Annotated in this window: 55 protein-coding genes and 6 tRNA genes; 23 read left to right on the forward strand and 38 right to left on the reverse strand. The window is 69.8% G+C overall.

Translation table 11 applies throughout. The features are described 5' to 3' along the window. The 5 genes from V3W47_RS09560 to V3W47_RS09580 form a co-directional block, all read right to left on the reverse strand. Window positions 1-355 (reverse strand): GTP-binding protein (locus V3W47_RS09560; RefSeq protein WP_331824984.1); only part of this gene is annotated, 355 nt, incomplete at its 3' end. A 150-nt stretch (window positions 356-505) separates the two neighbouring features. Further along, window positions 506-580 (reverse strand) — tRNA-Thr (locus V3W47_RS09565). A 7-nt stretch (window positions 581-587) separates the two neighbouring features. Then, window positions 588-660: transfer RNA gene (locus V3W47_RS09570), tRNA-Gly, on the reverse strand. 3 nt (window positions 661-663) lie between these two features. Further along, window positions 664-749 (reverse strand) — tRNA-Tyr (locus tag V3W47_RS09575). A gap of 41 nt (window positions 750-790) precedes the next feature. Further along, window positions 791-866, reverse strand: a tRNA-Thr gene (locus V3W47_RS09580). A 289-nt stretch (window positions 867-1,155) separates the two neighbouring features. On the opposite strand from V3W47_RS09580, the gene V3W47_RS09585 reads away from it, so the two are divergent. The 8 genes from V3W47_RS09585 to V3W47_RS09620 all read left to right on the forward strand — a co-directional run bounded on the left by V3W47_RS09585 (window position 1,156) and on the right by V3W47_RS09620 (window position 12,057). Further along, window positions 1,156-3,087 (forward strand): ABC transporter ATP-binding protein, encoded by a 1,932-nt coding sequence (locus V3W47_RS09585; RefSeq protein ID WP_331825114.1) that lies wholly within the window; start codon window positions 1,156-1,158, stop codon window positions 3,085-3,087. Next, complete coding sequence (locus V3W47_RS09590; RefSeq protein ID WP_331824985.1) at window positions 3,084-4,937, forward strand: ABC transporter ATP-binding protein; 1,854 nt, start codon at window positions 3,084-3,086, stop codon at window positions 4,935-4,937. The genes V3W47_RS09585 and V3W47_RS09590 overlap by 4 nt, the downstream gene beginning before the upstream one ends. 146 nt (window positions 4,938-5,083) lie before the next feature. Next, window positions 5,084-6,103 carry a phosphate ABC transporter substrate-binding protein PstS gene (gene pstS / locus V3W47_RS09595; RefSeq protein ID WP_331824986.1) on the forward strand — a complete coding sequence of 340 codons (1,020 nt, stop codon included), beginning with the start codon at window positions 5,084-5,086 and terminating at the stop codon, window positions 6,101-6,103. A 348-nt stretch (window positions 6,104-6,451) separates the two neighbouring features. Then, complete coding sequence (gene pstC, locus V3W47_RS09600) at window positions 6,452-7,477, forward strand: phosphate ABC transporter permease subunit PstC (protein ID WP_331824987.1); 1,026 nt, start codon at window positions 6,452-6,454, stop codon at window positions 7,475-7,477. A gap of 10 nt (window positions 7,478-7,487) precedes the next feature. Then, on the forward strand, window positions 7,488-8,354 hold the full coding sequence (pstA, locus tag V3W47_RS09605; RefSeq protein ID WP_331824988.1) for a phosphate ABC transporter permease PstA: 867 nt from the start codon (window positions 7,488-7,490) through the stop codon (window positions 8,352-8,354). A 97-nt stretch (window positions 8,355-8,451) separates the two neighbouring features. Continuing rightward, window positions 8,452-9,210 carry a phosphate ABC transporter ATP-binding protein PstB gene (gene pstB / locus V3W47_RS09610; RefSeq protein ID WP_331824989.1) on the forward strand — a complete coding sequence of 253 codons (759 nt, stop codon included), beginning with the start codon at window positions 8,452-8,454 and terminating at the stop codon, window positions 9,208-9,210. Window positions 9,211-9,374: 164 nt separating this feature from the next. Then, window positions 9,375-10,040, forward strand: coding sequence for a phosphate signaling complex PhoU family protein (locus V3W47_RS09615; RefSeq protein WP_331824990.1), 666 nt, complete (start codon window positions 9,375-9,377; stop codon window positions 10,038-10,040). A 223-nt stretch (window positions 10,041-10,263) separates the two neighbouring features. Then, the gene (locus tag V3W47_RS09620; protein ID WP_442877214.1) at window positions 10,264-12,057 is read left to right on the forward strand and encodes a M3 family oligoendopeptidase; all 1,794 of its coding nucleotides are present in this window, start codon (window positions 10,264-10,266) and stop codon (window positions 12,055-12,057) included. Between the two features lie 61 nt (window positions 12,058-12,118). Here V3W47_RS09620 and V3W47_RS09625 read toward each other — a convergent pair whose 3' ends face one another. From V3W47_RS09625 to V3W47_RS09640, 4 genes are all read right to left on the reverse strand, one after another. Further along, window positions 12,119-12,535, reverse strand: coding sequence for an OsmC family protein (locus tag V3W47_RS09625; RefSeq protein ID WP_331824991.1), 417 nt, complete (start codon window positions 12,533-12,535; stop codon window positions 12,119-12,121). 81 nt (window positions 12,536-12,616) lie between these two features. Continuing rightward, window positions 12,617-14,224, reverse strand: coding sequence for a S49 family peptidase (locus V3W47_RS09630; protein ID WP_331824992.1), 1,608 nt, complete (start codon window positions 14,222-14,224; stop codon window positions 12,617-12,619). Window positions 14,225-14,227: 3 nt separating this feature from the next. Further along, window positions 14,228-15,073, reverse strand: a complete 846-nt coding sequence (locus V3W47_RS09635; protein WP_331824993.1) for a group III truncated hemoglobin — start codon at window positions 15,071-15,073, stop codon at window positions 14,228-14,230. Window positions 15,074-15,154: 81 nt separating this feature from the next. Next, the gene (locus tag V3W47_RS09640) at window positions 15,155-16,045 is read right to left on the reverse strand and encodes a c-type cytochrome (protein ID WP_331824994.1); all 891 of its coding nucleotides are present in this window, start codon (window positions 16,043-16,045) and stop codon (window positions 15,155-15,157) included. A gap of 120 nt (window positions 16,046-16,165) precedes the next feature. Here V3W47_RS09640 and V3W47_RS09645 point away from each other — a divergent pair, with 120 nt between their 5' ends. Beyond that, window positions 16,166-16,918 (forward strand): helical backbone metal receptor, encoded by a 753-nt coding sequence (locus tag V3W47_RS09645; protein ID WP_331824995.1) that lies wholly within the window; start codon window positions 16,166-16,168, stop codon window positions 16,916-16,918. On the opposite strand, the gene V3W47_RS09650 is transcribed toward V3W47_RS09645, so the two are convergent. From V3W47_RS09650 to V3W47_RS09675, 6 genes are all read right to left on the reverse strand, one after another. Beyond that, window positions 16,901-17,560, reverse strand: coding sequence for a TetR/AcrR family transcriptional regulator (locus tag V3W47_RS09650; RefSeq protein ID WP_331824996.1), 660 nt, complete (start codon window positions 17,558-17,560; stop codon window positions 16,901-16,903). The genes V3W47_RS09645 and V3W47_RS09650 overlap by 18 nt on opposite strands. 237 nt (window positions 17,561-17,797) lie before the next feature. Beyond that, window positions 17,798-18,271, reverse strand: a complete 474-nt coding sequence (locus V3W47_RS09655) for a hypothetical protein (RefSeq protein WP_331824997.1) — start codon at window positions 18,269-18,271, stop codon at window positions 17,798-17,800. A gap of 85 nt (window positions 18,272-18,356) precedes the next feature. Further along, the gene (locus V3W47_RS09660; protein WP_331824998.1) at window positions 18,357-18,989 is read right to left on the reverse strand and encodes a GNAT family N-acetyltransferase; all 633 of its coding nucleotides are present in this window, start codon (window positions 18,987-18,989) and stop codon (window positions 18,357-18,359) included. A gap of 75 nt (window positions 18,990-19,064) precedes the next feature. Continuing rightward, on the reverse strand, window positions 19,065-19,682 hold the full coding sequence (recR, locus tag V3W47_RS09665) for a recombination mediator RecR (protein WP_331824999.1): 618 nt from the start codon (window positions 19,680-19,682) through the stop codon (window positions 19,065-19,067). A gap of 49 nt (window positions 19,683-19,731) precedes the next feature. Next, window positions 19,732-20,022: a YbaB/EbfC family nucleoid-associated protein gene (locus tag V3W47_RS09670; RefSeq protein WP_331825000.1), complete on the reverse strand. Its 291-nt coding sequence runs from the start codon at window positions 20,020-20,022 to the stop codon at window positions 19,732-19,734. A gap of 65 nt (window positions 20,023-20,087) precedes the next feature. After that, a complete protein-coding gene (locus tag V3W47_RS09675) occupies window positions 20,088-20,765 on the reverse strand; it encodes an NUDIX hydrolase (protein WP_331825001.1) in 678 nt (225 codons plus the stop codon). Between the two features lie 277 nt (window positions 20,766-21,042). On the opposite strand from V3W47_RS09675, the gene infC reads away from it, so the two are divergent. From infC to thrS, 4 genes are all read left to right on the forward strand, one after another. Continuing rightward, a complete protein-coding gene (gene infC / locus V3W47_RS09680) occupies window positions 21,043-21,636 on the forward strand; it encodes a translation initiation factor IF-3 (RefSeq protein WP_331825002.1) in 594 nt (197 codons plus the stop codon). Between the two features lie 112 nt (window positions 21,637-21,748). Next, window positions 21,749-21,994, forward strand: a complete 246-nt coding sequence (locus tag V3W47_RS09685; protein WP_331825003.1) for a glutaredoxin domain-containing protein — start codon at window positions 21,749-21,751, stop codon at window positions 21,992-21,994. Window positions 21,995-22,056: 62 nt separating this feature from the next. Next, entirely contained in the window at window positions 22,057-22,305 is a 249-nt protein-coding gene (locus tag V3W47_RS09690) for a DUF805 domain-containing protein (protein ID WP_442877217.1), read from the forward strand. 274 nt (window positions 22,306-22,579) lie between these two features. Then, the gene (thrS, locus tag V3W47_RS09695; protein ID WP_331825005.1) at window positions 22,580-24,529 is read left to right on the forward strand and encodes a threonine--tRNA ligase; all 1,950 of its coding nucleotides are present in this window, start codon (window positions 22,580-22,582) and stop codon (window positions 24,527-24,529) included. Window positions 24,530-24,604: 75 nt separating this feature from the next. On the opposite strand, the gene V3W47_RS09700 is transcribed toward thrS, so the two are convergent. Continuing rightward, window positions 24,605-25,471, reverse strand: coding sequence for a glycerophosphodiester phosphodiesterase family protein (locus V3W47_RS09700; RefSeq protein ID WP_331825006.1), 867 nt, complete (start codon window positions 25,469-25,471; stop codon window positions 24,605-24,607). A gap of 150 nt (window positions 25,472-25,621) precedes the next feature. Here V3W47_RS09700 and V3W47_RS09705 point away from each other — a divergent pair. Both V3W47_RS09705 and V3W47_RS09710 read left to right on the forward strand, forming a co-directional pair. Then, window positions 25,622-25,695 (forward strand) — tRNA-Cys (locus V3W47_RS09705). A 28-nt stretch (window positions 25,696-25,723) separates the two neighbouring features. Continuing rightward, window positions 25,724-25,798, forward strand: a tRNA-Val gene (locus V3W47_RS09710). A 106-nt stretch (window positions 25,799-25,904) separates the two neighbouring features. Here the strand turns inward: V3W47_RS09710 and V3W47_RS09715 are convergent. Both V3W47_RS09715 and V3W47_RS09720 read right to left on the reverse strand, forming a co-directional pair. After that, window positions 25,905-26,345 carry a hypothetical protein gene (locus tag V3W47_RS09715; protein ID WP_331825007.1) on the reverse strand — a complete coding sequence of 147 codons (441 nt, stop codon included), beginning with the start codon at window positions 26,343-26,345 and terminating at the stop codon, window positions 25,905-25,907. 160 nt (window positions 26,346-26,505) lie between these two features. Beyond that, entirely contained in the window at window positions 26,506-28,278 is a 1,773-nt protein-coding gene (locus tag V3W47_RS09720) for a hypothetical protein (RefSeq protein ID WP_331825008.1), read from the reverse strand. Window positions 28,279-28,597: 319 nt separating this feature from the next. On the opposite strand from V3W47_RS09720, the gene V3W47_RS09725 reads away from it, so the two are divergent. Together V3W47_RS09725 and V3W47_RS09730 are read left to right on the forward strand one after the other, a co-directional pair. After that, window positions 28,598-30,655 (forward strand): protein kinase domain-containing protein, encoded by a 2,058-nt coding sequence (locus V3W47_RS09725; protein ID WP_331825009.1) that lies wholly within the window; start codon window positions 28,598-28,600, stop codon window positions 30,653-30,655. Further along, window positions 30,652-30,921 (forward strand): glutaredoxin family protein, encoded by a 270-nt coding sequence (locus V3W47_RS09730; protein WP_331825010.1) that lies wholly within the window; start codon window positions 30,652-30,654, stop codon window positions 30,919-30,921. Before V3W47_RS09725 ends, V3W47_RS09730 begins: the two co-directional genes overlap by 4 nt. A gap of 39 nt (window positions 30,922-30,960) precedes the next feature. On the opposite strand, the gene deoD is transcribed toward V3W47_RS09730, so the two are convergent. The 6 genes from deoD to V3W47_RS09760 all read right to left on the reverse strand — a co-directional run bounded on the left by deoD (window position 30,961) and on the right by V3W47_RS09760 (window position 35,943). Continuing rightward, window positions 30,961-31,668, reverse strand: coding sequence for a purine-nucleoside phosphorylase (gene deoD, locus V3W47_RS09735; protein ID WP_331825011.1), 708 nt, complete (start codon window positions 31,666-31,668; stop codon window positions 30,961-30,963). Window positions 31,669-31,678: 10 nt separating this feature from the next. Further along, on the reverse strand, window positions 31,679-32,455 hold the full coding sequence (locus V3W47_RS09740) for a class I SAM-dependent methyltransferase (protein ID WP_331825012.1): 777 nt from the start codon (window positions 32,453-32,455) through the stop codon (window positions 31,679-31,681). A 378-nt stretch (window positions 32,456-32,833) separates the two neighbouring features. Further along, on the reverse strand, window positions 32,834-33,421 hold the full coding sequence (locus V3W47_RS09745) for a helix-turn-helix transcriptional regulator (RefSeq protein ID WP_331825013.1): 588 nt from the start codon (window positions 33,419-33,421) through the stop codon (window positions 32,834-32,836). A 26-nt stretch (window positions 33,422-33,447) separates the two neighbouring features. After that, a complete protein-coding gene (locus V3W47_RS09750) occupies window positions 33,448-34,347 on the reverse strand; it encodes a S1C family serine protease (RefSeq protein ID WP_331825014.1) in 900 nt (299 codons plus the stop codon). A gap of 46 nt (window positions 34,348-34,393) precedes the next feature. Further along, on the reverse strand, window positions 34,394-34,939 hold the full coding sequence (locus V3W47_RS09755; protein WP_331825015.1) for a GNAT family N-acetyltransferase: 546 nt from the start codon (window positions 34,937-34,939) through the stop codon (window positions 34,394-34,396). Next, window positions 34,930-35,943 (reverse strand): NAD(P)H-dependent flavin oxidoreductase, encoded by a 1,014-nt coding sequence (locus V3W47_RS09760; protein WP_331825016.1) that lies wholly within the window; start codon window positions 35,941-35,943, stop codon window positions 34,930-34,932. Before V3W47_RS09760 ends, V3W47_RS09755 begins: the two co-directional genes overlap by 10 nt. A gap of 35 nt (window positions 35,944-35,978) precedes the next feature. Here V3W47_RS09760 and V3W47_RS09765 point away from each other — a divergent pair, with 35 nt between their 5' ends. Further along, a complete protein-coding gene (locus tag V3W47_RS09765) occupies window positions 35,979-36,905 on the forward strand; it encodes a histone deacetylase family protein (RefSeq protein ID WP_331825017.1) in 927 nt (308 codons plus the stop codon). Here the strand turns inward: V3W47_RS09765 and V3W47_RS09770 are convergent. Both V3W47_RS09770 and V3W47_RS09775 read right to left on the reverse strand, forming a co-directional pair. Beyond that, window positions 36,892-37,800: an ATP-grasp domain-containing protein gene (locus V3W47_RS09770; RefSeq protein WP_331825018.1), complete on the reverse strand. Its 909-nt coding sequence runs from the start codon at window positions 37,798-37,800 to the stop codon at window positions 36,892-36,894. The two genes, V3W47_RS09765 and V3W47_RS09770, sit on opposite strands and share 14 nt — an antisense overlap. A 27-nt stretch (window positions 37,801-37,827) precedes the next feature. Further along, window positions 37,828-38,601, reverse strand: a complete 774-nt coding sequence (locus tag V3W47_RS09775; protein ID WP_331825019.1) for an SIMPL domain-containing protein — start codon at window positions 38,599-38,601, stop codon at window positions 37,828-37,830. Between the two features lie 472 nt (window positions 38,602-39,073). On the opposite strand from V3W47_RS09775, the gene V3W47_RS09780 reads away from it, so the two are divergent. From V3W47_RS09780 to V3W47_RS09795, 4 genes are all read left to right on the forward strand, one after another. After that, entirely contained in the window at window positions 39,074-40,657 is a 1,584-nt protein-coding gene (locus V3W47_RS09780; RefSeq protein WP_331825020.1) for a peptide chain release factor 3, read from the forward strand. A 4-nt stretch (window positions 40,658-40,661) separates the two neighbouring features. Beyond that, on the forward strand, window positions 40,662-44,039 hold the full coding sequence (locus tag V3W47_RS09785) for an SNF2-related protein (RefSeq protein ID WP_331825021.1): 3,378 nt from the start codon (window positions 40,662-40,664) through the stop codon (window positions 44,037-44,039). 25 nt (window positions 44,040-44,064) lie between these two features. Beyond that, a complete protein-coding gene (locus V3W47_RS09790; protein WP_331825022.1) occupies window positions 44,065-44,625 on the forward strand; it encodes a hypothetical protein in 561 nt (186 codons plus the stop codon). 69 nt (window positions 44,626-44,694) lie between these two features. Beyond that, a complete protein-coding gene (locus V3W47_RS09795; protein WP_331825023.1) occupies window positions 44,695-45,264 on the forward strand; it encodes a C39 family peptidase in 570 nt (189 codons plus the stop codon). Window positions 45,265-45,274: 10 nt separating this feature from the next. Here V3W47_RS09795 and V3W47_RS09800 read toward each other — a convergent pair whose 3' ends face one another. Beyond that, window positions 45,275-45,673, reverse strand: a complete 399-nt coding sequence (locus V3W47_RS09800; RefSeq protein ID WP_331825024.1) for a hypothetical protein — start codon at window positions 45,671-45,673, stop codon at window positions 45,275-45,277. Then, on the reverse strand, window positions 45,670-46,770 hold the full coding sequence (locus tag V3W47_RS09805) for an aminopeptidase (protein ID WP_331825025.1): 1,101 nt from the start codon (window positions 46,768-46,770) through the stop codon (window positions 45,670-45,672). Before V3W47_RS09805 ends, V3W47_RS09800 begins: the two co-directional genes overlap by 4 nt. 236 nt (window positions 46,771-47,006) lie before the next feature. Here V3W47_RS09805 and purU point away from each other — a divergent pair, with 236 nt between their 5' ends. Then, the gene (purU, locus tag V3W47_RS09810; protein WP_331825026.1) at window positions 47,007-47,894 is read left to right on the forward strand and encodes a formyltetrahydrofolate deformylase; all 888 of its coding nucleotides are present in this window, start codon (window positions 47,007-47,009) and stop codon (window positions 47,892-47,894) included. 42 nt (window positions 47,895-47,936) lie between these two features. On the opposite strand, the gene V3W47_RS09815 is transcribed toward purU, so the two are convergent. The 10 genes from V3W47_RS09815 to ftsE all read right to left on the reverse strand — a co-directional run bounded on the left by V3W47_RS09815 (window position 47,937) and on the right by ftsE (window position 55,443). Beyond that, window positions 47,937-48,452, reverse strand: a complete 516-nt coding sequence (locus tag V3W47_RS09815; RefSeq protein ID WP_331825027.1) for a hypothetical protein — start codon at window positions 48,450-48,452, stop codon at window positions 47,937-47,939. A gap of 193 nt (window positions 48,453-48,645) precedes the next feature. Then, the gene (locus V3W47_RS09820; RefSeq protein ID WP_331825028.1) at window positions 48,646-49,245 is read right to left on the reverse strand and encodes an LON peptidase substrate-binding domain-containing protein; all 600 of its coding nucleotides are present in this window, start codon (window positions 49,243-49,245) and stop codon (window positions 48,646-48,648) included. A 143-nt stretch (window positions 49,246-49,388) separates the two neighbouring features. Beyond that, entirely contained in the window at window positions 49,389-50,192 is an 804-nt protein-coding gene (gene trmD / locus V3W47_RS09825) for a tRNA (guanosine(37)-N1)-methyltransferase TrmD (protein ID WP_331825029.1), read from the reverse strand. 190 nt (window positions 50,193-50,382) lie between these two features. After that, a complete protein-coding gene (rimM, locus tag V3W47_RS09830; protein ID WP_331825030.1) occupies window positions 50,383-50,919 on the reverse strand; it encodes a ribosome maturation factor RimM in 537 nt (178 codons plus the stop codon). A 10-nt stretch (window positions 50,920-50,929) separates the two neighbouring features. Then, entirely contained in the window at window positions 50,930-51,169 is a 240-nt protein-coding gene (locus tag V3W47_RS09835) for a KH domain-containing protein (RefSeq protein WP_331825031.1), read from the reverse strand. A 143-nt stretch (window positions 51,170-51,312) separates the two neighbouring features. Continuing rightward, a complete protein-coding gene (rpsP, locus tag V3W47_RS09840) occupies window positions 51,313-51,564 on the reverse strand; it encodes a 30S ribosomal protein S16 (protein WP_331825032.1) in 252 nt (83 codons plus the stop codon). A 182-nt stretch (window positions 51,565-51,746) separates the two neighbouring features. After that, window positions 51,747-52,325: an SMI1/KNR4 family protein gene (locus V3W47_RS09845; protein ID WP_331825033.1), complete on the reverse strand. Its 579-nt coding sequence runs from the start codon at window positions 52,323-52,325 to the stop codon at window positions 51,747-51,749. A gap of 34 nt (window positions 52,326-52,359) precedes the next feature. Then, the gene (locus tag V3W47_RS09850; protein ID WP_331825034.1) at window positions 52,360-53,778 is read right to left on the reverse strand and encodes a murein hydrolase activator EnvC family protein; all 1,419 of its coding nucleotides are present in this window, start codon (window positions 53,776-53,778) and stop codon (window positions 52,360-52,362) included. Then, a complete protein-coding gene (locus V3W47_RS09855) occupies window positions 53,775-54,638 on the reverse strand; it encodes a permease-like cell division protein FtsX (protein ID WP_331825035.1) in 864 nt (287 codons plus the stop codon). The genes V3W47_RS09850 and V3W47_RS09855 overlap by 4 nt, the downstream gene beginning before the upstream one ends. A gap of 121 nt (window positions 54,639-54,759) precedes the next feature. Next, window positions 54,760-55,443 (reverse strand): cell division ATP-binding protein FtsE, encoded by a 684-nt coding sequence (gene ftsE / locus V3W47_RS09860; RefSeq protein WP_331825116.1) that lies wholly within the window; start codon window positions 55,441-55,443, stop codon window positions 54,760-54,762. Window positions 55,444-55,780 lie beyond the last annotated feature (337 nt).

Below are 55,780 nucleotides of genomic sequence, written 5' to 3' on the forward strand. Positions count from 1 at the left end.
CGCGGGTCTGGGGCATCGGGCCGTCGGCACTCGAGACCACGAGGATGGCCCCGTCCATCTGGGCCGCGCCGGTGATCATGTTCTTGACGTAATCGGCGTGACCGGGGCAGTCGACGTGGGAGTAGTGGCGGGCGGGGGTGTTGTATTCGACGTGGGCGGTGTTGATGGTGATGCCACGGGCCTTTTCCTCGGGGGCCTTGTCGATCTGGTCGTAGGCCAGCTTTTCGACGGTGGGGTCCGAGGCGGCGGCGGTGAAGGTGATCGCGGCGGTCAGCGTGGTCTTGCCGTGGTCCACGTGCCCGATCGTCCCGACGTTCACGTGGGGCTTCGTCCGCTCAAACGTTCCTTTGGCCATACTGGATTCCTCCTGACAGGGAGTCCCGACTTCGGGACAGCCCGAACAGCATAGAGAGCTTTCGTGAAGAAGATGATGGGAGTCCGGCAAAGAGAGGGGATGTGTCAAAAGAGAACGTGGCCTGCCGGGGAAGCGGGCCACCTTCTTCACTGGAGCTCTTGGTCGGGATTGAACCGACGGCCTCTCCCTTACCAAGGGAGTGCTCTACCACTGAGCTACAAGAGCGCGGAAAAGCGGGAAACGAGACTCGAACTCGCGACATTCAGCTTGGGAAGCTGACGCTCTACCAACTGAGCTATTCCCGCGTGTGGTGGGCAGGGGCGGATTCGAACCGCCGTACACGTACGTGAACAGATTTACAGTCTGTCGCCTTTAACCACTCGGCCACCTACCCGTCTTGCCCAGCCCCTCTTCCATTGCCCGCTCTGGGCGGTGTGGAGCCACTCAGGAGAATCGAACTCCCAACCTTCCGATTACAAGTCGGGTGCTCTACCAGTTGAGCTAGAGTGGCACCTTTCCCTGACGCCGAAAGCATGGGCCTCAGCCCCCGAGCGCGGAAGTTTGCACGCCTGAGCGCGGACTTCCGGCTGTGAATAGTAGCACCGCCCCCCAGGGGTGTCAACACGACTGCGCCCTGTCCCGCGTCCGCGTTCACCGGACCTTAGCTGTCGCCGGACTCCGCCATTGGGCGCATTTGCCACCTCGCCAGGCGGCGTACACTGGCGGTCTTGCGGGCCTTTCGGCGGCCCATGATCCTCACCCTCCTGCCTCTTCTTTCCCTCCACATCAAGGCGGCCCTCTTGGACAGCTTCAAAACCCTCTGGCCCTACCTGCGGCTCCACCGTCGGCAGTACGTGATCGGCCTCCTCGCCGTGGTCGTCGCCAACGCCGTGAACCTATTGCCCTTCTACTTCATTCGCCTGACCATCGACGGGCTGACGGGCGCGACCGACGCCGACGGCGGCACAGCGGGCGTCACGCTGGCACAGGTGGGGTTGTACGCCTCCGGAGTCGTCCTCGCGGCGCTGACTGCCGGGACGCTGATGCTCGTGATGCGGCGGCAGATCGTGGTCGCCTCGCGGCAGACGGAGTACGAGATTCGGCGCGACATCTACGCCAACCTCCAGACGCTCGACAAGGGCTACTACGACCGGGCGCGGACGGGCGACATCATGAACCGGCTGACGGGCGACCTGAACGCCGTGCGCGAGATGCTGGGCTTCGGGGCGTGGCAGATCGTGAACATCGTGTCGGGCTTCTCGACCGCCTTCGCCGTGATGTTCGGTCTGAGCTGGCAACTGACCCTCATCGTGATCGGCGTGCTGCCCATCATCGTGGGCATCCTGGCCTACCTCGCGCGGCTGATCAACAAGCGGCATACGCTCGTGCAGGAGCAGGGCAGCCTGATCGCCGCGAAGGCGCAGGAGAACTTCAGCGGGGCGCGGGTCGTCAAGGGGTACGCCATCGAGGACCGCGAGGTGGCCGACTACCGGGCGATGAACCTGGAGCTGCTGCGCCGCAACGTCGCCCTGGCGAAGGTGGACGGGCCGCTGCGCGCCTTCATGAGCCTCCTCATCGGCCTCGCCTTCGGGCTGATTCTCCTCGTAGGCGGGCGGCTGATCCTGAATCCGGGGAACGACGGGACCTTCACCGTGGGGATGTTCGTGCAGTTCGTGGGGACGCTGGAGCGCCTGACGTGGCCGATGCTCATGGTGGGGTGGATTACCGGCGTGACTCAACGCGGGCTGGCGTCGTGGCTGCGGTTGCGTGAACTGCTCGACGCCCGGCCCAGCGTGTTCGACGAGCGGAAGCGCACGGAGGTGAGGGTGCGAACCCTACACGGCGACATCCGCTTCGAGGACGTTTCGCTGCGCTACGGGGGGCAGTCGGTCCTCGACGGGGTGAACCTGCACGTGCCCGCCGGAACCTTCGTGGCGATCACCGGTCCGACCGGGAGCGGGAAGACTCTGCTCGCCCAGCTCGTCACGCGCAGTCTGGACCCAACGGGCGGCACGGTCAGAATTGACGGGCGCGACGTGCGGACGATCCCGCTGCGGACCCTGCGCGACCACATCGCGGTCGTGCCGCAGGAACCCTTCCTCTTCAGTGACACCATCGCCAACAACATCGCCTTCGGGCTGGATAACCGCGACCTGCCGGGCATTCCCACGGGGGTGAGCGTGGTGAAGACGCCCGCGCCGCCGGAAATTGCACAAAAACCCGACCTCAACCGGGTGCGGGAGGCCGCGCGGCTGGCCGGACTCGCGGACGACGTGGAGACCTTCCCGAAGGGGTACGACACCCTGCTCGGCGAGCGCGGCGTGACCCTCAGCGGCGGGCAGCGGCAGCGCACGGCCATCGCCCGCGCCATCGTGCGCGACCCCAGCATCCTGATCCTCGACGACAGCCTCTCGGCGGTGGACACCGAGACCGAGCGGCGCATCCTCGACGGATTGCGCGAGGTGGCGCGGGGCAAGACCGTCTTCCTGATCGCGCACCGGGTCAGCACCCTGCGGCACGCCGACCAGATCGTGGTCCTCGACGGGGGCCGGGTGGTCGAGCAGGGCACGCACGACGACCTCCTCGCGGCGGGCGGCCACTACGCCGACCTCGAACGCCTCCAGCGCCTCGCCTCGGACCTCGACGCGGAGGACCAGCCCATCCTCGACCCCGAGGCCGCCGCCAACGATCTCGAACAGCGGCCCCGCCAACCCCAGGAAGCCGTGAAATGACCGTCCCCGATCCCCTCGACGCCGCGCAGAAGAACTTCGACGCCGGGCTGACGCGGCGTATCCTCGTCTACCTGCGGCCCTACGTTCCCCTCGTCGTGCTGGGCATCGTGCTGGCGCTGCTGATCGCCGTGGCCCAGCCCGTCTTCGGCCTGATCCAGCGGCACGCCATCGACGCCTACCTGCTGCCCTTCGAGCGCGACGGCTCGCTGAACACGGACAGTCTGTACCGGGGCCTCACCCTCGCGGCGCTGGGGTACATGGCGCTCAAGGTCGTGGAGTTCGGGTTGCAGTACGGCTTCACGCTCGCCATCAGCTTTCTCGGGCAGAACGTGCTGCGCGACATCCGGGCGGACGTGTTCGGCAAGCTCCAGCGTCTGCCGCTCGCCTATTTCGACGCGAACCCCGTCGGGCGGCTGATTACCCGCGTCACGAGCGATGTGGACGCGATCAACCAGTTCATCACGGGCGGGCTGGTGAGCCTCGTGCAGAGTGCGTTCCTGATCATCGCCTACGTGGTCATCATGTTGCGGGTGGACTGGCGGCTCTCGCTCGTGAGCTTCGCGGTGCTGCCCGTGCTGTACCTCGCCACCAACTTCTTCCGCACCCGGCTGCGGACCGCCTTCCGGGCCACCCGCGCCCAGCAGGCGTTCGTGAATACGCGGCTGAACGAGAACATCACCGGGATGCTGACCATCCAACTGTTCGGGCGCGAGGCGCGCACGGCGCTGGACTTCGACCACGCGAACCGGGCGCTCCTCGGGGCGAACGTGAACAGCGTGCGGTGGTTCTCGCTGTTCATGCCCACCGTCGCCGTGCTGGGGCAGATTGCCGTGGCGCTCGTGCTGTTCTTCGCGGCTCGGCAGATTCTGGGGGACGTGGCGGGGGCCGTCACCGTCGGCACCCTCTTCGCCTTCGTGCAGTGGACCGGGCAACTGTTTCAGCCCATTCAGGACCTCGCGGACGTGTTCAACAACCTTCAGGCGGCGATGGCGAGCAGCGAGCGCATCTTCGGCGTGCTGGACACCGAGGAGGACATCAGTGACAAGCCCGGCGCGAAGCGGCTGGAGAACTTCGAGGGCCGCGTGGACTTCGAGAATGTGTGGTTCGCCTACGACGGTGACGTGAAGGCCGACACGCCGGATGCGGACGACCGCTGGATTCTGCGCGGCATCGACCTGCACATCCAGCCCGGCGAGAGCGTGGCCTTTGTCGGCGCGACGGGCGCGGGCAAGACGAGCGTGACGGCGCTGGTCAGCCGCTTCTACGACGTGCAGCGCGGCGCGGTGAAGGTGGACGGCGTGGACGTGCGCGACCTGGAGCAGCACGACCTCCGCAGGCACGTCGGCGTCGTGTTGCAGGACGTGTTCCTCTTCGCGGGCACCATCGAGGGCAACCTGACGCTGAACAACCCCGACACTCCCCACGAGCGGGTGGTGGAGGCGTGCCGCTACGTCGGCGTCCACGACTACATCATGTCCCTGCCGGACGGCTACGACACCGAGGTCCGGGAGCGCGGCGCGACCCTCAGTACTGGGCAAAAGCAGCTCCTCGCCTTCGCCCGCGCCCTGATCCAGAACCCCGACATCCTCCTCGTGCTGGACGAGGCGACCGCCAACGTGGACACCGAGACGGAACTCCGCATCCAGCACGCCCTCCAGAAGGTGATGCTGGGCCGCACGAGCATCATCATCGCCCACCGCCTCTCGACCATCGAACACTGCGACCGCATCGTGGTCATGCGCCGGGGCCGGGTCGTGGAGCAGGGCAGCCACCGCGAGCTACTGGAGCGGGGCGGGTACTACGCGCGGCTCCACCGATTGCAGTACGCGCAGGCGGACGCGGCGGACTGAGGCTGAAGGGCAAAGGCAGAAGGCAGAAGGTTGAAAGCGGACGGCTTCGAGACGGGCGGTGGGGGAGACCTCTCCGCCCTCTCCCATGACCGATCGCTGACACGGGAGTGACGCCGCGCTGACACTCCACCCGCAGGCTGTCAGGCATGAAGAAGACCTTCCTCCTGGGCCTCGCCCTGGTCACGACCGGTGCCTCCGCGCAGAGCCTGACGGGCGCGGGCGCGAGCTTTCCCTTCCCGCTGTATTCCAAGATGTTCGCCGAGTACAAGAAGGCGACGGGTGTGGACGTGAACTACCAATCGGTGGGCAGCGGCGCGGGCCAGAAGCAGATCACCGAGCGCACGGTGGACTTCGCGGGCAGCGACAACCCCATGAGCGACGAGGCGTTGAAGGAAGCGCCCGCCAAGCTGCTCCACATCCCCACCGCCATCGGGGCCGTGGTGCCCGCCTACAATCTGCCCGGCGTGACCGGACTGAAGTTCACGGGCCGCGTCCTGGCCGACATCTACCTCGGCAAGATCAGGACGTGGAACGACAAGGCCATCGCGGCGATCAACCCCGGCGTGACCATCCCGCCGCTGCCCATCACGGTGGCGCGGCGCAGCGACGGCTCGGGCACGACCTACGTGTTCTCGGACTACCTGAGCAAGGTCAGCGGCGAGTGGAAGAGCAGGGTCGGCGTGGGCAACTCCCTCCAGTGGCCCGTCGGCACGGGGGCGCGCGGCAACGACGGTGTGGCGGGCGTCGTGAAGAGCACGCCGGGGGCCATCGGGTACGTCGAACTCGTGTACGCCAGGCAGAACAGGCTGACCTTCGGCAGCGTGCAGAACCGCGCGGGCAAGTTCGTCACCGCCGACAACGGCCCGGCAAGCGCCGCCGCGCAGGGTGTGGTCATCCCCGGCGACACGCGCGTGAGCATCACGAACAGCGCGAACGCGGACGCCTACCCCATCGCCAGCTTCACCTACGTGATCTTCTACCAGGACCAGAAGTACGGCAACCGTACCGAGGCGCAGGCGAAGGCCCTCAAGTCGCTCCTGGGCTGGATGACCACGACCGGGCAGGGCTACAACGAGGCGCTGGACTACGCCAAGCTCCCTGCCAACGTGTCGAGTAAGGTCCGGGGCATCCTCAACTCGATCACCTACGGGGGCAAGAAGGTTTAAGCGCGTCCCTCCACGCGGGCGGCCCGGAGGGTGGGGCCGTCCTTTGCTTTGGATGAGCGGTGAAGCCGTCACGTGGCCCCCTCACCCCGGCCCTCTGCTTCGCAGCTCTACGAGTCACCCACGAGGGGAGAGGGAGAAAAGAGAGCTGCGCCGTGTATTTGCTCCTCCCCCTTGAGAGGGGAGGCCGAGAGGGGGTGAACCAGGCTTGGCGACCCAGAAAACCTGCCCTCGACTCCCCCTCCTCATCCCACAGCCCAGCGTCCCACCCCAAAAACCTCACGCCCTGACCTCGCGCTGACGCTCGGCGTGTGAACTGGGGCCACTTCGCCCCGGAGGGGGCCTACGCCCATGAGTGAACCTGCCCGTCGCCCACCCGTCCGTTCCGCCGGAAGTGCCGCCCTCTCCAGCGCGAGCGACCGCGTTTTCCAAGTCCTGATCCTGGCGCTGGCGTCGGTGATCGTGCTCGTGTTCGTGCTGAGCGTGTACCAGCTCGGGCGGGAGGCGTGGCCCGCGCTGGGGGCGTTCGGCCTGCGCTTTTTCACCGAGCGCACCTGGAACCCGGTGGAGGGGACCTTCGGGGCCGCGACGATGATCGTGGGAACGCTCGTGACGAGTCTCGCCGCACTCGCCATCAGCGTACCGCTCGCGGTCGCCAGCGCGCTGTTCGTGGCCGAGTACGCGCCGAAGTGGCTGGCGAACCCGGTGGGCTACCTCGTGGAGCTGCTGGCCGCCGTGCCCAGCGTGGTGTACGGGCTGTGGGCGCTGTTCGTCCTGGCACCGATCCTGGCCCGCTGGCAGACCACCTTCTTCAACCCCGACCTGTACCCCGAACGCTTCGCGCTGTTCACGCGCTGCTCGGCGCTGTGGGCCGAGAATCAGACGAGCCTGCAATGCCTGTTCGTGCCCAACAGCGCCGCCGGGCGCGGGCTGGCGCTCGCCATCATCATCCTGACGGTGATGATCCTGCCGTACACGGCGTCGGTGGCGCGCGACGTGATCCGGCTGGTGCCCGCCGATCAGCGGGAGGCGATGTACGCGCTCGGGGCGACGAAGTGGGAGGTCATCTCGCGCGCCATCCTGCCCTACGCCCGCGCCGGAATCCTGGGCGGCGTCATCCTCGCGCTGGGCCGGGCGCTCGGCGAGACGCTGGCGGTGGCGATGGTGATCGGGGATAGCCAGGAAATCCTGCGGAGCATCTGGGGCAACGCGAGCACGATGGCCTCCGTGATCGCCAACCAGTTCGGCGACGCGCAGGAGAGGCTGCACCGCTCCAGCGTGGTCGCGCTCGGCCTGACCCTGTTCTTTCTGAGCGTGATCGTGAATTACGCCGCGCGGCTCATCATCGCCCGCCTGACGCCGAAGGGCATCCAGTGAGGAGCCTCCGATGACCCGCGCCGTTCCTGCCCCCACCACCCGGACCCGCCATACCCTCAGCCCCGCCCGGCGGGTGAAGAACACGCTGATGGGCGGCCTGATCCTGCTCGCCACCCTGATCGTCGTCGCGCCGCTCATCCTGATCTTCGTGTACCTGCTACGGGAGGGGTTGGGGGCGCTCAACCTGGAGTTCTTCACTCGGACGCCCGCGCCGGAGGGTGAGACGGGCGGCGGCCTGCTCAACGCCATCACGGGCAGCCTCATGATGCTGGCGATGGCGAGCGTGATCGGCGTCCTCGTCGGCGTGGCGGGCGGCATCTTCCTCGCGGAGTACCCACGCCACCCGCTGATGCCCACCGTCCGCATGATCAGCGACGTGCTGGCGGGCATTCCGGCCATCGTGATGGGCCTCGTCGCCTACGGGCTGATCGTCCTCGTCTTCGGGTTCTCTGGGCTGGCGGGGGCGCTGGCGCTGGGCTTCCTGATGATTCCCATCGTGGTGCGGACGACCGAGGAGGTTCTCAAGCTCGTCCCCCTGACCGTGCGCGAGGCGGGGCTGGCGCTGGGGCTGCCGCAGTGGCTCGTCATCCTGCGGATCGTGCTGCCCGCCGCCGCCGGGGGCATCGTCACGGGCGTCATGCTGGCGCTCGCCCGCGTCGCCGGGGAGGCCGCGCCCCTGCTCTTCACCGCCTTCGGGAACAACAGCGTCAACCTCGACCCCACCAAACCCATGAGCGCCCTGCCCCTGGAAATCTACCGGGGCGCGACGAGTGCCTACGACGAGAACCAGCGTCTTGCGAAAGCGGGCGCGCTGCTGCTCATCACGTTGATCTTCGTCACGAGCCTGCTTGCCCGGCGGGCGAGTCGGCGCAGGTGAGGGAGCGGTCAGCTCTCAGCTTTCAGCCGTCAGCAAAAGACCCGACCTACTTCCTGCTTATCATTGACTACACCCATTCCAAGGAGTCCCCTAACCAATGTCCCCTCTTCTCAGCGCGCAAGACGTGAGCATCTACTACGGCGACAAGCAGGCCGTGAAGAATGTCAATCTGGACGTTCAGCGCGGCACCGTGAACGCCCTGATCGGCCCCAGCGGGTGCGGCAAGACGACCTTTCTGCGGGCGATCAACCGGATGCACGACCTGACGCCCGGTGCCCGCGTGACGGGCAAGATCACCCTCGACGGCGAGGACGTGTACGGCCCCGGCGTGGACCCCGTGAATATGCGCCGCCGCGTCGGCATGGTCTTCCAGAAGCCCAATCCCTTCCCCACCATGAGCGTCTTCGACAACGTGGTGAGTGGCCTCAAGCTCGCGGGCGTGCGCGACAAGAACCGCCTGATGGAAGTCGCCGAGCGGTCGTTGCGGAGCGCGGCGCTGTGGGAGGAGGTCAAGGACCGTCTCAAGACGCCCGCCACAGGTCTCTCGGGTGGACAGCAGCAACGCCTGTGCATCGCCCGCGCCCTCGCTGTGGAGCCGGAAATCCTGCTGATGGACGAGCCGACCTCGGCGCTCGACCCCGCCAGCACCGCCAAGATCGAGGACCTGATGACGGACCTGAAAAAGGTCACGACCATCATCATCGTGACGCACAACATGCATCAGGCGGCGCGGGTGAGCGGCACGACCTCCTTTTTCCTCAATGGCGATCTCGTGGAACACGGTGTCACCGACCAGATTTTCACCAGCCCGCGCGACGAGCGGACTGAGGCGTATGTGACGGGGCGCTTCGGCTGAGCTTGCCTTGTCTTTCAACAGCCCTTGCCTTCGAGCGAGGGCTTTTTCTTTGGGTCTTCCATTCCTGAATTCGTCCCGTTCTTGAAGACAGATGTAAAGTTGGCGTGCCCTTCACCCTTGCTCCCCTGACCCGCACATCACAAGCCGTTACCATACTTCCTGCGATGACGAACGGTGAGGCCAGTACGACGCACCTGACGGCCCGCTTCCTGCGGATGCTGAGTATCGCGCTGGAGGAACTGGACGCCGTGCGCGACGCCGCCGGACGCGCGGAGTACGCGGGGCTGACCGCGCGGGCGAAGGAGCTGGAGCGCGAGACCGACGCCCTGGAGCGCGAGATCGAGGACGCCTGCCTCGCCGCCTTCGCGGAGCCACTGACGCCCGACGAGCTGGCCTTTCACCTGATGGTCTTCCGCAGCCTGACGAACCTGGAGCGGGTGGGCGACTACGCCTTCGGGGTGGCGCGCGACCTGGAACTGCTCGCCCCGCGCACCCACAGCGCCACCTTGCAGGACGTACTGCCGCTCGTGGGCCTGCTCGTGGACATGCTCGAACGCCTCGCCTACGCCTTCGCCGAGCGCGACGTGCGGGCCGCGCGGGAGGTCATGCGCCTCGATGCCGAGGGGGTGGACGCCCTCTACGAGCAGATGACGCGCGCCAGCCTCACCCGCCTCCACGAGCGCCCCGACGATGTGGAGGTCGCCCTGACGGCAGGGCGCATGGCGCGCAGCCTGGAGCGGCTGGGCGATCACCTCGTCAACGTGGCCGAGCGGCTGGAGGTGCTGGTCGTGCGTGGTGGGGTGCGGGTGCCGGACCTGCGGGCGGGGTGAGGGGGGAAGCTCTCAGCCGTCAGCGGTCAGCTCTCAGCCACCGGGAGATGGGCTTCAGGGTCGCTCGTTGAGAAGTTCAACGTTCAGAACTGTCGGGAAGACATTGAATTTCCTCCTTCGCTGATTGCTGAAGGCTGACCGCTGACCGCTGACCGCTTTCCCCCGTCCCCACCCGGCAGACGGACGCTCAGCTCCGCCCGGCCTCCGGCGTAAACTACCCCGCGTGACCATCCTCGAATCGCAGGCGGCCCAGCTTCCGCGCTGGCGTACCGACGACCTCTACGCCGGGCTGGACGACCCGCGACTGACGGCGGACCTCGCCATGTTGCGCGACCGGGTGAAGGCGTTGGAAGAGACCTTCGACGCGGCGGGCATCCGCAAGGACGGGGAAGCGGGCACGCCCGACACGCTGGCGCAAGTGCTCGGCGGGCTGAACGACGTGCTGACCCTCCTGACCCGCCTGCGCGGCTTCATCTCCGCCTTCGTGACCACAGACAGCCGGGACGCCCTCGCTCAGCAGCGGATGGGGGAACTTACCACGCTGGCCCTCCCGCTCGGCCCGTTGCGCTCGCGCCTGACCGCGTGGCTCGGTGGGCAGGACGTGGAGGCGCTGCTGGACGCGTCGGATATGGCCTGCGACCACGAACACCTCATCCGCCGCGCCGCCGTCTACGCCCGGCATCAGATGTCCCCCGACGAGGAGGACCTCGCCGCCCGGCTGCGCCCCAGCGGGGCGGGTGGCTGGGCCAAGCTCCACGGCAACGTGACGAGCCAACTGACGGGCGAGTACCGGGGCGGGCGTCTCCCCGTCACCGCCCTGCGCGCCCTCGCCACCGACCCCGACGAGGCGGTGCGCCGGGACGCCTACGAGTCCGAGCTGGCCGTCTGGAAGAATACCGAGGTCGTCCTCGCCGCCGCGATGAACGGCGTGAAGGGGGAGGAGGGCACCCTCGCCGCCCGCCGGGGCTTCCCCGACAGTGTGGCCCCCAGCCTCCTCGCCAACGGCATCGACCGCGAGACGCTGGAGGCGATGCAGGGCGCGGTGGTGGGGAGCCTGCCCGACTTCCGCCGCTACTTCGCGGCGAAGGCCCATGCGCTCGGCAAGGCGCGGCTCGACTGGTGGGACCTCTTCGCGCCCGTGGGCCGCAGCGAGACGGAGTGGACCTACGGGGCCGGGACGCGGCTGGTGGAGGCGGAGTTCCGCGCGTACTCGGGGCGGCTGGGGGACTTCGCCGCCCGCGCCTTCCGCGAGAGCTGGATCGACGCCGGGCCGCGCGACGGCAAACGCGGCGGGGCCTTCTGCATGGGCTGGACGGGTGACGCCAGCCGCATCCTGATGAACCACGACCCCAGCCTCGACAGCGTGTCCACCCTCGCCCACGAACTCGGGCACGGCTACCACAACCTGCTCAAGGCCCCACGCACGCCCCTCCAGCGCGAGACGCCGATGACCCTCGCGGAGACGGCGAGCATCTTCTGCGAGACCATCGTTCAGAACGCGGCGCTGGGGCGGGCGGCGGGCGCGGAGCGGCTGTACGTGCTGGAGACGCAGCTCACCGGCCACGCGCAGGTCGTCGTGGACATCCACTCGCGCTTCCTCTTCGAGCGGGCCGTCTTCGAGCGGCGGGCCGAACGCGACCTCACCCCGCAGGAGCTGTGCGACCTGATGACGTGGGCGCAGGGCGAGACCTACGGCGACGCGCTCGCCACCACGCACCCCTCCATGTGGGCCGTCAAGCCGCACTACTACGGCACGAGCTTCTACAACTACCCGTACACCTTCGGCCTGCTCTTCGGCCTCGGCCTGTATGCCCAGTACCTCCGGGCGCGCGAGGAGGGCCGGGAGGCCAGCTTCCAGACCCGCTATGACGACCTCCTCGCCAGCACCGGCCTCGCCGACGCCCGCACCCTCGCTGCCCGCTTCGGCATCGACCTCCACGCGCCCGATTTCTGGGAGGGGAGCCTGGATGTGATCCGGGGGCAGATCGCGGCGTATGAGGCGGCGGCTGGAGCGTAGGACATGAACGGAGCCTCGCTCTGCTGGAGAGAAGTCCAATTCATGCTCTGTTCCCAGATGTTCAGGTGTCCACAATCTCGACGCCCATCAGCGTCACGTCCACCCCGGCCCTGAGCGTGTTCTGAATCTCGGCCACCCGGTCGGTGTGCTTCAACAACTCCCGGAGTTCGTCCTCGTCCCCCGGCCCGGCAACTCTCACGCGGTAGGTCACGTTGCTGGCGGGTTCTCCCTCGGCCCCGAACTCGCCCTCCACCTCCACCTCGACCCGTTCGATGCTCAGGCCGCGCCTGGCCGCCTCCCGGTAGAGATCGTTGCAGTAGCAGGTGGCGAGGGCCAGAAATAGCAGTTCCCCCCCGTTGACGCTGGAGCCGAACCCCATCGGCTTGGGCGGAACGGTGAGGCTATGCGCGTTGCCGTCCGTCCGCAGCGTGACCTGATGCCGACCTTCGCTGTTCTGAACGAGGGCGCTGATCTTCATGGCAGACCTCCGGGTTGATCGCTTGAGGAAGAGGCGGACACGCCTAACCCGGTGTCCGCCTCCTCTTGTCCCTCTCCCCGCCTACCGCACCTTGATCTCCCGGTCGAACCACGTCAGCACCCGCTCGCGTCCGAAGGGCCAGACCTCCACGCTCACGGCGCGGGCGGCCTCGCGGACGAACTCGGGAAGGGGGCCGCTGCGGGCGGGGGTGACGTTCCACGTCGGGGCGTCTTCGGGGAGGTCGGCGAGTTCGCGCGCCCGCTGGATGCCCGTATGCAGGTCGCCCAGCTCGTCCACGAGGCCGAGGTTCAGGGCGTCCAGACCGCTCCAGATGCGGCCCCGGCCCAGCTCGTTCACGCGCTCGGTCGTCATCCCCCGGCCCTCGGCCACCCGCGTCACGAAACGGTCGTAGACCTCGGAGATGCCGCGCTCCACCAGCGCCCGCTCGTCGTCGCTGTAGGGGCGGGAGGGTGAGTACATCAACGCCCGCTCGCGGCCCACCGGCTCGGGCCGGAAGCCCTGGCGGGCGTTGAACTCGCGCAGCACGGGCTTGCCGCTCACCACACCGATGCTGCCCGTCAGCGTGTACGGGCTGGCGATCACGCGCTTGGCGTGCGTCAGGATGTAGTACCCGCCGCTCGCCGCGTACTCGCCCATCACGGCGACAACCGGCTTCTCGGACGTGGCGACCTCGCGCCAGATCAGGTCCGACGCCAGCGCCGAGCCGCCCCCGCTGTCCACGTAGAGGACGATGGCTTTGGTCTTGTCGTCCTTCTTCGCGCGTCTCAGGGCCGCGACCACCGTATCCGACCCCGCCATCTGCCCGCCGAGGAGCGGCAGCGGCAGCGGATTGTTGCGGCTCTTGCCCGTCACGATGGCCCCGACGACGGGCACGACGGCCACCCGACCGGCTTTCGCGCCCGTGGGCCGTTGCGGGGTCAGGAGGTCGAGCACCGCCGCGAGGGGCCGGGTGCCGGGGCCGACGAGTTCGTCCTCGTAGGCGACGCGGGTGATGAGTCCCGCCTCGTGCGCGGCGCGGGCGCTCGTCAGGTCGCCCGTCAGCCACGCGCGGGCCGCGTCCTCGCTCACCCCACGGGCGGCGGCGAGGTCGCGCGTCCAGGCGGTCTCCAGCCCGGTGAGGTAGGCCGAGAGCTGCTCGCGGTTCGCGTCGTCCATCGCCTCCTGCGAGAAGCGGGTCAGCGCCGCCTTGTACTCGCGGATGCGGAGGTTCTCGAACTCGATGCCGTGTTTCTTGAGGAAGGCCCCCAGGAACGTCGGCTCGGCGGCGAAGCCCGGCACGAGCACGTCCGCCGACTCGGGCGCGACGATCTCGGGTGCCCCGCTCGCCGCGATGAGCGCCGTCATCGTCAGTTGCGGCAGGTAGGCGACCACCCGCTTGTCCGCCGCCAGCCGCGAGAGGATGCCCCGGACTGCGTGGGCTGTCGCCGGGGCCGCCGTGAACTCCGAGATGCGGACGAGGACGCCGTGCAGCCACGTGGCGTCGCGCAGCCGCTCCACGCGGGCCTCCAGCGTCTCCAGCGTCTCCTCCCGGTTGAGGAGGGCCTGAATGGGGTTGCCGGGCTGCCGGGCGGCGTAGGAACCGCTGAGGTCGAGGACCACCCAGGTCGGGCGGCTCACCCCTTTGGGCAGGGGATCGGCGTCACGTTGCAGGAACGGAATGTTGACCATACCCTACGGTACGCGCCCCCCATGAGGACGGTTCCCCCGACCGCCTAAACGCGCCCCCATCGCCTCCGCCCGTCCGACGAGGAGTGCGGCCTCATGCGGGCCGAGGTGTGCCCCCGCCGCCTCCCGGAAGAGAGTCAGCCAGCGCGCGAGGTGCGGACTGCGCAGCCCCAGCCCGCCGTGGACGGTGTTCAGGTTGCCCCGCCACGCCACCCCTCCCCCCAGCATCGTCACCCAGAAGGCGGTCACGCGGCCCAGATGGGCGTCCCAGTCCTCCACATGGGCGGCGAAGACGGGGCCGATCAACTCGTCCGCCCGCGCCCGCGAGTAGAAGTCGGTGAGGAGGGCGCGGAGGGCTGGCTCGCCGCCGATCTCCTCCAACGGGGAACCGGGGGAACGTGGTGTTGCCTCGTCCAGAGTTGCCAGGAACTCGGTTCGCAATTCCTCTGGTAGCGTCACGCCCGCCCACGCGGTCACGCCCGGCGTTCGCCACAGCAGCGGGACTTCACCCGTCCATCTCTCCACCACCGCGCCGCGCAGAGGCTCGGACCATTCCGCCGCCAAAGGAACGGACGCCTCGGGCACATCTTCCACCCGCACCCGCGCCCCCAGCGCCCGTCCCAGGAGCGCCGCTCCCGTCCCCCACGCCAGCACGGGCACGCCGCGCCGCAGCGCCGACGACACCAGCGTTAGGAGCACCCAACGGTCGGGCCGTTCGCGCACGTCCGCCACAGGCCCCCCGTCGTGCGGCACGAGGAGACCCGCCGCTGTGGGCAGGGCGTCCGGCATAGCTGGCTCAGTCTCCCCGAACTCCGTCACGGGCAGGGTCGTCAAGAGCGGGCCGCGTGTCACCCGGCAAGGATAAGGCCCGCCGTCTCACGGGGCGGGCCTCTCCTTATTTTCCTGATGGCTGAAAGCTGACGGCTGACGGCTTTAATTCACCGCCCGCAGGAACGTGTAGATATTCAACACGTCCTCGTCGCTGAGCTGCTCCTCGGTGAAGCGCGGCATCACGGCCCCGAGGTCGCGGCTGGGGCTGTGGCCCTCGCGCAGCGCCACCTCGAATTCCTCCAGCTTCCAGCCGCGCGGCCCCTCCTCGGCGATCAGGTTGGTGCCGATGCCGCCCTCGCCGTTCTGGCCGTGGCAGCCGCCGCAGGACGAGACGAACTTGGCCTGCCCGGCGGCGGTGTCGCCGCCAATCGCATTGGCGACCTCGGCAGCCTTCGCGTCGCCCGTGGCCGGATCGCCCGCCATCGTCTTCTCGATGTTGGAGGCACCTGTCTGCCCGAGCTGCGTGTTCTCCTCGCTCTCCGACTCGGTGGGGGAGGGGGTGCCCCTGGTGTCCCCGGCGGGGGCACCGTCCGCCGCGTTCGTGCCGCCGACCGGGGTGCTCTCGCGCGAGGACTCCACGCCCGGCCCCGTGGTGCCGTCGCTCTGGCCGGTGCTCGCCTCATCGGCCTCCCCCGCGCCGCCGTCCGCCGCGTCGCCCTCCTGCGCCTCGCCCGTCTGGGTGCCCGTGTTGGACTCGCCACCGGGAACGATCACCGCGCCGTTCTCGCCCGACTGGGTGCCGCCCGCCTGGTCCTGCATCACGTCGCCCAGCGCGCCGCCTGCGCCCGCCTCGCCGGTGGCCGCCTCGCGCGCAGAGGGGGCCTCCTCGCTGGGGACTTTGGCGGTGGTCGGGTCGCCGCCCTCGACTTCCTCGCCTCCTGCCCCGATGCCCTCCTCGTGATGGGGGGTGGTGGCGATGCGGTATCCGGCATACGAACCGCCCAGCGTGAGCGCCAGCAGCAGCGTCATGGTGACGGCGAAGGTGTTCTTCATAGCGCCTCACCCTACCACACGGTCAGGGGGCGTTTGGCCGCGCTGGACACCTTGAAATGGAGAGAAAACACCCAGAAACGACCCCGCGCCGGGTCCCGCCCGCCCTGCTAGCCTGCCCCCGTGCGCCTCGCCTCCCTGACAGCCAGCAACTCCGACATCCTCGCGGCGTTGGGGGTCGTGGAAGGGGTGGTCGCCGTGGACAACCACAGCGATGCGCCGGGGCTGGAGAGGGCAGTGCGCGTCGGGCCGGACCTGAACATCGACGTGGAGGCCGTACGTCTGGCCCGGCCCGACCTCGTGCTGGCGAGCCTGAGCGTGCCCGGCATGGAGCGCGTGGTGGCCGGGGTGCGCGCGGCGGGACTGCGGACGCTGGTGCTGGACCCCGTGAGCGTGCCCGACACGTTGCGCGATATCCGGGAGATCGGCGCGGCGGTCGGTCTGCCGGAGCGTGGGGAGGCGGTGGCGGCGCGGCTGGAGGCGGAATTGCGCGCCCTCGCCCGCCCCTTCCCCCGCCCGCCGCGCGTGCTCGTGGAGTGGTGGCCCCGGCCCATCATCGCGGCCACGCGCGACTCGTGGGTGACGGACCTGCTGGCGACCCTCGGTGCCGTGAACGCCCTTGCGGAAAGGCCCGGACGCAGCTCGCCCCTCACGTTGGAGGAGGTGCGCGCCGCCCGCCCCGACCTCATCGTCTGTTCGTGGTGCGGTGCCCGCAAGTTGCGGCCCGAGGTCATCGAGGCACGCGGCCTCGGCGTGCCCGTTGCATGTGTGCCGGAGAGCGGGCTGGGCCGCCCCGGTCCACGGCTGGTCGAGGGGGCACGGCTGATCGCGGCGGCGCTGGCGCGGTTGGGACTGGAGTCAATCACCGCCCGTTGAAGGAAGGGTGTCCCCCCCGGTCCTTCCTGGCGACTGGCGACTGGCGACCGGCGACCCTTCTTCCCAGCCCAGCAACGCCCGCAGTCCGCCCAGGCACTCGGCCCGGTACGCGGCGAGGTCCGGTTCCGGGTCCGCGAGGAAGCGCACGCTGAGGCCTTCCACGAGGGCGCGCAGGAGCCGTGCCCGTTCGGGGGAGCCGTCCCCGCCCGCCAGCCGCGCGAGTTCGAGGTCGAGGGCCAGCGTCTCGCGCTGGAAGTCGCGCTGCACGGCCATCAGCGCCGGGTCGCGGGTGGCGGCGGCCAGAAAGTCGAGCGACACCGTGTAGAAGCGCCGGGTGTTTTCCACCCCGTAGAACTGGTTTTCCACGTAGGCGCGCAGCTTGTCCTCGGGCGTGGCCGCCTGCCGCAGCGCCCGGCGGGTGGCGACCGTGATCGTGCGCGTAAATCTCCGCATCACCGCCGCGAGCAGCCCGGTCCGGCTGCCGAAGTGGTAGGCGAGCGTGCCCTTGCTCACACCCGCGTGCCCGGCGATGTCCGAGAGGGTCACGCCCGCATAGCCCCGCTCATACAGGGCGAGGTACGCCGCCTTCTCCAGCGCCGCGCGCCGTGCCCGGTCCTGAATGGGATTGACGCTGCGGGCCATAGGGGAGAGCGTACCAAGTCGCCGGGAAGGGATTGCCAGTCGCCAGCTTCCAGTCGCCGGAGAAGACGGGGCTGTTGCCCGTCGTTCCGTGCTTCACGTTCCGGGAGCATGATTAAACCTCCTGTGAACGGCACAGAAGGCAGAAGACCAATACCACGTGCCTTCTGCCTTTGACCTTCTGCACCCCTCCGCACCCACGTTCTCAGGAAGTGTGTAGCCCTGGTGTCTCAACCCCCCTCAGTTCGCCCCGTACCGCAGGAACTCCCGCATCACGTTCACGCATTCGCTCGCCTCGAACTGGGCGCTGCTGCCGCTGACCGTGCGGAGCTTGCCCGCGTCGCTGAGGTAGAGCTGGCTCACCCGGTAGGTCACGCCCGCGTTCTCGTAGGCGTAGGCGGCGAGGACAGCCCACCCACCCACCCGCTCCACGGGTTGCGCCACGACCTCGCGCACCTGCCCCCGGTCCAGCGAGGTCTGGAGGCGGCGGGCGAAGGCGCGGGCCTGCTCCTGATTCTTCAGGGCGGGGAAGGCCTGAGCGTGCCGTTCCTCGCGCAGCAGGCAGGCACCCGCCGGGTCGGTCCACTTGCTCGCGTTGCCGTCCACGGGCGTCCAGCCGCTCAGCGGCACGATCAGGGCGTGGGCGGGCGCGGCGAGCAGGGCACCCAGCAGGCCGAGGCGGGTCAGGGCAGGGCGGGAGAAGGCGGCACGCATCCCGGCCACTGTACCAACGCTCCCCTGACGGAAGGAGGAGAGGCGGCTGGCAGATGGATGAAGAGGGCTGGCCTCGAACCAAGCATCAGCGCGCGGCGTCGGTCAGCGCCTCCAGCCGCGCCCGCAGCCCCGCCTTCACCCCCGGCCACTCGGCACTCAGGACGCTGAACATCACGCTGTCGCGGGCATAGCCGTCGGGGCGGACCTGAAACTGGCGCAATGTCCCCTCCCGCACCGCGCCGAGCTTTTCCACCGCGCGCAGGCTGCGGGCGTTGCGGGCGTCCACTTTGAAGTGAATACGGTTCGCGCCCAGCACCTCGAAGGCACGCGTCATCAGCAGGAGTTTGGCCTCCGGGTTGGTGGCGGTGCCCTGCGCGGCGGGCAGGAGCATGGTCCCGATCTCCGCCCAGCGATCAGCGGCCTTGACCTCGCTGTAGCTGATGCGCCCGACCGCGCGGCCCCCGACGAGGACGGCCCAGTTCGCCCGGTGGGGGAGGGCGTTCAGGGACCGGATGTGATCGGCCCAGCCCGCCACGTCGGGCAGCTCGGCCATTCCACGCGCGAGGAAGGCGACCGTGTTCGCATCTGCCCCGGCGTGCAGGTCCGGGGCATGCTCCTCCCCCAACGGCACGAGGGTCAGGTGCCGCCCCGTCAGCGTCACGCGGGCCAGCCAGTCGTCGAGCGGCGCGGGGGGAAGAGGATTCGGCGCGTGCGTCACCCGCCCACCGTAGCCCAGCCCCCGTCAAAAGCAAACGCCCCGCCACAGGGGGCAGGGCGCGGGGCGTCAGATGCTCTAACTCTTCGGCACCACCGCCGTCCCGCTCACCCGCTGTCTTCCGGCGAGTGCCCGACCCAGCGTCACCTCGTCGGCGTACTCCAGCGCGCCGCCCACCGGTAGCCCGTAGGCGATGCGGCTCACGACGGTCCCCAGCGGCTCCAGCAGGCGCTGAAGGTAGAGCGCGGTCGCGTCCCCCTCCACCGTCGTGCCCGTCGCCAGGATGACCTCCATGCCCTCCGCCACGCGCGGCAGCAGGGGCCGGATGTGCAGCCGGTCCGGGCCGACCCCGTTCATCGGGCTGAGGACGCCGTGCAGCACGTGGTACAGGCCCCGGTACTCGCCGCTGCGCTCGATGGCGATCACGTCTCCGGGTTCCTCCACCACGCAGATCGTCGCCTGATCGCGCGAGGGGTCGCTGCACACGTCGCACCGCTCGGCGTCGGTGATGTTGAAACAGACCGGGCAACTGTGCAGGTCGCGCTTGGCCTCCAGCAGCGCCCGCGAGAGCCGCTCGATGTCCTCACGCGGCTGCTCGAACAGGTGGAAGGCGAGCCGCTGGGCACTCTTCGGCCCGATGCCCGGCAGACGCGACAACTCCCGGATGAGGGCCACGAGCGAGGGCGGATATTTCATACCCATCCCTCCGGCTGACGGCTGAAAGCTGACGGCTGACAGCTCCCCATCAGAAGCCCGGCAGCCCCAGCCCCCGCGTCGCCTCCTGCTGTAAGGTCTCCGCCTTCGCGTTCGCGTCCTGAAGCGCGACGAGCATCAGGTCCTCCAGCGCCTCCACGTCGTCGGGGTCCACGGCCTCGGGCTTGATCTTCAGGGCCGTGACCTTGCCGTGCCCGTTCATCGTCACCGTGACGAGGCCGCTCGCCGTGCCCTCCACCGACCGCGCGGCGAGGTCCTCCTGAATCTTCGCGGCGGCGACCTGCGCCTGCTGCATCTGCTTCATGAGCTTCTTCATGTCCATAACCCGGACATTCTACCGGGGGCCGGGGAGGGGGAACGTGCGCCCCTCCCTCCAGGCCACACGCCCTACAATGCCCCCGCCCGCGTCCCCTTCGCCCGCCGGTAGAGTTGCGCGGGCCGCCCCACCCCACTGCGCCGCTCCCCGCTGGCGACGAGGATGCCCTGCGCGAGCAGCCGCTTGCGGAAGTTGCGCTTGTCGAGCTGCCGGTCGAGGATGGCCTCGTACACGGTCTGCAATTCGGGCAGGGTGAAGGTGTCGGGCAGGAATTCGAGGGCGAGGTTGGCGTATTCCAGCCGCACCTGAAGCCGCTTGATCGCTCGGTCGAGGATGGAGGCGTGGTCGAAGGCGAGCCGGGGCGGATGGTGGGCCGGGAACCAGTCGGCCCCGAGGGTGTGCCCACCGCCCACCACACGCACGGTCCCATGCGGCAGGACCGCGAGGTGCGCCACCGACACGACGCGCCCGCGCGGATCGCGGCTCGGCTCCCCGAAGGTGTAGAACTGCTCCAGGTGCCGGGGTTCGAGTTCCACGGTCGTCTCGGTCCGCAACTCGCGCAAGGCCGCCTCGTGCAGCGCCTCGCCGGGATGCACGAAGCCGCCCGGCAGCGCCCAGTCCCGCGCGTGCGGCAATTCGCCCCGCTCCACGAGCAGCACCCGCAACTCCCCGGCGTGCATGGCGAACGCCGCCACGTCCACGGCGAGGCCCACCTGCGTCGCCTGCGGCGGGAGCGAAAGAGTCCCCATAGGCCAAACTCTAGATTTGGTGTCCCAGGTACGTCAAGGACTAAGTGTAGGACGTTGCCTATGCAAAGGCGCTGGAGAACGTGCTTTCGACCGGGGTTAGCGTAGTGGGTCGAGGCTCTCCCCGAAGGAGGGGCCGCATCTACCGCTGGCGGCTGGAAGCTGGAAGCTGGCCGCCCGCACCTCCCCAGCGACGCCCGACCACGTGGTAGAATGACCCGTCATGCCGGCAAAAGGCGTGTGAGCCGTCTGCCCGCCAGCGCGCGGGGGACGTGCGGAGGTGATTACAATAGCGAAAGAACATAAGGTCAACGACCAGATTCGCGTGCGTCAGATTCGGCTGATCGGCGCGGAGGGTGAGCAGGTGGGCATCATCGACACGCGCGACGCCCTGAACATGGCCCGCGAGCAGGGGCTGGACCTCGTGATGGTCAGCCCCCAGGCCGTGCCGCCCGTCTGCCGCCTGCTGGACTATGGCCGGTTCCGCTTCGAGCAGCAGCAGAACGAGAAGGAGACCCGCAAGCGTGCCCGCGCGCAGGAGGTCAAGGCGATCAAGTTCCGGGTCAAGATCGACGACCACGACTTCGACACCAAGACCGGGCACGTGCGCCGCTTCCTGGAGGAGGGCCACAAGGTCAAGGTCACGATCATGTTCCGTGGCCGTGAGCGCACCCACCCCGAACTCGGCGAGCGCATCCTGCACCGCGTCGCCGACACCCTGGCGGAGATCGGCGCGCCCGAGGGGATGCCCTCCATGATGGGCATGGACATGAACATGATCATGGCCCCCAAAGCCGCCCCGGCCCCCCGCCGCACGGTGGAGACGGCGGAACCAGCCGAGGCGAACGCCCCCGCCGCTCCTGCCAGCGCGTAACTCTCCTCCCGCGCAGCGGCCCGCCCTCCCGGTGGGCCGTTTTCCTTTGCCCCCGTTCCCGCCAGCGGGACAAGGACTCCACAACTACCGCTTTATTTTGTAAACTGGCAGCATGATCAAGATGTACACGACGACCTGGTGCCCCGACTGCCACGCGGCCAAGCGTGCCCTGAGCAATAAGGGGATTGCCTACGAGGAGATCAACATCGAGCGGGACGAGGGGGCCGCCGAGTACGTGATGAGCGTGAACGGCGGGAGGCGCTCCGTGCCCACCCTCGTCAGCGGGGACGTGGCCCACAGCCTCAGCGGCTTCCGCCCGCAGAAGCTCGACGCGTTCCTGGCCGCCGCCGGGTTGTAGGTCAGCAACAAGCCGCTAATGCCTCGGCAGCGGCGAACGGCGAGGTCTACACTCCGAGCGGCCTGGGACTGGTGAGCCTCGTGCTGACGGTGGTGTACGGGTTGGCCGTTCTGCTGCCCTCGCTGGCAGTGGGGGTGCGTCGTCTCCACGACACGGGGCGGCCCGGCTGGTGGCTGTTGATCGGGCTGGTGCCCTTCGTCGGCGGAATCGTCCTGCTGATCTTCTACGTCCTCGACAGCCAGCCGGGGTCGAACACGTGGGGACCGAACCCGAAGGGCGTGGGGGGAACGGCGGGCGCGGCGGCCTGGTAGAACGGGACGAACGGGGGAGGCCCGGCTCCGGCTGGGCTTCTTTCTTTTCGCACATGGGTTGCTCCCCGTCCCTTTCGCCCGCTATCCTGCCCCCATGTGCGCCCTGCCTCCTCACTCCGGTCTGGTGAGCGTCGGCGTGAGGCTGCGACGAATGCCCCTCCCCGGCCTGGTCACGCGAACTCCCAGCGCCTGAGAAGCCCCCACGCGGCTCTCAGGCGTTCTGCTGGATATGCGGCCACACCGGGCTTTCTCTTGCCTATTTCAAGGAGTTCCCATGAACGTCACCCTGCCCGACGGAAAACAACTCGACCTGCCGCAGGGGGCCACGGCCCTCGACGCGGCGAAGGCCATCGGCCCGCGCCTGGCGCAAGATGCGCTCGCCGCCACCGCCAACGGCGACCTCGTGGACCTGATGTCGCCCCTGCCCGACGGCGCGAGCATCACCCTGATCACGAGGAAGAACCCGGCGGACGCCGCCCCCGTCTTCCGCCACTCGCTCGGCCACGTCATGAGCCAGGCGGTCGGGGAGTTCTACGAACGCAAGGGCCACCCGCGCGAGGCGGTCAAGCGCGGCGTCGGCCCGGCCATCGAGAACGGCTTCTACCAGGACTTCGACCTGCCCGAGCCGCTGCGCGAGGAGGACCTGCCCGAGATCGAGGCCATCATGCGCGAGATCATCGGGCGGGGCCTCGACATCACCCGGCGGGAGGTGGGCAAGGCGGCGGCGCTGGAGGAGTTCGGGGACGACCCCTACAAGGCCGAACTCATCGCGGGGCTGCCCGACGACGAGCCGATCACGTTCTACTCGCAGGGCGACTACGTGGACCTGTGCCGGGGGCCGCACTTCCCGAACACGGGGAAGCTCCCCACCGCCTTCAAACTCATGTCCACGAGCGGCGCGTACTGGCGCGGCAACGAGAAGAACCCCATCCTCCAGCGGGTGTACGGGGTCGCCTTCGCCACGGGGAAGGAGCTGGACGAGTACCTCCACCAGCTCGAAGAGGCCAAGCGGCGCGACCACCGCAAGCTCGGCAGGGAGCTGGAGCTGTTCACCATCGACCCCCTCGTGGGCAAGGGCCTCCCGCTGTGGCTGCCCAACGGCACGGTCCTGCGTGAGGAGCTGATCCGCTTCCTGCGCGAGCGGCAGTTCGAGCGCGACTATCAGGGGGTCGTGACGCCGAATATCGGCAACCTCGACCTCTTCCGCACGTCGGGGCACTACCCCTACTACGCCGACAGCCAGTTCGAGCCGATCACCGTGGACGACGAGCAGTACATGCTCAAGCCGATGAACTGCCCCTTCCACGTGCGGGTCTACGCGAGCAAGCCGAGAAGCTACCGCGACCTCCCGGTGAGACTGGCCGAGTTCGGCACCGTGTACCGCTACGAGATGAGCGGCGAGCTGAACGGCCTGACCCGCGTGCGCGGCTTCACGCAGGACGACGCGCACCTGTTCTGCCGCCCGGACCAGCTGGGGACCGAGTTCCTGAGCGTCCTCGACCTCACGGTCCTCGTGCTGCGGACCTTCGGGATGAACGACGTGCGTTTCCGGGTGGGCGTGCGCGAGCCGGGGGCTGACAAGTACGTCGGCGACGCGGCGCAGTGGGAGCGGGCCGAGCGCGAGATCATCGAGGCGGTGGAGGAGGTCGGCCTGCCGTACACGGTCGAACCCGGCGACGCCGCCTTCTATGGCCCCAAGCTCGACTTCGTGGTGAAGGACGTGCTGGGCCGCGAGTGGCAGCTCGGCACCATTCAGGTGGACTACAACCTCCCCGAACGCTTCGACATCACCTACGTCGGCGAGGACGGCCAGGACCACCGCCCCGTGATGATCCACCGCGCGCCCTTCGGGAGCCTGGAGCGGTTCGTGGGCATCCTGATCGAGCATTACGGCGGCGACTTCCCGCTGTGGCTCGCGCCCCGGCAGATCGCCATCATCCCCATCGCCGACCGCCACAACACTTACGCGGAGACGCTGGCCGCCTCCCTCAAGGCCGCCGGGCTGCGCGCCGAGGTGGACGACTCCACGAACCGCATGAACGCGAAGGTCCGCAACGCCGAACTCGCCAAGATTCCCGTCATGCTCATCGTCGGCGACCGCGAGGAGGAACGGCGCGAGGTGAGCGTCCGCGAACGCACGCCGGAGGGGCACCGGGAGCGCAAGGGCGTGGCGTTCGACGAGTTGCTGGGGGAGTTGGGGGAGCGGTACAAGGCGCGGGCGTAGGGGGAAGTCGCCAGTCACCAGCTTGCAGTCGCCGGGAGAGGGGCCTTCCACATCGGAGGGCCTCCTTTTTACGGTCTACGACCCGCCCTGTTCCTCCACCAGCACCTTGCTGAGCATGTCCGGCCTGTCGGTGATGATGCCGTCCACGCCCATGCGGGTCAGGCGGCGCATTTCCTCAGGGTCGTTGATCGTCCAGACCTGCACGGCGACGCCCCGCGCGTGCATGGCCCGGACGAAGGCGGGGGTGACGACGGTGATGCCGCCCGCCCTCACGGGCACCTGCGCGACGCGACCGGGGAGGCGGGCCAACCGCGAGAGACCGACCTTGCCGAGCAGCACGGCGGGCCGCAACTCGCGTGCCGTCATGCTTGTCATGACCTCCGGGCACGCGCGCCGGAACTCGCCCAACGCCCGGTCGCTGAAGCTGGCGGCGGTCACACGGGAGGTCGCCCCCGCCTCCCGCAATACACGGCAGAACGTCGCGGCAATACTCGGCGTCTCCTGCTTGAGTTCGATGGTCATGGGGAGGGTCGGGAACTCGGCCAGGACTTGCGACAGTTGGGCGACGCGAACGCCCTGTCCTCGGTAGGGAAAGGTCCGCCCCCCGTCGTTAGTGAACGTATATCCGGCGTCCGCCGCGAGTACCTGCTCCAGCGTCATGTCCGTGATGCGACCTCGCGTGTTCGTCAGGCGGTCGAGCGTCGCGTCGTGTGAGAGGACGAGCGCCCCGTCGCGGGTGGCGTGCATGTCCATTTCGAGCATGTTCACGCCGAGCGCGGCGGCGTGGCGGTACGCCTCCAGCGTGTTGCTGGGCCGCAGCGCCTCACCCCCCTGATGCGCGATGTTCAGCGTCCGGCCCGTGACGAAGGAATTCGGGGGAGGCCCGGCGGGTCGGCACCCGGCGAGCAGCAGGACCAGGGGGGCGAGCAGCACACCTCGCATCGCCCTCCACTCTACCCGGCCTTTCCGAAGTGACCTCAGCTTTACAGCTTCCGGGGTGCGTGCTAAAATTCCTTCCGCTGGTGGGAAGGTCCCCTCAGCCGCTCCCGCAGGGCACAGCTTCCACCGGCCTGCCCCAAGCACCTCCGGCACGGCGCTGTAGCCAAGTGGTAAGGCAGAGGTCTGCAAAACCTCCACCACCGGTTCGAGTCCGGTCAGCGCCTCCAAGCCCTCTCGTTTCCCCCACCCCGGTACAGACTCGTAGCTCAGGGGTAGAGCACTACCTTGACACGGTAGGGGTCAGCGGTTCAAATCCGCTCGGGTCTACCAGCTTGCCCGCTCTCGGAGCGGGTTTTTCTTTATGGGTGAGGGCGGGGTGTGAGAGGGGCGGAGAGGCAGAGCGCCGCCTCGTTCCCGCCCGTCCGAATGTTCACGCCTACCCGAACAGCCGCAGCAGGGGCCGCCACCACGGAATCCCCACCAGCACCACCACCAGCGCCAGCCCCGACCACAGCGCGGCGCGGCGGAAGGCCGCCTGACTGCTCCCCGCGCGTTTGCTCAGGGCGCTGGCGAGGGTGGCAAAAACGGCAGCGACCAGCCCGATGCCGGTGTGCTCCCACTGGAAGCTGAGACGCGGGGCGTCCGAGAAGGCCCGGCTCCCCGTGGCACCCAGGAGACCGAAGAGCAGCAGGCCGAGGACGACCTGAAGGTGGACGCTGCCCGCGAAGAGTGCGACCGGGCGGCGGTCGGCGGGGGTGAAGGCCCGCGCACTTCCCACGCCGCGCAGGCTGACGAGCAGCGCCCACAGGCCCGTAAGGAGCACGAGCCAGCGCGTGAGGTTATGCAGGGTGAGCAGGGTCAGATACAGGGTCGCCATGCGCCCAGGGTAAGGGAACGTGGTGGGGACGGGCAGGTGGGGAACGTCCCTGGCGGGCAGTTCGAGGAATGAGCGAGGAGGGATGAGCAGGAACGAACAGCCCAGGCTTCAGCGCCCTCATCCCTCATGACTCATCTCCTCCTGGCGACCCTCGACCCTCCTAGATGGTGGCGGGCTGCACGGCGGCGGCCAGCCACGATCCCTCGCGGACGACGAGCACCTGCGCCCCCGGAAGGGTGAGGACGAGCAGGTCGCGCAGGAGGGCGGGAGGCTGGTCGGGCAGCAGAACGCTCAGGTCGCCCCCGTCCTCGCGGTGGAGGGTGAGCGCCCGGCCAGCGGCGTGGAGCGTGACCGGCCCGTCGCCCAGGCGCAGGCTCACGAATTGTCCACCGTCGGGGACGTTCAGGCGGGTGCTGGGATGTGGGGCGGGCAGTCCCTCGGGCGTGAAGGTCGCCGCGTGGAGGACGGCGTGGAGGGAGCGGGCCTGTTCGTCCGGCAGGCCGAGCCGGGCGGCGCAGGCCCTCAGCGCGGCCTCCGCCTCGGCGGCGGGAAGGCGGGAGAGGCGGGCGGTCAGGGCGTCCACTCCCTTGCGGGCGAGGGTGTGCAGCGTCTCGGGAGAGGCTCCCGCGTACCGCTCGGCACTCGCCGGGCCGAGGGCGGCGGCGTCCACCTCCGCGCCCCGCAGGTGCTGGGCGGCGGCGCGGGCGAGGCGCAACTGGGCGTGGCTCGCCGCCGGGTCGAGGAGCCGGGCCACCGCCCGCGCCCGCGCCGCGAGGTGGCCCGGCCCCTCACCGGGGGCGGGGGCCGCGTGGGGCAGGTGCAGCCGCAGGTACGCCCCGCTCAGGAAGGCGCTCAGGGGACCCTGCGGGGTGGGCAGCGTCCAGGCCCGCTCGGCGGGCGGCAGATGCGGGTGCAGCAGCGCGACCTGCGCCTCCCCCGGCTCTCCCACCTGAAGCTGCCAGCTCGGCCCGACCGCGTGCCAGCGCAGCGTCAGCCCGCGCCAGCGCGCCTGCTGCCCCCCCGCGAGGTGGATGACGAGTTCGCCCGCCCGGTCGTCGGGGGTGCTCAGCGCGGCGGGACCGTGGGCCGCGTACAGGACGCTGTGGGCGGGCATCACCCCCAGGCTGGCGGGGACGGGGGCAGCCGAGAGCAGCTCGGCGACGAGGGCCTGGAGGTGCCGGGCCGCCTCGCGGATGGCGGGTCGCTCGCGCGGGTCGCGGGTGGGCGGGTAGGAGGCCCGCAGTGCCCGCACGAGCGCCCCACGCGCCTCCGGGGCGAGCGGTTCGCTCTCGGCGGCGCGGACGCGGGCACCCAGCACGTCCTCGTCGGGGTGGCGGGGAAAGGGCGCGTCGTGGACGCTCCACAGGGCGGCCCCCAGGCGGGCGCGGCCCTCCTCGGTGAGCAGCACGTCGGCGAGGCCCCGCCCGAGCTGGCGCACCACCTCCGCGTCGTGCAGGGCGACGAGGGGATCGTTCTCGGCGGGCACGGCGAGCGGTCCCGCTTCCCCCCGCGCGTCACGCTCGGCGTTCTCCAGGGCGGCGTACAACACCCGCAGGCTCAGCCGCCCCGGCTCGGCGCGCAGGGGGCGCATCCGCTCCTGCACCCGCTCGCGCAGCCCCGCGTGCCAGGCGAGGCACCGCAGTTCCTCCCACGCGCGGGCCTCGGGCGAGTCGGCGCTCGCGGGGGCTGTCCAGGCGGGCACGGGACCGGCGGCGGCGGCGGTCGTGCGCTCCCCGCGCCCCGGCAAGGCTCCGGCGCGGTACTGGCGGTCACTCTCCACCAGACGGCGGTACAGGGTGGGTTCGAGCGGCGCGTGCAGCAGCGTGTCCCGCAACTCCGAGAGCGACCGCCGCCCACCGCGCGGCATCCGGCCCGCCAGCACGTCCGCGACCCGGTATTCGTACAGCTCCACGAGTTCCGCCCAGTACGTCACCGGGCCAGTATGGCAGGTGCCGGTTGGGGCGACTTCCCCCGTCGGGGTGGGCCGGAAGGGGTGAGGCTGGGACCACTCGACCTTCCGCGAACGTGGGCGCTGGGCGCGCGAAAGGTCAAAGGCCGAAGGCGCGCGTTCCGGGCCTTCTGCCCTCTGGCTTCCGCGACGTTCGCGGGGCATTTGCTCACGCCCACCCCCCGAAGTGCTCCATCTCCCGGAATGTAAGTCTCCCGACAGGGGGGCCGGGTATAAAGGGAGGCGCTATGCCCGTTTCCTCCGCCCCCCGGTCCCGCCCGCTCCCCCGCGCCGGGAGGTGGCCTTGAACCTGCTGCTGCTCGGCTCGCTGTTCGTGGTGGGGGTGCTGCTCAGCGTCCGCGCGGGCGAGCGCACCCTCGGCGTGACCGTGGCCGCCCTCGCGGGCGGGCTGGCGGTCTTTCTCGCCGTGCTGGCGCAGGAGGGCGGTGGGCTGGACCGGGCGCAGGGCGTCCTCGTCGTCGCGGCGGTGCTGCTGGGGGGCGCGGCCTTCCGGCTGGGGGGCGTGAACCCGCACGAGGGGGGCCTGCGCCTGCCGGGCCTCTCCCGCGTGCTGACCTCCACGGGCGGGGGGCGCACCGCCACGCCCCCGGCACCGCGCCCGGTCCCGACCGTGCCCGACCTGAACTTCCAGGACTACGAGGTGCTCGACCGGGTGGGCGTCGGCGGCATGGGCAGCGTGTACCGGGCGCGGCGCCGCACCGACGGGCGCATCGTGGCCCTCAAGGTGCCGCAGGAGAAGTACCTCGCCGACGCCCGCTTCGTCAAACGCTTCTACCGCGAGGCGGAGGTGCTCAAACGCTTCAACCACCCCGGCGTCGTGCGCGTGTACGACTACCGGATGGAGGCCCCTGAACACTACATCGCGATGGAGTTCCTCGACGGTGAGAGCCTGGAGGCCGTGCTGGAGGCCCGCACCCTGGAGTTCGGGGAGGCGGTGCAGGTCCTGCGCTCGCTCGCCGACGCCCTGCGGCACATCCACGGCCACAACGTCGTCCACCGCGACATCAAGCCCGCGAACGTGATGGTCCTGCGCCACGCCTTCGTGGAGGGCAAACTGCGCGAGGGCGGCATCAAGCTGATGGACTTCGGCATCGCGGTCGGCAAGGTCCTCACCCGCCTGACCATGACGGGCGCGCGGGTGGGCACCCCGGTCTACATGGCCCCCGAGCAGGCGAAGGGCAACCGGGTGGACGCCCGCAGCGACGTGTATTCCCTGGGGCTGCTCGCCTACGAGATGGTCGCCGGGCAGCCCGCCTTCAAGGGCAGCTACGAGGCGGTCGTCCACCAGCAGGTCTTCGAGACGCCCAAGCCGCCCAAGCAGGTGCGGCTGGAGGTGCCCGGCAAGCTCGGCGACCTGATCCTGCACATGATCGAGAAGGACCCCGAGGGCCGACCCACCCTCGACGAGGTGATCGCCCGCCTCGACGCCGGGGTGCTGGAGGACGAGGCCTTCACCGATCCCGTGGCCCTCGCCCTGAGCGTCGGCGAGAAGCGGGGCACCCTGCGTCTGCTCGACCTGAAGGGCCGCCTGCGCGTCAGCCTGCGTGATCAGTCGGGCGGCGAGGGTGGGCTGCCGAGTGCCCCGACCGCCCTCGCCGCCGACGCGGACGGCTTCCTCTACGCCGCGCTCCTCGACTTCCGGCAGGGCAAGGCGGGGGCGCTGATCCGCAAGCTCGCCCCCGACGGGCGGGAGGTCGCCGCGTTCGGGACCTACGGCCTCGGCGAGGGCGAACTCCTGCAACCCGCCGGAATTGCCGTGACGGGCGGGCACGTCTACGTCCTCGACGGCGAGGCGCATCACGTCGTCGTGTACGACACCCACGGTCGCCCCGTCCGCCGGTTCGGGGGGCGTGGCAAGGGCCTGGGCCGCTTCGAGGGGCCGCGCGCCATCGCCGCCGCGCCGGGTGGGGAGGTCTACGTCCTCGACGGCGGCAACCGCGAGGTGCAGCGCTTCTCCCCGCAGGGCGAGTACCTCAGCCGCTACGCCTTCCGCCGCGACCGGGAGGGTGACGCCCTGCGCGAGCTGGAGGGCCTGGCCGTCGACGCCACGGGTGCCGTGTACCTCGTGGACGCCGTGGCGCGCAAGCTGCGGCGCATCGAGCCGGGCGGCACCCCCGGCGTGACCTTCGGGCTGGAGACGCTCGTAGGCGAACCCGAGACCGCCCCGTGGCTGCTTCAGATCGGGGCCGGGGGCGAGGTCTACGCCGTGCGGCAGGGTGGGCAGGTCCTCCGCACCTACAGCCCCGTCGGGGACCTCCTCGCCTCACAGGACCTCTACGCGCCCGTGCGGGCGCTGACGCTGCTGCCGCGCCCGGTGCCCGTGCCCGCCGGGGTGTTGTGACCGCCCCCCTCCCCACCCTTACCCTCTACGTCCGCGCGGGTTGCCACCTGTGCGAGCAGGCCGAGGCGGGGTTGCGGGCGCTGGTCTACCGCTACGTGGCCGTGGACGTGACGGGGAACGCCGACCTGGAGGCCCGCTACGGCCACGACGTTCCCGTGCTGACGCTGGGGGAGCGGGTGCTCCTGAAGGGCGTGCTGGGCCGGGGCCGCCTGAGTGCCCTCAAGGTGCAGCTTCTGCGGGAGGCGGGGGTGGGGCGTTCGGGATGAGGGGTGGGGGAAGGACGGCGGCGACGGGGCCGCGCCCTCTCACTCCCCCAACGCCGCGTCCAGCGCCACCTCGATCATGCCGTTGAAGGTCGTCTGCCGCTCCTCGGCGGTGGTCTCCTCGTGCGTGACGAGGTGATCGGAGACGGTGAGGACGGTCAGCGCCCGGACGCCATGCTGGGCGGCGAGGGTGTACAGCCCGGCGGCCTCCATCTCGACGGCGAGAACGCCGAAGCGCGCCCACAGTTGATACACGTCGCGGTCGTCCTGATAGAAGGTGTCCGAGGACATGATGTTGCCGACATGGGTGGTGAAGCCGCGTTCCCGCGCGACCCCGTACGCCCGCAGCAGCAGCCCGAAGTCGGCGATGGGCGCGAAATTCTTGTGCCCGAAGCGGACGTTGTTGATGTTTGAGTCGGTGCAGGCGGCCTGCGCGAGCACGAGGTCGCGGACATGCACGCCCTCCTGATACGAGCCGCAGGTGCCCACGCGGATGAGCTGTTGGCACCCGTAGTCGCGGATGAGTTCGGACACGTAGATCATGGAGGAGGCGATCCCCATGCCCGTGCCCTGCACGCTGACCCTCTTGCCCTTGTAGGTGCCCGTGTAGCCCAGCATCCCGCGTACGGAGTTGTGCTGGACGGGGTTCTCGAAGAACGTCTCCGCGATGTGCCGGGCACGCAGGGGGTCGCCGGGCAGCAGGACGGTCTCGGCGATCTGGCCGGGCTGGGCGTTGAGGTGGACACTCATGGGAGGCAGGCTAGCAGCCGTTTCCACTGTGCAGCGGCCTGAGCACCATCTGGAGGCCCCCGAAGGTCAGCTCCCGCGTCTCACCGTCCGGCACGAAGGGACGCAGCCCCGCGTCCAACCACGCCGCGACCTCCCCCGCCGTCTCCCGGCCCGCATTCGTGGCGGCGATGGTGTTCGAGTGGGTGAGGAGGTAGGCGACGAGCGCCGGGCGGGTGAAGGGCAGGGGGTGGGTGAATCGCTCCTCGTTGTAAGAGAACCCCGCCTCGCGCGCCTCCGCCTCCCCGAACTCATACCGGTGACGGGGTGGGGCCGGGTAGCGTGCCGAGTACGCGGCCATGAACTCGGCGAAGTCCTCACGGCCTGGCATCTGCCCCGGAAAGAAATCGTCGTACATGAACAGCACGCCGTTTGGTCGCAATGTCCGCCGCGCCTCTCCGAGAAAGGCGGCGCGGTCGAACCAGTGGAACGCCTGCGCCACCGTCAGCACGTCGAGGGCGTGGTCAGGGATGGGGAGAGCTTCAGCAGGCGCACGCGCGTAGGTCACGCGGGGATGCGGGGCGGCGTGGGCCAGCATCGCCTCCGAGGTGTCGAAGGCCAGCACCTGTTCCACCACGCCCGCGAGGGCCACGCTGGACAGGCCGGTGCCGCAGGCCACGTCAGCTCCCAGCTCCCGACCCGTCAGCAGCGGCCTGAGTCGTTCCATGAACAGCGGGTGGAAGAAGGGCCGCCCGGCGGCGTAGCGGGCCGCGCCGTTCGCGCTCTGGAAGGGATTGGCAGGCGTGAGCATGGGAGCAGGATGGGAAGTTGGAGGTCTTGCGTGCTTGTTCTGGGTGTTGGATGTTCGGGGGACGACTCCGGGGAGTTGTTGGGTGAGGGGGGCTGGGCGCTAGGCCTGTTCACCTCCTCCCGGCCTTCCCCCTTAAAACGCCTCATGTGAATTATCGATCAGGCAAGGGAAGCGTTCTTGCCGTCAAGCAAGGGGACGAGCGTTGCTCGTCACCCCTCTCCCCAGCCCTCTCCCGCAGGGGGAGAGGGAGCAAAAAGTACATCCAGCACGCTTATTGCTTAATTCACATCAGGCGTTCAAGAAGGAGCAACACAGCCCTCAACGAATGTCTATGGTCTTCCGTGCCGACTGGCTGCTGGCGACTGGCGACCCGCCGCCCTACACGCTGATCAGCCCCAGTTGCACCCCCCGCGTCACCGCCCCGGCGCGGCTCTGCACGCCGAGCTTGGAATAGACGGCCTGGACGTGAAACTTCACCGTGCTTTCGCTGACGCCGAGTTCGCGGGCCGCGCGCTTGTTGCTCAGGCCCTCGGCGAGCAGGGCCAGCACGTCGCGCTCGCGGGGAGTGAGGGTCACGCCCTCGGGGTCGATCTCGTCCGCCTCGTCCCGCGCGGGCTGGACCTCCTCGGGGGAAAGGGCCGCCAGCCCCGCCGCCGCTGCGAGGACGCCCGCGAGGAGTTCGGCGGGGGTCGCGTCAGGGCCGAGGGCCGCCCATCCGCCCGGCGCAAGCTCATGGAGCGTCCCGACCCACGCGCCCGAGCCGAGGGCCACCACGCCAGCTATGCCCTCCAGTTCCGCTGCCAGCGCCTCCGGGTCGGTGAGCCAGAAGTCGTCCACAACCAGTACGTCCGCCCCGTCCCCGTCGGTGAGGCTCAGGCCGAAGCTGCCCAGCAATGCCGCCACCCCCGCCGCCAGCGCGGGCGAGCGGACGGCCACGCGCACGAGGGGCAGGGGGGCGGCGAGCATGGCTGATGGTAAGGGGAGGCCCGGCCTCAGCGTTCGCCGACCGTCAGGGTCACGTCCGTCTCCTCGCCGCCGCGCAGGACGCGGGCCGTGACGGTCTGCCCGGCCAGCTCGCGTACCCGCTCCAGCAGCTCGCGCGGGTGGCGCATTCCCTCGCCGTCCAGCGCGAGGAGGATGTCGCCCACGCGCAGCCCGGCGGCCTCGGCGGGGCTGCCGCCCTCCACCTGCACGACGGTCAGGCCGACCCGTCCGCGCATCCCACCGCGTCCCCAGCGCCCGCGTCCGCGTGGGCCGCGTTCGTCGTCACGTCCGGCCCGCCCGCCGTCACCCTCCGGGAAGTGGACGGGCTGGGTGGCGATGCCGAGGTAGCCACGCGGCACCCGGCCCGTGGTGCCCAGGAGGTCGGCCACCCGCAGCGCCCGTTCGGCGGGCACGGCGAGCAGCGTGCCGCGCTCCACCCCCGCGTTGAGCACGCCGATCATGCGGCCCCGCGCGTCCACGAGGGCACCGCCGCTCACCCCCCGGAACGGCGCGGCCCCGGTAGCGAGCCAGCCGCGCTCCGGCACCGAGCGTTCCAGCAGGCCCAGGGTCGCCTGAACCCCGTGCGGCGGGCGGCCCACCGCGAGGAGCAGTTCGCCGACCCGTGTGCCGTCGCCCGGCGTCAGGGGCGGCACGCTCAGGCCCGGCACCCGCAGCAGGGCGAGGTCGCTGCCGGGATCGCGGCCCACCACCGCCGCCGTGAGGGTGCCGCCGTCCGGGGTGCGAACCGTAAGTTCGTCGGCGTGGAGGACGTGCGCGACCGTGAGCACCTGCTCCGGCCCCACGACCGTGCCGCTTACGGGCCGCGCCGCGTGGACGGTGACGATGCTGGCGGCGGCGGCCTCCACGGCGTCGGCCATCTGGGTTGAAAGTTCCTGAAAGTTCGTCATGCCCACAGGGTGCGCTTCCGGCGACGAAAAGACCTCGGGCGAACGGTCAGGCTCCTTCCCCCTCCGAATGGCCGGGGTCCTCCTCCCAGTCGTGGCGGGTCAGGACGTACCGGACGACCTCCACCCGCTCACCCCGGTACATGTCCGGTTCGCCGCGCCCGTTCTCCCGGAGGCCGAGGCGGCGCATCAGCACGTGGGAGGGGAGGTTGGGAGCGTGGACCTCTGCCGTCACGACCTCCAGCCTCAGCGTCCCGAAGGCGTGGGCGAGCAGAAGCCGTCCGGCCTTCCGGCCCACGCCCTGCCCCCACAGCGCCCGCTCCCCGATCCCGATGCCGAACTCGCCAGAGGTGCGTGTGAGATTCGCCAAATCCACGTACCCGACGAGGCGACCGCCAGCCTCCACCCCCAGGCGCATGAAGTCCGGCCCGGTTCCGGCGATCAGGCGTTCCCAGTGGCGGCTCACCAGCCGGGGTGCGAGACCGACCGTCCATCCCGCCGCGCGGCAGAACTCGGGGTCGGCGGCCCAGCGTGCGGCGGCCCCCTCGTCGCCGGGGCGCAGGGGGCGGAGGGTGACGGCCTCGCTCACGGCCACAGCCCCACCAGAAGCTCCGCCGCCGTCCCCGCCCGCCCGAGGTGCGCGCCCTCGCCCGCCCAGAGGCTCAGGAACTCGGCCCGGCCCGTGCGAGCGGCAGCGGCCCGGAGGTCGCGGGTCAGCGCGTTCTGGAGGGGGAAGGGGAGAGGATACCCGACCTCTGCCGTGACCCGGTTGGCGAGGCCGCGTGCCGTCTTCCCGCTGAACGCCCGCGTGAGGGTCGTGTCGCCGGGTCGCGCCGCCGCGAGGGCCGCCCGGTAGGGTGCAGAGGTGCCCGCCTCGCTCGCCCTCAGAAAGGCCGTGCCGCATTGGGCGAGGTCCGCGCCCGCGTCCAGCACCGCGCGCACGCCCGCCGCGTCCATCAGCCCGCCCGCCGCGCTAACGGGGACGTGGACCGCCTTCACTACCGCACGGGTGAGGGCCAGCGTGTCGGCCAACTCGTCCTGCATCCAGCCGCCCCGGTGCCCGCCTGCCGACCCTCCTTGAACGACCACCGCATCCACGCGGTCTGACGCGAGTGCGCGAGCCTCCTGCACCCCTGTTGCCGTGCCTATGATGAGGATGCCCGCTTCGTGTAGGGCCGTCATTTCCGTCATTCCCAGCCGACCGAACGCGAAGGAGAAGACGGTGGGGCGCAACTCCAGGACCGCCCGGAACTGCGCCGCGAAGTCCTCCCGCACGCGCTCGGGGAGGGTCGGTGGCGGCAAGTTCAACTCCGCGTGCAACGGCGAGAGGTCAGCCACCGCCGCCGCGACCTCCGCTCCTGTGACTTCGGGCAAAGATTCGGGCACGAAAAGGTTCACGCCGAAGGGCCGATCCGTCAGCGCCCGCACCGCCGCGCCCGCCTCCGCGATCTGCCCCGCCGTCAGGTAGGCGGCCCCGAGACTGCCCAGCCCACCCGCCCTCGACACCGCCGCGACGAGTTCGGGCGTGGTCACGCCGCCCGCCATCGGTGCCTGCACGATGGGGAAGCGCAGGCCGAGCCTCTCCCTCAACCCAGTCACCTCGCCAGCTTAGCCGGACGCCGTAGCCTGGGCGCGTGACCCCGCCCTTCCCACGCGCCTGGACCGCCTTCCGCCGCGCGGCCTACGCGAGCGGTCCGCCGCCCCGCCGTCAATTCCTCGGGCGTGAGTTTCTGGAGCGCCTGCTCGAAGGGGCCGCCGCCCGCCTGTCCCTGCTGGACGCCCCCCTCCTGAGCTGGGCCGACGCCGAACGCGTTCACGACCCCGCCTACCTCGCCCGCTGGCGGCGCGGGGAGGTCACGCGGGCCGAGGAACGCGCGCTGGGCTTCCCGTGGACCCCGGCAGTCGTGGAGCGCGGCCTCGGCAGCAGCGGCGCGACGCTGGCCGCCGCGCGGGACGCCCTCGCCCACGGGGTCGGTCTCAACCTCGGCGGCGGGACCCACCACGCCTACGCGGGCCGCGCCGAGGGCTTCTCCTTCCTCAACGACGTGGTGATCTCCGCGCGCTGGCTCCTCGACGGCGGGTACGCCTCGCGCATCCTCGTCCTCGATCTGGACGTGCATCAGGGCAACGGCACGGCCTCCATGCTCGCGGGCGAGGCGCGCACCCTGACCGTCAGCGTCCACGGGGCGAACAACTACCCCTTCCAGAAGGAACGCAGCGGCCTCGACGTGGCCCTCCCCGACGGTACGGGGGACGCCGCCTACCTCGCCGCGCTGGACGAGCAGGTGGCTCCCGCCGTAGCTGCCTTTCGCCCCGACTTCGCCTTCTTCCTCGCCGGGGCGGACGTGCTGGAGGGGGACCAATTGGGCCGCCTCGCCCTCACGCCCGCTGGGGTGCGGGAGCGGGATGAGCGGGTGTTTCGCTGGGCCGCCCGCACGCATACGCCCCTCGTGACAGTCATGGCGGGCGGATACAACCGCGACCCGGAGAAGCTCATCGGGACGCGGCTGGGGACGGTGGATGCGCTGCTGGGGGCGTTCGGTTCCCTCAAGCCGGTGTGAGGAGGGGGGCAAGCGCCTCGTAGAAGCGAGAGACGTTCATCCGCTCGGGCAGCCCGGCCACCTGACCGTCCCCAAGCTCCATCACGCGCCACATGCCGTCTTCCCGCTGCGCCACGTCCATCGTGAAGAAGTGGCTGTCTACCCGTTGCCCAAGCGCGGCAAAGTGTTCGAGGGGCAGGTCGGCGGTCGGGTAGTCGCCCTCCTCCCAGTATTCGTCCGCCGTTCTCACCGCGCCATCCAGCAAGAAGAGGCGGTACTCGCGCGTCAGGGGCAGCCCGCTCCTGGAATGCTCGGCGAGTGGCGCGAACTCCTCGAACTCCCGCAGGACGAGACCGCCCTGAAATGCCTCGCCCTGCCGCTGGAGGAAGGTGTCAATGACCCGCAGCGCCCCCGCCGTGTCCGAGAGGTCAGGGATAAAACACGCCTCGCGCCACTCGTGCTTGCGGGACTTCACGTAGTCCTTGACGATGCCGGGGCGCGTGCCGAAGTCCGAAAGCGCGGTGCGGACGGCCTCGCGGTCCACATCGTCCACCGTCGCGGCGGGAAGCCAAACAGTTCGGGGCGAGTCCCGTTCAATCACGCCGAACGACTCCGGCAGGTGGTGGGTGTGGCGGTACTGCTCCGGCGTGTTGACGAGGGTCAGCCCGCGCTCGCTCAGCGCCTCGTGCAGCGTGGCGTACACCTCGGCCCGCATCATCCACCCGCGAAAGACGGCGAGCCGTGGTTCGTCGGACGGCGGAACCCACCGCAACGCCCGCCTGGGGTTGCCGTCCAGCAACGCCTCGAAGTCGAGGAGGGCGTGGTCCAGGCCAAGCCGCCGCGTCTCCTCGACCTCTGGCATATATGTAGCGTCGGGAATCTGACCGGCGAACGGCTCGGCGGGAAAGAGGAGCATGGGTCAGGATAGGACCCGGCAGAGAAGCTACCTCACCACAAAATCGATCTCCACCACCGCCGTCACGTCCTTTTCAAGACTGGTCGTGTCGTAACTGCCCGTGTCCTCCACGCTCGTCTCGAAGCGGGGTGTGATCTGGAAGACGCCGACGCGGGCGTTCTTGACGGCCCCCACCGTGTTCCCGGCGCTCCGGGCGATGGCCTGCGCGCGGCGCTGGGCGTCCTGGCTCGCCTCCTCCAGCAGCTTCACGCGCACGTCGGCGAGCCGGGTGTACAGGTAGTCCACGTCGCCGTTCGCCACACTCACCCCACCGACGCTGACCTCCACGAAGGCGGGCGTGGCGGCCCCGACCGTGCGCTGGAGCCGGGCGATGTCGCGCAGTTGCAGGCGGTAGGTCTGGCTCACCACGTAGCGGATGCGCTGGACCTCGCGGTTCTGGCCGCCGACCTCCTCGATGACCCGGTAGCTCTGCGGCCCGGCGTTCACCGGCTCGCGGCGCACCTCCTCCGCCGTGACACCCTGCTCGCGCAGAAAGGCCTCGATCTCCGGCTGCGCCTCCCGGAAGGCGACGTAGGCGGTTTGCAGGCTCGTGTCGTCGCTGCTCTCCAGGGTGAAGGTCCACACTGCGAGGTCGGACGTGATGTTTCTCTTCGCGCTGCCCGTCACGTTGATCACGTCGCTCGCGTTCCGCACGTCGGCCAGGCCGCGCACGACCACGAAGCCCGTGGCGAGGAAGGCGGCGGAGGCGAGGGCGGTCGCCACGATGAGTCCCACGGTCCCCGAAGCGCGCGGTGCGGTCATGGCCCACGGTAACGGGAGGACGACCGCCGTGCTTCCTCCGAAAGATGGATGGGTCGGGGTGCCGCTCGGCGCGTGGTCGGGAAGGGTGATGACGGGTCTCCCGAAGACGGCGGGGGCGGGTGGTTGTCGCTCTGGGAAAAGGAGCGTTTTCGTCGTCTTGAAGCAGGGCGAGCGGTGCTCGCCACCCCTCTCCCCGACCCTCTCCCGCAAGGGGAGAGGGAGAAAAACACAACGTCTGACACGCTCGTTTCTCATTACACGTCGGGTGTGGAGAGGGGAGAGCAGAAGCGGTCTCCGGGCACCCCTCGTCCTCGTGAAAGACCTCCGCGAACACGCTCCCTGGGCGCGGTATCATAGTCGGATGACGCTCCTCCTCCCTCCCCCGTGAGCGCGAGTCGCAGGCGCGCAGTTCTTTTTCCCCCAGAGTCAAGCCGGGCCGCCCCCTTCCCCGCCGCCCGCAGGAGTTTTCCCCATGACCACCTCAGACCTCACCCAGGAGATCGCGCGTCGCCGGACGTTCGCGATCATCTCCCACCCGGACGCGGGCAAGACCACCATCACCGAGAAGCTGCTGCTGTACGGAGGCGCGATTCAGGAGGCGGGGAGCGTGACCGCCAAAGAGGGCCGCTCGCACACCAAATCCGACTGGATGAGCATCGAGCAGCAGCGCGGCATCTCGATCTCAAGCTCGGCACTGACCTTCGAATATTCCGGGCGGCACATCAACCTCCTCGACACGCCGGGCCACCAGGACTTCAGCGAGGACACCTACCGGACGCTGACCGCCGCCGACTCCGCCCTGATGGTCCTCGACGCGGCGCGTGGCGTGCAGGCGCAGACGGAAAAGCTCTTCGCCGTGTGCCGCAACCGGGGCATCCCCATCCTGACCTTCGTGAACAAGATGGACCGCCCGGCCCTCGACCCCTTCGAGCTGCTGGAGCAGTTGGAGGGCACGCTGAAGATCACCGCCGTCCCGCTGACATGGCCCATCGGTGACGGCCCGGACTTCAAGGGCGTGTACGACCTCTCCACCGGGCAGGTTCTCGCCTTCGAGCGCACTTCGGGAGGCAAGCACCGCGCGCCCATGCAGACGGCGGGACTCAACGACCCCAAGCTGGTCGAATTGGTCGGCCCCGACCTCGCCGCGAAACTCGTGCAGGACGTGGAACTCATTCAGGGGGCGCTGCCCGAGTTCGAGCCGGAGGCGTTCCTGAACGGTGAACTCACCCCCGTCTTCTTCGGCTCGGCGATGAACAACTTCGGGGTGGAGCACTTCCTCGCCAACTTCGTGGACCTCGCGCCGCCGCCCGGCCCCACCGAGACGAACGTGGGCGAGCGTGACCCGGAGGCGTCTTTTGCGGGCTTCGTCTTCAAGCTCCAGGCGAACATGAGCCGGGCACACCGCGACCGCACCGCCTTCATGCGCGTGATGAGCGGCCACTTCGAGCGCGGCATGGACGTGACCCATACCCGCACCGGGCGCAAGCTGCGGCTCAGTCAGGCGCATACCCTCTTCGCCCAGGACCGCGAGAAAGTCGAAGAAGCGTATCCCGGCGACATCGTGGGCCTCGTTAACCCCGGCGTCTTCCAGATCGGCGACGTGGTGAGCGTGGACCCGAAAGTGCAGCTCCCGTCCTTCCCCCGCTTCACGCCGGAGACCTTCGCCACCATCAGTCTCAAGGACGTGGGCAAGCGCAAGGCGTTCATGAAAGGCCTCCAGCAGCTCGCGGAGGAGGGCGTCGTGCAGGTCTTCTACCCGACAGATGGGGCGCGCGACCCCTACCTCGGTGCGGTCGGCCCCCTCCAGTTCGAGGTCTTCCAGGCACGGCTGGCCGAGGAGTACGGGGTGGAGGTGGAGATGCACGTGACCTCTTACCAGCTTGTGCGCTGGCTGGCTGGCGACGCCGGGAGCGTGGCCCGCTTCGCCCGTCATGTGGAGGACGACCAGGGCCGCCCGGTGATGCTCTTCCGCAGCCGGTACGACCTCGACTACACCGCCGAGCAGCACCCGGAGATCGAGTTCCTGCCGCTGCCGAAGGACCTCACGCGGGTCTAGGCCGATGAACCTCGACCGCGTGCCGCCCGCCTTCTTCAGCCTGCCCACCGTCGGCGCGGCGCTGAGGATGAACGTCGCGGACGTGACCGAGCTGAGCCTGAACCGCACGGCGGTCGGGTATCAGGGAAACGCTCAGGTGCGGGAGAAGGGGCGGCTCTACCGCTCCACGTTCATGCTGAGTCCGGGGGGCGTCTACGCGGGCGGCGCGTGCGGATGCGGGCGCAAGGGCTGTGCCCACCTCGCCCGCGCCCTCCTCAGCCCGGCGCTGGACCGCGAGCTGGAGCGGCTGGGGGGAGCGGCATCTCTGCCCGAACCGCCTCCCACCCGACCGGAGCCGCCCGACACCTCCGACGAGGACGCCCCCACCGTCCCTCTCGCCTCCCCGCTGCGGCAGTGGCTCACGGCGGTCTCCGAGCTGACCGGGGAGGGGCCGGGGGAGCGGGGCGGCGTCACCCTGCGCTTCGACCTCGGCGTGACGCTGCGCTCCCGCACGGCGCGCGAGACGCTGACGTTGCGGGTGCGGCGGGCCACGCGGGAGGGCGGACGCGGGGAGGTGCACGCCGTCTCCGGCTACGCCCTGCCCCACGCCCTGCGCTGGAACCGGAGTGACGAAGGCGGCCTGCCCCGCTTCGCCGCCCCCGACCGCGATGTGCTGACCGTCCTCGCGCTCGGCGGCGAGAGCGGCGTCTTGAAGGGCGAGGAGGTGTGGTATCTCGGCGACCACCCGCTCACCGACCCCCTCCTCACCCGGCTGCTGGACACGGGCCGCCTGTACTGGGAGGGGCGGCGGACCCCCCTCACCCCCGGTCCCGAACGGCCCACCGTTCTCGCCTGGCAGATGGACGCGGGCGGAGTGCAGCGACCGGTCGTGAGTCTGCCGGACGGCGTGCGCGTGCTGCCCGTCTCGCCGCGCTGGTACGTGGGCGAGAGGACGGGGGAGCTGGGGCGCGTGACCTCGGCGCTGCCGCCCGCGCTGGAGGCCGCCTTCCTGCGGGTGCCCCCCGTGCCTCCCGCGCAGGCCGCCGGATTCGCGGAGGCGCTGAGGGAAAGCTTCCCGGCGCTCGGCGACGCGCTGCCCGTGCCCCGGCCCGTGCGGGTGAGGCAGGTGCCCGTGGCGTACCAGCCCCTCCTGACGTTGCGCGAGGAGCGGGTGACGGTGAGCCGCCGCAAGGGCTGGCGACATCAGAACGAGAACCGCACCCTCGGCGTCGCCCACCTCGCCCACCTGTACGACGGTCAGCCGCTGACGGCCCCGCGTCAGAGCTACGTGGACGGCGTGCTGCACCTCTCCTCCCGCGATCCCAACGCCGAGAAACGCAGCGCCGGACAGGTCACGCGCACAGGTCTCAAGCGTCTCCAGAGTCTTCAGCCGCGCGGCGACCACGTGGAGCACCACGAGGCCGCCCATCTCTATGCCTTCGCCAACGAGGGCGACTGGCAACGTTTCCTCACCACCGACCTCCCGAAGTTGGAGGCCAAAGGCTTCCGGGTGGAGGTGGACCCCTCCTTCCCCTACCGCTACGCCGAGGTGGAGGACTGGTACGGCGAGGCGGGGGAGGAGGGCGGCTGGTTCACCCTCGAACTCGGCGTGGTCGTGGACGGCGAGCGCGTGAGCCTCATCCCCATCCTCGTCTCCCTCATCGCCGAGCGACCGGAACTCTTCACGCCGGAGGCCCTCGCCGCATTGAAAGACGACGCCGTGATTCCCGCTCGGCTCCCCGACGGTCGCCGCCTCGCGCTGCCCGCCGGACGGGTGCGAGCCATCCTCAGCGTGCTGGTCGAGTTGCACCTGCGGGAGCTGCCCGAGGGTCCCCTCAAGCTGCCCCTGCTCGACGCCGCGCGCCTGGCGATGCTCGACGAGGCGTTGCAGGCGCGGTGGCTCGGTGCCGAACGTCTGCTCGAACTGGGACGCCGCCTGCGCTCCTTCCGGGGGGTGGTGGACGTGGTGCCGCCCGCTGGCCTGCACGCCGAGTTGCGCCCCTACCAGCGGCAGGGCCTCTCTTGGCTGCAATTCCTGCGCGAGTACGATCTGGGCGGGATTCTGGCGGACGACATGGGGCTTGGCAAAACGCTGATGGCCCTCGCCCACCTCCAGACCGAGGTGGAGGCAGGCCGCGCCGACCGTCCCTCCCTCGTCGTCGCCCCCACCAGCGTCCTCGGCAACTGGCGCGCGGAGGCGGCCCGCTTCACGCCGGGGCTGCGGGTGCTGACCCTGCACGGGCCGGGGCGCAAGGCGGAGTTCGGGCGCGTGCCGGATCACGACCTCATCCTCACCACCTACCCGCTGCTCCCGCGTGACGTGGACGCCCTGCGGGAGCACGAGTTCCACCTCCTCGTCCTCGACGAGGCGCAGAACATCAAGAATCCGAGGAGCGCCGCCGCGAAGGCTGCCGGGGCACTCAACGCCCGCCACCGCCTCGCCCTGACCGGCACGCCGCTGGAAAACCACCTCGGCGAGCTGTGGTCGCAGTTCAATTTCCTGACGCCGGGATTGCTGCACGACGAGAAGACCTTCCGCGAGCTGTACCGCAACCCCATCGAGAAACAGGGGGACCGCGCCCGTCAGGCTGCCCTCGCCGCCCGCGTGCGTCCCTTCATCCTGCGCCGTGAGAAACGCGAGGTGGCGACCGAACTGCCGCCCAAGACCGAGATGCCCGTGCGCGTGACGCTCGACGGCGACCAGCGCGACCTGTACGAGACGGTGCGCGTGACCATGCTGGAGCGGGTGCGCGAGGAACTCGACGCGCGGGGGCTGGCCCGCTCCACCGTCGCCATCCTCGACGCGCTGCTCAAGCTGCGGCAGGCCGTGACCGACCCCCGGCTCGTGAGGCTGGAGGCGGCCCGCAAGGTCAGCGGCAGCGCCAAGCTCGACTGGCTGACCGGGAACCTGCCACAGATGGTGGAGGAGGGCCGCCGCGTCCTGATCTTCTCCCAGTTCGCTACCCTGCTCGGCCTGCTGGAGGAGACCCTGACAGACCTCGGCATCGGGTACGCCAAGTTGACGGGGCAGACGAAGAACCGCGCCGCGCAGATCGAACGCTTCCAGGGGGGCGAGGTGCCCGTCTTCCTCATCAGCCTCAAGGCGGGGGGCGTGGGCCTGAACCTCACCGCCGCCGACACGGTGATCCACCTCGACCCGTGGTGGAACCCCGCCGCCGAGAATCAGGCCACCGACCGCGCCTACCGCATCGGGCAGGACAAACCTGTCTTCGTCTACAAGCTGATCGCGGCAGGCAGCGTGGAGGAGCGGATTCTGGACCTCCAGCAGAGGAAATCGGCGCTCGCGCAGGGTGTGCTAGGCGGCGGCCTGACGAGCGCGACGCAATTGACGACCGGGGATTTGGAACGGCTGTTCGCGCCGCTGGAGGAGTCAGAGGGCTGAGAGAACTCCTGACTACGCTGAACGTGTGGAGTGGAGAGAGGTACTCGTCTACATCGCCTGCTTCGGCTGGTTTCTGGGCACGCTGCTGGTGGCCCGTGTTCCGCTGACGCCGCCTTCGACCGGGCGGCGGTTGGGAGTTGCCCTGCTGCTGCTGGCGCTCCTGGCCTGTCTCGGTGGCCTGTCCATCGGTGTTCCCGGTGGTCCTCTGCTCTCCAACAGTGTTGTAGCCCTCGTCTGTGGCTCTGCGCTGGGTTTCGGGGTTTTCAGGAAGCGGGACGGGTCGGGGCGGGAAGCCTCCAGGCCGTCGGTTCCATCACGACCGCTGCGAGAGGAAGCGCCCCGGCTAACGCAGTTGGTCGGCGTGGTGCTGGTTTGCAGCAGCCTCTTCAATCTGACGGGGACGGCGAACTCCGGTTGGAAGACGACGCTGGGCGGTCATTTCCTGGTGTTTGGTTTTGTCGCGCTCCTCCTGTGGTTGGGTCTCGCCCTCATGGTTCTCCCTCCCCGCTGGAAGGTGGCCCTGGGTGTGGGCGGCGGTGCCCTGGCCCTTCTGATCGGCGCTCTGCTTCCTCCGCAGACTCTCTGAACGACTTCCTCCTCCTCGGTCTGGGGCCGCGTAACCCTTCCGTCAGAGGGCCTGCGCCATCCTGTGCTCGTGCGCGCCCTGCTCCCCCTCCTCCTCGCCTCCACCTCCGTGTTCGGGAGCGTTCGGGCGGCCCCAACGACTCCGGCCCCGGCGGGCTACGTCCTGTCCGGGATGCCGCTCGTCCACCAGACGTACAACGCCTGCGGCCCGGCGAGCCTCACGCAAGTCCTGGGTTACTTTGGGGTCAACGTGGCCCTGGCCGACGTGAGCCGCCTGACCCGCCCCACCGAACGCTCCTACATGACCGCTCAGGCCATCGTGGACTTCGCGCCGCTCGCGGGGATGGAGGCGCGGCTGTTCCGGGGCGGCTCGCTGGACACCGTGCGCTCGGCCATCCGCGCCCGCTTGCCGCTGATCGCGCTGCAATCGCATGTCACGCCCACGCAGGTCATTCCCCACTGGCGCGTCGTCACCGGCTACGACGACGCCCGGCAGGAGGTTTACCTGATGGACCCCCTGCTCGGCTACGTGCGGATGAGCTACGCCGACTTCACCCGCGTCTGGGCCGACCACCGGGGCCAGTTCGCGGTGATGTACCCGCCGACCTGGAAGGAAACGGTGCGAAAGGCCATCGGGTAGGGCGCGGCCCTCAACGTCCGCCCGTGTAGGCCCGCGCCGGAACGAACAGTTCGTGGCCCGTCGGGAAGGTGAGGCGCACCCCGGCGGAGGTCCAGTTCACCCGGCTGTCCTGCCACGTCGCCTCATCTTGCCCGTACAGGTCGGGGAGTTCGGGCAGGCTCACGTAATGGCCGTAAGAAGGTTCCTCCGCGTCCCGCCCCAGATACAGCCGCCAGCGGTGTACAGAGCCGAAGAGTGCGGTGGGGCTGGGTCCGTCGTCCACGATCAGGGCGTGGTGAATCCCGTCCGGCGCGTCCCAGCGGGCGACGACCTGTCTTCGTGGAGCGAGGAGCGAGAAGAGGAGCGCGCAGGCGAGGAGGAATCCGGCCAGCCCCCCGACGAGCGCCGCGAGCCAGCCCCGGCCCCTCACCTGACGAACCGCCCACCCTCCTGCATAACCTCCCCGTCCAGACTCAGCCGCCCCCCCGTTCGCAGGTCGGTAATGAGGTCCCAGTGGATCGCGCTCCGGTTCACGCCGCCCGTCTCCGGGTACGAGCGTCCGAGGGCGAGGTGGACGGTGCCGCCGATCTTCTCGTCGAAGAGGATGTTGCCCGTGGGGGTCTGGATGCCGAAGTTGGTGCCGATGCCGAGTTCGCCCAGCCGCCGCGCGCCCGTGTCTGTGGCGAGGGCGGAGCGCAGCACGTCCTCCCCCTCCTCGGCGCTCGCCTCCACGACCTCGCCCGCGCGGAAGACGAGGCGGGCACCGCGCACCATCCGCCCGCCGTACTCCGCCGGGACCGTGAAGGTGACGACGCCCTCGGCGCTGTCCTCCAACGGCCCGGTGAAGACCTCGCCGCTCGGCATGTTGCGTTTGCCGTCGCTGTTGGCCCACGTTCGCCCGCCCACGCGCAGGGTGAGGTCGGTGCCCGGTGCCTCGATCCGCACCCGGTCGGCGCGGGTCAGCCGCTCGATCAGGCGGGCCTGCGTCTCCCGCACCTCGCCCCACGCGGCCACCGGGTCGGGTCGGTCGAGAAACATGGCGCGCATCACGAAGGCCCCAAACTCGGTCTCGCTCATCCCGGCCCCAGCGGCGGCGTGCGCGGTCGGGTAGAGGGTCAGGCACCACTTCTTGCGCGCCCGGATGGACGCCACGGGCGCGCGGGCGGCGGTGAGGCGGGCACGGCGGCCCGCATCCCCCGCCTCTCCCGGCCCCGGCGTCAGGATGCGGAGGCTGCCGTCCAGCGCCTCCACGTCCGCGAGGTCCGCCGGGTGCGCCGCGTCCAGCACCGCGTCCGAGGCGAGGGCCGCGAAGTCCTCGTCCTGGCCGGGGTAGTCCAGCCGCACGACGGGCCGGGCACCGCGCCGCAGCAGGGCGCGCGTCACCTCCCGCACGAGGGGCGTCGCGGGCGTGCCCCCGGCCACGAGCAGCCGCTCACTCGCCCCCGCCGTCAGGCAGTAGTCGGCGAGCAGGGCCGCGTGGCGCTCGGGGTCGTAGCTCAGGGTGGGGGAGACGGAAGGGGTCTGCACGCGCCTGAGCCTAGAGCATGGGGAGGGAAGGCAGTGATGAGGGTTGAGTGTTGGGTGATGAGTGGGCTTTTTGCTCCTCCCCCCTTGCGGGGGAGGCCGGGAGGGGGGTGGCACGCAACGCTTGCTCTCCTCCTAACTGACGGCTGAGAGCTGACGGCTGAAAGCTAATGGCTGAACGCTAATGGCTAACCGCCCCCGACCTTCCTCCCAACCCACCCCGTTATCCTGTCCCGGACATGACGGCCCCCTCCACCCCCAAACTCGATCCCCTGAACACCGCCGTCCTCACCATCACCTGCCCGGACCGGGGGGGCATCGTGGCCGCCGTCTCGCAGTTCCTGCACAACCACGGGGCCAACATCATCCACTCCGATCAGCACTCCACCGACCCCTCGGGCGGCACCTTCTTCATGCGGATGGAGTTTCACCTCGAACGCCTCGACCTCGCGCGGGAGCCGTTCGAGCGGGCCTTCGCCAGCGTCGTCGCCGAACCCTTCGGTATGGACTGGCGGCTGAGCTACACCACCCAGCCCAAGCGCATGGCGATTCTGGTGAGCAAGTATGACCACTGCTTCCTCGACCTGCTGTGGCGCAAGCGGCGGGGCGAGCTGAACATAGAAATCCCCCTCGTCATCTCCAACCACGAGGACCTGCGGCGGGACGCGGAGACCTTCGGCATCCCCTTCCACGTCGTCCCCGTGACGAAGGAGAACAAGGCGGAGGCGGAGGCCGAGCAGGTGCGGCTCATGCAGGAGGTGGGGGCCGATTTCGCCGTCCTCGCGCGCTACATGCAGATTCTGAGCGGCGATTTCCTGAGCGGATTCGGGCGGCCCGTCATCAACATCCACCACTCGTTCCTGCCCGCCTTCGTGGGCGCGAACCCCTACCGGGCGGCCTTCAACCGGGGCGTCAAGCTCATCGGCGCGACGAGCCACTACGTCACCGAGGAGCTGGACGCCGGGCCGATCATCGCGCAGGACGTGGTGCCCGTCACCCACCGCGAGACGCCCGACACCCTGATGCGCGTGGGCCGCGACGTGGAGCGGCAGGTGCTGGCCCGCGCGGTGAAGGCGCACGTGGAGGACCGGGTGCTGGTGTACGGGAATAAGACGGTGGTGTTCTAGGGGAGCCGCCAGCCGCCAGCTTCCAGCGGCCAGCAGACACCCTCACCGCAGGCTGCTCATCGCCGCGTCCAGACTCTTGACGTACTTCGGATACAGCGTCTTCGTGACGTTGGCGGAGACGATCAGCGTTCCCTCGCCCTCGCGGGTGGCGCGCAGGTCGTTGTAGATGGGCTGGTCGAGGCCGTTGACCCAGAACTTGAGGACGATCCACTCACGGTTGCCCACGCGCTCGATGCCACGTTTTACCCAGCGGAAGCCCGGCGTGGCCTGCACGGACCGCTCCAACGCGGCCTGGGCGGGGGTGAGGCTGCCCGGCGGCAACCGCACGTCCCGTAGCGAGAAGGCGATGTTGACCGCCCAACTCGGGCCGGGGGTGGAGTACACCGAGGAGGGCGGGTTGCCACCGCGCGAATACTTCAGCGCCAGGATGTCGGCGGGCATGGGAACGAAACCCTCCGGCACCGCGAGGCTGACGGACGTGCCGGGAACCGTGACACGCGCACCGAGCGCGGACGACGTGAGCAGCAGAAGGGCGAGACCGGGAAGGAGACACTTCACGCCTGAACCTCGAAAGGGGAGAGAAGAACGGCGACGGAAGGGGGAGAAACACCGCCGTCGCCAGAGCCGGAGACCGCTTGAGTGTGAAGACGAATTCAATCTACACCGCGCGGGGAACGCCCCTCTCCCGAAAACCGAGAGAAGCAGGGTTCTTGAAGTGTTCTGCTGACGGCTGAAAGCTGAAAGCTGACCGCTAATTCAACTCCCGCGCCTCCACCGGCACGAAGCCCAGCAGGGCCTCCAGACGGTCGAGGAGTGTGGACGCCTCCAGCGCCTCCTCCCGCTGCTCGGGGGTGAGGGGCAGCAGCGCGGCGGCGAAGCTGGCGAGGAGCAGGGGGTCTTCTGGAGCACCCTCCATGATCGCGTCCTTGTCTCCAGGGTGCAGGCGCAGCAGGTCCGAGAGGAGGTGGCGCGCGAGGGCGTCCACGGCGGGCTGCCCCAGCATGTCGGGTTCCAGCGGCGTGAGGGAGACCTCGGCGCTCAGGTAGGACTCGCTCGGGTCGAAGTCCTGCACCGCGAAGCGTTCGCCGCCCACGACGAGGATGCTGCTCGTGCCGTCCTCGTGGCGCTGGGCGCGCGTGACGTAGGCCAGCGTGCCCACCCGCGAGACCCGCTCGTGGAAGGGCAGGGCCGAGACCTCGCTTGACCAGCGAATCCGCACGATGCCGAACGGCTCCCCGCTCTCCTGTACCCGCGCCAGCAACTCGCGGTAGCGGGCCTCGAACACATACAGCGGCAACACCTGTCCCGGAAACAGGACGAGGTTGGGCAGGGGGAACAGGGGCACCCGCATCTCACCCCCATCCTGCGCCCTCACCGCCGAGCTGAACTGAGCGCCGGATACAGAAGGAGAACCCGGAAGTGTGCGCCTCAACGCAAGTTTCCCCGTTTTCGCCGTCCCTATCGCCGCGCTTGCCCCCGACGGGCGGCGGGCCTTCAGGACTCCTTCAGGCCGGACCGTTCCCGACGCTTGCGCTTCGGCTCGGGCGGGGGCGGCGCTCCCCACGCGGCCAATTGCTCGATGGTGACTCCCAGCGTGAGGAGGTGCGCGCTGTCCTGCGGCGTGAGGCCCGCGCCGGGCAGGAGGTCAGGCCGCCTGGCGAGCGTCCGCGCGAGGGCCTGTTGTCGCCGCCACCCGGCCACCGCGCCGTGGTTCCCACCTTTCAAGACCTCCGGTACGCCCACGCCGCGCCACTCGGGAGGGCGGGTGTACTCCGGGTAGTCGAGCAGCCCGCTGGAGAAGGAGTCGGCCCGGTGGGAGTCCTCGTCGCCCAGCACGCCAGGCCGCAAGCGCGCGACCGCCTCCAGCACGCAGGCCGCCGCCGCCTCGCCGCCCATCATCACGAAGTCGCCGACGCTCAGCTCGCGCGTGACCAGCCCCTCCACCCGCGCGTCAAAGCCCTCGTAGCGCCCGCACAGGAAGGCGAGGTGCGTTTTGGCCGACAATTCCTCCGCCGTGCGCTGGGTGAACCGCTCCCCGGCGGGCGTAAACAGGATCACCTCATCCGCCGGAGGAAGGCTCGCCAGCGCCCGCTCCGCCACGTCCACGCGGATGACCATGCCCGCGCCGCCACCGTAGGGCGTGTCGTCCACCTTCGCGTGTTTGTTCCCCGCGAAGTCCCGCATGTTGACGAGGTTCACGGCGATTAGCCCCCGCGCCGCCGCCTTGCCGAGAATAGCCTCGGAGGCAAAGGGCGCGAGCAGTTCGGGAAAGAGGGTGAGGAAGGAAAAGGTCAGCATGGGGCGGAGGGCGGGAGGCAGACTGTTTGCCTTCTAAGAATGAGGAACGACAGGAAGACGCGGCGCTTCTTCTTTTGCCCCTCCCCCTCGAGGGGGGAGGCCGGGTGCGGGTGAGCGAGCATGGCCTTGTCAGAACCCAGACTCATACCTCCCTGCCGTCGGCCACGAATCAGCCGCCGCACCCGAACCATCACACCTCCTCCGTCCCCTCCCCCAGCAGCCCCCCCGGCGCGTCCTCGGTCAGGGTGACGGCGGTGGGTCGGCCCGTGTCGCCCGTCTCCACGGTCACGTAAGGCGCTTGCAGGGGTAGGAAATCCTCGCCGTTCGGGTGAGCGACGACGAGCAAATCCTGGTGCCCACCGTCTATCACGTCCGTCACCTCGCCGAGTTGGGTGCCGTCCGCCCCCAGCACGGGCAGCCCGCGCAGCTCGTGGTAGTAGTAGCTGCCCTCCTCCAACTCGGGGAGGTCGGCGTCGGCGGCGAAGACGTGGATACCGCGCAGGTCCTCCGCCGCCTCACGCGTGGTGATTCCGGCGAGGTGGAGGGCCACGCCCGGCGGCACCGACTCCGCGCGGCGCACCCGCAGCCAGCCCCGGCCCTCCACCCACACGCGCGGCAGCTCCAGCAGTTGCGCCGGGTCGCCCAGCACGTACACCTTCACGCCGCCCTGAACGCCGTGCGGGGCCAGGAAGTGCCCCAGCCGGGTCGTGTTCTCCGGTGCCGTCACAGCCGCCCCCTCACTGCTTGCGGGGCGCGTCCAGGTCCACGTTCAACCGCTCACGGGGATCGCCCGCCGCGCGCACGAGGGTCCGAATCGCCTGAATGACCCGCCCCTGCCGCCCGATCAGCCGTCCCTCCTCGCCCGGCCCGACGCGCACCACCACGGTCGGCCCACGCCGGGAGGCGCGCACCAGCGAGGGCTGATCTACCACGCTCTGCGCCAGAAACAGCGTCAGGTCTACGGGATCGGTCTTCATGGCGGACATTGTAGGGGAGGCTCGTCGCACGTGGCGTGTGGCGTGTGGAAGAACAACGCCCTTTCCTACAAGCCACAGGCGACAGGCCACAAGCCAAAAAAAGAGGCCCCTGCAGGAGCCTCCCTCTTCTGTTCGCCTCGGCCTCAGCCGCCGAACTTGACGCCCTGCGACTTGAGGAGGCGGCGGGCGGTCTGCGTGGGCTGGGCACCCTGCGAGAGCCAGTAGGCGGCGCGCTCGGCGTCCACCTTCAGGTAGGTCTCGGTCTTCTTGCGGGGGTCGTAGTGACCCAGGCTCTCGATATAGCCACCGTCGCGGGGACGGCGCGCGTCCGCGACCACGATGCGGTAGTGGGGGTTGTGGGTGGAGCCGAAACGGGACAGGCGAATCTTGACCATGTTCTTCAGACCTCGGGTTGGGGTGGTGAGGGTTGTCTCCCGCTTAGGCGGCGGGGATCATGCGCCCGCAGCAGCCAACCGGAAGCGCACCGAAGGAGAGTATCAGAGCGCGGGGGGTGGGGGCAAGGGGCGAGGGGAGAAGAGGCTTTGGAAGCCGTTCGACAAATGCCGTGAGGGAGCCTCTACGAGGGTGCTGCACGCCAACCGGGACGACCTATATCGAGAATGCGCTCAATCCGCCGATCCTCTTCCTCATCATCACCAAGCTCTTCCTGTAGCAGTTCTACAGTCTCATCATCCAGATACATACGGTCAAGCAGCTCCGTGAAGCTCTCCGCCACGGTCGTCCAAGTTGACTCCGTACTCCACCCGGTCCATGCGGGCTTTCCCATCACAAATACGACGACACGCCCTCCACCCTCCTGAGTGAGATCGAGGAAGACGAAGTTCTCCCAATCGGAGTTGGCGATGGGTAGGACCTTCTGGGGGATGTGGAAAGTCTTCCGTGCGAAATCGAGGGCTTCGGCAAACGTCGTTCGGCATTTGAAGCCGTGCCAATCGCGTAAAGCGAGCGTCCGATTCCCACCTCTAGGGAATGGGACATCAAAGGAGAACTCGCAAACTCCTCCACCTACAACGGCACTGAAGTCTAGGAAGTCCTTCGGCAGAGAAGCCCCCAAGATGTCTTCAAGAGCCGAGATTTCGCTGGACGACCAGGGGCACGTGTGGTCGAATACAACGTTCCGGTAGACGATTTGCACATCCTCACTTTACTGGCGTGTTCCTCTCCTTCACTCAGAACGGCGGCGGCATCGGCCTCCGCGTCCCCCCCTGGACGCTGTTGAGCTGGAAGGCCATCTGCCCCGGCCCGAAGATGGGGCTGCCGCCCACCATGCCCAGGGGCGTGCCGCGCGCCACCCGGTTGCCGACGCTGACCTGCGAGTCCTGAAGGCCGAAGTAGGCGGTGACGGTCGGGCCGTGGTCGATGAGGACGACCCAGCCGAGGCTGGCGTAGTAGGTCGTGGCGATGACGTTGCCCTCCAGCGCGGCGACGGCGACGGCGCCGTCCGGGGCACCCAGGACCACCCACTGCGCGCCGTTCGCGCCGTAGGGCTGGGTAACGCTGCCGCCGGGGAGGGGGAAACCCACCGGGCCGCTCAGCGCGGGCAGGGGCGCGAGTTGCCGCTCGACCTGCGCCGCCGCCCGCTGCTCCTGCGCCTCGCGCTCCCTGAGGGCCGCCTGCTCCCGCTGGAGCCGGGCCTCGCGCTCCCGCTGGGCGGCGAGGGCGGCCTCCCGCGCGGCCTGTTCGCGCGCCTGCCGCTCCTGCTCGGCGCGCACTCGGGCGAGGCGCAGGGCCTCCTGCCGGGCACGTTCCTGCGCCTCACGGATGCGGCGTAACTCTGCCTCGCGGCGGCGGCGTTCCTCCTCCAGACGGCGGCGGCGCTCGGCCTCCAGGCGGGTGCGCTCCTGCACGACGGCTCCCACCAGTTGGTCAATTGTTTGGGCCGTCAGCACCTGCTCGGCCCGCGTGCGCGTGGCGAGGGTGCGCTGGCCCTGCTCGCTGCGGCGCAGGAAGGTGAGGAGGGTCTGCTGCTCGGCTCGGCGGTCGCGCAACCGCTCCAGCCCGGCGAGGCGTTCGGCCTGCAACGCCTTCAACGTGGCCGTCTGTTCCTCCTGCTGCCGCCCCTGCGCGGCGAGGGTCTGCACCTCCCCCCGCAACCGCTCGATGACCTCGATGTTGTACTGCCCCGCCCGGTTGGCGTACCGCAGGCGGATGAGGAGGTCCGACAGGCTGGCCGACTGCGAGAGGAGCTGGAGGTACTGCCCACTGCGCTCCCGGTAGAGGGCGTTCAACAACTCACGCACGTCCCCCTGAAGCCGCGCCACCCGCGCCCCTGTCAGCTCACGCCGCTCGGTGATGTCCGCCAGTTGCCGCTCGGCGAGGGCTACCCGCGCTCGCAGCCGCGCCGCCTCGTTCTCCAGCGCGGCCACGCTCCCGGCGAGGGCGTCCAGCCGGGTCAGCGTCTGCCGCTGCTGCGCCGTGAGGTTCTGGATGTTCGCGCGCAGACGCTCCAGCTCCTGCCGCTGCCCGGTGCTCAGCCGCCGTTGCTGCTGGAGTTCCCGTTGCAGGCTCTCCAGCCGCTCGCTCGTCGTCTGCGCGCCCGCCAGCAGCGCCGCCGAGAGGAGGGCGGGGATGGCCCAACGCGGTCTCATTCCAATTCCCGCAGGTAGCGCCGCGACGCGAAGAGACTGCCGAAGAAACCGATCACCACGCCCAGCCCGCCCACGACGCCCAGGAGGGGCAGGAGGGTGGGCAGGTCCCGCACGATGGGGAAGACGGGCGCGAAGAGCTGCACCCTCCCAGCGAGTTCCAGATACGTCGGCGTCAGCAGCGCGAGGGCGAGTGCCGCCGCCGCCACGCCGAGAATCAGGCCCTCGATGACGTGCGGCATGCGGATGAAGCCGCGCGTCGCGCCGAGGAGCCGCATCACGCTGATCTCCTGCCGACGCGCGTACATGGCGACCCGCACGGCGTTGAGGATGTTGAACAGGGTCCCCAGCAGCAGCAGCCCCACGAGCGCGTACCCCGCCCCGCGCACGGCGGTCAGCGTCCGCACCGTCTGGTCCACGTACCCGGCCCCGTACTCCACGTCCTCCACGCCCGCCAGTGTGGACACCGCCGCCGCCACCGCCCGCGAGTCCTCCACCCGCAACACCCGCATCCGCAGCGTGTCGGGGAAGGGATTCCCGGCGAGTTCGGCGGCGTCGCGCGCGTAGGGGTAGTCGCGCGTCATCTCGTCGAGGACCTGTACCCGCGTGACGAGGTTCGCCTCCCGCACCTGCGGCAGCGCCCGCACCTGCGTCAGCAGCAGCGGCCCGTCCGCCCCCTCCCGCAGGAAGGCCGCCACCTCCACCTGCGATTCGAGCTGCGCCAGCGTCCGGTTCACGTTCAGCGTGAGCAGGAGCACGAACCCCAGCATCAGCAGCGTCAAGGTCATCGTCATCAGCGTGGCGAAGGTGGCCGTGAGGTTGCCGCGCATGGCGAGGAGGGCCTGGCGGAGGTGGTAGGTCACTGGGTGCCTCCGGCGCGGTCGAGGAGGTCGAGGGGTCTAGGGGTCGAGGAGTCGAGAGTCAGAGAGCCAGCTTCCCTCGACCTCTCGACCTCTCGACTTCTCGACGGCCCGCCCAACGCCCTCACAACGCATACCCCCCATACGGGTCATCCCGCACCAGCTTCCCCTTCCGCAGCGTCAGCGTCCGGTGGCGGAAGGTCTCCACGAGTTCGCGGGCGTGGGTGGCGACGATGACGGTGGTGCCGCGCAGGTGGACGTTCTGGAGAACCTTGAGGACTTCTCGCCCGTTCTCCGGGTCGAGGTTGCCCGTCGGCTCGTCGGCGAGGAGCAGGGGCGGGTCGCTGACGATGGCGCGGGCGATGGCGACGCGCTGCTGCTCGCCCTGCGAGAGCTGGAGGGGCAGGGCGTGCTTCTTGTGCTCCAGCCCGACGGTCCGCAGCGCCGAGGCGACGCGGGCGGGCCACTCGCGCTGGGGCACGCCCGTCACGCGCAGGGTAAAGGCCACGTTGTCCTGCGTGTTCAGATGCTCCAGCAGCAGGTTCTCCTGAAAGACGGTCCCGATGCGGCGGCGCAGCAGGGCGGTGCGGCGGCCCCGGTAGCGCGTCAGCGGCTCCCCGCCGATGCGGACCTCGCCGCGCGTGGGCAGCGCCCGCTTGAGGACCAGATTCATGAAGCTGCTCTTGCCCGCGCCGGAGTGCCCCACCAAATAGACGAACTCGCCCTTGCCCACGCCGATGCTCACGTCGTCGAGCGCGAGGGTGCGGGTCACGGGGTATTCCAGCGTTACGTTCTTGAACTCGATCATGCTCGCCCCGGCGGGGGGGGCGTGGCGGGACGAGGGAGGTGGGCGCGTCATGCTCGCCGTGCAGGATAGCCGAAGGGTCGCAGGAATCCGTGAAGGCGGCCTCATGACAGGGGCGGAGGGTCAAAGGCAAACGGCGGAAGGCAAGTGGTGGGAAGTTGACGGCAGCTTTGTTGAGAGGCCAGGCCCGTTCACCCCCACCCAACCTCCCCAGGGGACGCCTGATGTGCAATAGAAATCGAGCGTGCTAGCCGTGCTCTTTTCCCCTCCCTCCTTGTGGGGGGTCGGGGAGGGGGGTGACGAGCACCGCTCGTCCTGTTGCCAGACGACGAAAACGCTC

The organism is Deinococcus sp. YIM 134068 (assembly GCF_036543075.1).
Classification (GTDB): domain Bacteria; phylum Deinococcota; class Deinococci; order Deinococcales; family Deinococcaceae; genus Deinococcus; species Deinococcus lichenicola.

What these genes read in the sequence shown, in the direction of transcription:
- V3W47_RS09590 (WP_331824985.1), top strand. Translation starts at nt 3,084, where the DNA reads ATGACCGTCCCCGATCCCCTCGACGCCGCGCAGAAGAACTTCGACGCC.
- pstS (WP_331824986.1), top strand. Translation starts at nt 5,084, where the DNA reads ATGAAGAAGACCTTCCTCCTGGGCCTCGCCCTGGTCACGACCGGTGCC.
- pstC (WP_331824987.1), top strand. Translation starts at nt 6,452, where the DNA reads ATGAGTGAACCTGCCCGTCGCCCACCCGTCCGTTCCGCCGGAAGTGCC.
- pstA (WP_331824988.1), top strand. Translation starts at nt 7,488, where the DNA reads ATGACCCGCGCCGTTCCTGCCCCCACCACCCGGACCCGCCATACCCTC.
- pstB (WP_331824989.1), top strand. Translation starts at nt 8,452, where the DNA reads ATGTCCCCTCTTCTCAGCGCGCAAGACGTGAGCATCTACTACGGCGAC.
- V3W47_RS09615 (WP_331824990.1), top strand. Translation starts at nt 9,375, where the DNA reads ATGACGAACGGTGAGGCCAGTACGACGCACCTGACGGCCCGCTTCCTG.
- V3W47_RS09625 (WP_331824991.1), bottom strand. Translation starts at nt 12,535, where the DNA reads ATGAAGATCAGCGCCCTCGTTCAGAACAGCGAAGGTCGGCATCAGGTC.
- V3W47_RS09630 (WP_331824992.1), bottom strand. Translation starts at nt 14,224, where the DNA reads ATGGTCAACATTCCGTTCCTGCAACGTGACGCCGATCCCCTGCCCAAA.
- V3W47_RS09640 (WP_331824994.1), bottom strand. Translation starts at nt 16,045, where the DNA reads ATGAAGAACACCTTCGCCGTCACCATGACGCTGCTGCTGGCGCTCACG.
- V3W47_RS09650 (WP_331824996.1), bottom strand. Translation starts at nt 17,560, where the DNA reads ATGGCCCGCAGCGTCAATCCCATTCAGGACCGGGCACGGCGCGCGGCG.
- V3W47_RS09655 (WP_331824997.1), bottom strand. Translation starts at nt 18,271, where the DNA reads ATGCGTGCCGCCTTCTCCCGCCCTGCCCTGACCCGCCTCGGCCTGCTG.
- recR (WP_331824999.1), bottom strand. Translation starts at nt 19,682, where the DNA reads ATGAAATATCCGCCCTCGCTCGTGGCCCTCATCCGGGAGTTGTCGCGT.
- V3W47_RS09670 (WP_331825000.1), bottom strand. Translation starts at nt 20,022, where the DNA reads ATGGACATGAAGAAGCTCATGAAGCAGATGCAGCAGGCGCAGGTCGCC.
- V3W47_RS09675 (WP_331825001.1), bottom strand. Translation starts at nt 20,765, where the DNA reads ATGGGGACTCTTTCGCTCCCGCCGCAGGCGACGCAGGTGGGCCTCGCC.
- V3W47_RS09685 (WP_331825003.1), top strand. Translation starts at nt 21,749, where the DNA reads ATGATCAAGATGTACACGACGACCTGGTGCCCCGACTGCCACGCGGCC.
- thrS (WP_331825005.1), top strand. Translation starts at nt 22,580, where the DNA reads ATGAACGTCACCCTGCCCGACGGAAAACAACTCGACCTGCCGCAGGGG.
- V3W47_RS09700 (WP_331825006.1), bottom strand. Translation starts at nt 25,471, where the DNA reads ATGCGAGGTGTGCTGCTCGCCCCCCTGGTCCTGCTGCTCGCCGGGTGC.
- V3W47_RS09715 (WP_331825007.1), bottom strand. Translation starts at nt 26,345, where the DNA reads ATGGCGACCCTGTATCTGACCCTGCTCACCCTGCATAACCTCACGCGC.
- deoD (WP_331825011.1), bottom strand. Translation starts at nt 31,668, where the DNA reads ATGAGTGTCCACCTCAACGCCCAGCCCGGCCAGATCGCCGAGACCGTC.
- V3W47_RS09740 (WP_331825012.1), bottom strand. Translation starts at nt 32,455, where the DNA reads ATGCTCACGCCTGCCAATCCCTTCCAGAGCGCGAACGGCGCGGCCCGC.
- V3W47_RS09745 (WP_331825013.1), bottom strand. Translation starts at nt 33,421, where the DNA reads ATGCTCGCCGCCCCCCTGCCCCTCGTGCGCGTGGCCGTCCGCTCGCCC.
- V3W47_RS09750 (WP_331825014.1), bottom strand. Translation starts at nt 34,347, where the DNA reads ATGACGAACTTTCAGGAACTTTCAACCCAGATGGCCGACGCCGTGGAG.
- V3W47_RS09770 (WP_331825018.1), bottom strand. Translation starts at nt 37,800, where the DNA reads ATGCTCCTCTTTCCCGCCGAGCCGTTCGCCGGTCAGATTCCCGACGCT.
- V3W47_RS09775 (WP_331825019.1), bottom strand. Translation starts at nt 38,601, where the DNA reads ATGACCGCACCGCGCGCTTCGGGGACCGTGGGACTCATCGTGGCGACC.
- V3W47_RS09780 (WP_331825020.1), top strand. Translation starts at nt 39,074, where the DNA reads ATGACCACCTCAGACCTCACCCAGGAGATCGCGCGTCGCCGGACGTTC.
- V3W47_RS09785 (WP_331825021.1), top strand. Translation starts at nt 40,662, where the DNA reads ATGAACCTCGACCGCGTGCCGCCCGCCTTCTTCAGCCTGCCCACCGTC.
- purU (WP_331825026.1), top strand. Translation starts at nt 47,007, where the DNA reads ATGACGGCCCCCTCCACCCCCAAACTCGATCCCCTGAACACCGCCGTC.
- V3W47_RS09820 (WP_331825028.1), bottom strand. Translation starts at nt 49,245, where the DNA reads ATGCGGGTGCCCCTGTTCCCCCTGCCCAACCTCGTCCTGTTTCCGGGA.
- trmD (WP_331825029.1), bottom strand. Translation starts at nt 50,192, where the DNA reads ATGCTGACCTTTTCCTTCCTCACCCTCTTTCCCGAACTGCTCGCGCCC.
- V3W47_RS09835 (WP_331825031.1), bottom strand. Translation starts at nt 51,169, where the DNA reads ATGAAGACCGATCCCGTAGACCTGACGCTGTTTCTGGCGCAGAGCGTG.
- rpsP (WP_331825032.1), bottom strand. Translation starts at nt 51,564, where the DNA reads ATGGTCAAGATTCGCCTGTCCCGTTTCGGCTCCACCCACAACCCCCAC.
- V3W47_RS09850 (WP_331825034.1), bottom strand. Translation starts at nt 53,778, where the DNA reads ATGAGACCGCGTTGGGCCATCCCCGCCCTCCTCTCGGCGGCGCTGCTG.
- ftsE (WP_331825116.1), bottom strand. Translation starts at nt 55,443, where the DNA reads ATGATCGAGTTCAAGAACGTAACGCTGGAATACCCCGTGACCCGCACC.